The organism is Paraburkholderia sp. Ac-20336 (genome assembly GCF_017105025.1).
Lineage (GTDB): Bacteria > Pseudomonadota > Gammaproteobacteria > Burkholderiales > Burkholderiaceae > Paraburkholderia.
The window spans coordinates 1-56,554 of sequence record NZ_JAAGPS010000006.1 but is presented as its reverse complement, the minus strand read 5'-3'; the positions used below and the strand labels follow the sequence as shown (position 1 = coordinate 56,554).

General features: G+C 62.5%; 52 protein-coding genes, 1 tRNA gene and 1 pseudogene (1 of these 54 cut by a window edge). 26 read left to right on the top strand and 28 right to left on the bottom strand.

Annotated features, from left to right (window positions below; genetic code table 11):
* The 4 genes from GXB81_RS04470 to GXB81_RS04455 all read left to right on the top strand — a co-directional run.
* Positions 1–368, top strand: partial view of an SDR family NAD(P)-dependent oxidoreductase gene (locus GXB81_RS04470; RefSeq protein WP_205988482.1) — the end only. 382 nt of this gene lie to the left of the window's left edge; 368 of the gene's 750 nt are visible here — the last part of the coding sequence; its start codon lies beyond the left edge, outside the window; the stop codon is at positions 366–368.
* A 29-nt stretch (positions 369–397) separates the two neighbouring features.
* Positions 398–1,303, top strand: a complete 906-nt coding sequence (locus tag GXB81_RS04465; RefSeq protein WP_167282995.1) for a polysaccharide deacetylase — start codon at positions 398–400, stop codon at positions 1,301–1,303.
* Positions 1,304–1,513: 210 nt separating this feature from the next.
* The gene (locus GXB81_RS04460) at positions 1,514–2,971 is read left to right on the top strand and encodes a gamma-glutamyltransferase (protein WP_205988481.1); all 1,458 of its coding nucleotides are present in this window, start codon (positions 1,514–1,516) and stop codon (positions 2,969–2,971) included.
* Between the two features lie 203 nt (positions 2,972–3,174).
* Positions 3,175–4,290, top strand: a complete 1,116-nt coding sequence (locus tag GXB81_RS04455) for a porin (protein WP_205988480.1) — start codon at positions 3,175–3,177, stop codon at positions 4,288–4,290.
* A 600-nt stretch (positions 4,291–4,890) separates the two neighbouring features.
* On the opposite strand, the gene GXB81_RS04450 is transcribed toward GXB81_RS04455, so the two are convergent.
* Positions 4,891–6,216, bottom strand: coding sequence for a TetR family transcriptional regulator (locus GXB81_RS04450; protein ID WP_205988479.1), 1,326 nt, complete (start codon positions 6,214–6,216; stop codon positions 4,891–4,893).
* A gap of 231 nt (positions 6,217–6,447) precedes the next feature.
* Here GXB81_RS04450 and GXB81_RS04445 point away from each other — a divergent pair, with 231 nt between their 5' ends.
* The 3 genes from GXB81_RS04445 to GXB81_RS04435 all read left to right on the top strand — a co-directional run bounded on the left by GXB81_RS04445 (position 6,448) and on the right by GXB81_RS04435 (position 10,652).
* Positions 6,448–7,722 carry a serine/threonine protein phosphatase gene (locus tag GXB81_RS04445; protein WP_167047054.1) on the top strand — a complete coding sequence of 425 codons (1,275 nt, stop codon included), beginning with the start codon at positions 6,448–6,450 and terminating at the stop codon, positions 7,720–7,722.
* A gap of 25 nt (positions 7,723–7,747) precedes the next feature.
* Positions 7,748–9,064, top strand: coding sequence for an MFS transporter (locus GXB81_RS04440; RefSeq protein ID WP_205988478.1), 1,317 nt, complete (start codon positions 7,748–7,750; stop codon positions 9,062–9,064).
* A gap of 202 nt (positions 9,065–9,266) precedes the next feature.
* On the top strand, positions 9,267–10,652 hold the full coding sequence (locus GXB81_RS04435) for a carbohydrate porin (protein ID WP_167283005.1): 1,386 nt from the start codon (positions 9,267–9,269) through the stop codon (positions 10,650–10,652).
* A gap of 190 nt (positions 10,653–10,842) precedes the next feature.
* Here GXB81_RS04435 and GXB81_RS04430 read toward each other — a convergent pair whose 3' ends face one another.
* Entirely contained in the window at positions 10,843–12,084 is a 1,242-nt protein-coding gene (locus tag GXB81_RS04430) for an epoxide hydrolase (protein ID WP_241016234.1), read from the bottom strand.
* 150 nt (positions 12,085–12,234) lie between these two features.
* Here GXB81_RS04430 and GXB81_RS04425 point away from each other — a divergent pair, with 150 nt between their 5' ends.
* Both GXB81_RS04425 and GXB81_RS04420 read left to right on the top strand, forming a co-directional pair.
* A complete protein-coding gene (locus tag GXB81_RS04425; protein WP_205988477.1) occupies positions 12,235–12,837 on the top strand; it encodes a TetR/AcrR family transcriptional regulator in 603 nt (200 codons plus the stop codon).
* A gap of 128 nt (positions 12,838–12,965) precedes the next feature.
* Positions 12,966–13,793: a hypothetical protein gene (locus GXB81_RS04420; RefSeq protein WP_205988476.1), complete on the top strand. Its 828-nt coding sequence runs from the start codon at positions 12,966–12,968 to the stop codon at positions 13,791–13,793.
* A gap of 8 nt (positions 13,794–13,801) precedes the next feature.
* Here GXB81_RS04420 and GXB81_RS04415 read toward each other — a convergent pair whose 3' ends face one another.
* From GXB81_RS04415 to GXB81_RS04390, 6 genes are all read right to left on the bottom strand, one after another.
* Complete coding sequence (locus GXB81_RS04415; protein ID WP_167047072.1) at positions 13,802–14,248, bottom strand: RidA family protein; 447 nt, start codon at positions 14,246–14,248, stop codon at positions 13,802–13,804.
* 31 nt (positions 14,249–14,279) lie between these two features.
* The gene (locus GXB81_RS04410) at positions 14,280–15,740 is read right to left on the bottom strand and encodes a 2-hydroxymuconic semialdehyde dehydrogenase (protein ID WP_205988475.1); all 1,461 of its coding nucleotides are present in this window, start codon (positions 15,738–15,740) and stop codon (positions 14,280–14,282) included.
* A 90-nt stretch (positions 15,741–15,830) separates the two neighbouring features.
* On the bottom strand, positions 15,831–16,556 hold the full coding sequence (locus GXB81_RS04405) for a tRNA U-34 5-methylaminomethyl-2-thiouridine biosynthesis protein (RefSeq protein WP_240159201.1): 726 nt from the start codon (positions 16,554–16,556) through the stop codon (positions 15,831–15,833).
* Positions 16,508–16,592: transfer RNA gene (locus GXB81_RS04400), tRNA-Ala, on the bottom strand. The genes GXB81_RS04405 and GXB81_RS04400 overlap by 49 nt, the downstream gene beginning before the upstream one ends.
* Positions 16,593–16,714: 122 nt before the next feature.
* Positions 16,715–17,608, bottom strand: a complete 894-nt coding sequence (gene cnbCb, locus GXB81_RS04395; protein ID WP_205299253.1) for a 2-aminophenol 1,6-dioxygenase subunit beta — start codon at positions 17,606–17,608, stop codon at positions 16,715–16,717.
* A 39-nt stretch (positions 17,609–17,647) separates the two neighbouring features.
* A complete protein-coding gene (locus tag GXB81_RS04390; RefSeq protein ID WP_167047084.1) occupies positions 17,648–18,016 on the bottom strand; it encodes a RidA family protein in 369 nt (122 codons plus the stop codon).
* Positions 18,017–18,372: 356 nt separating this feature from the next.
* Between GXB81_RS04390 and GXB81_RS04385 the strand changes: the two genes are divergently transcribed.
* Positions 18,373–18,852 carry a MarR family winged helix-turn-helix transcriptional regulator gene (locus GXB81_RS04385; protein ID WP_167047087.1) on the top strand — a complete coding sequence of 160 codons (480 nt, stop codon included), beginning with the start codon at positions 18,373–18,375 and terminating at the stop codon, positions 18,850–18,852.
* Positions 18,853–18,882: 30 nt separating this feature from the next.
* Here GXB81_RS04385 and dmpG read toward each other — a convergent pair whose 3' ends face one another.
* Genes dmpG through GXB81_RS04360 form a run of 5 tightly spaced genes read right to left on the bottom strand, consistent with a single transcriptional unit; the run spans position 18,883 to position 22,770 of the window.
* Positions 18,883–19,962 (bottom strand): 4-hydroxy-2-oxovalerate aldolase, encoded by a 1,080-nt coding sequence (gene dmpG, locus GXB81_RS04380; RefSeq protein ID WP_205988474.1) that lies wholly within the window; start codon positions 19,960–19,962, stop codon positions 18,883–18,885.
* Positions 19,963–20,922, bottom strand: a complete 960-nt coding sequence (locus GXB81_RS04375) for an acetaldehyde dehydrogenase (acetylating) (RefSeq protein WP_205988473.1) — start codon at positions 20,920–20,922, stop codon at positions 19,963–19,965.
* 23 nt (positions 20,923–20,945) lie between these two features.
* The gene (locus GXB81_RS04370; protein WP_205988472.1) at positions 20,946–21,731 is read right to left on the bottom strand and encodes a fumarylacetoacetate hydrolase family protein; all 786 of its coding nucleotides are present in this window, start codon (positions 21,729–21,731) and stop codon (positions 20,946–20,948) included.
* Complete coding sequence (locus GXB81_RS04365; protein ID WP_205988471.1) at positions 21,731–22,543, bottom strand: fumarylacetoacetate hydrolase family protein; 813 nt, start codon at positions 22,541–22,543, stop codon at positions 21,731–21,733. Before GXB81_RS04365 ends, GXB81_RS04370 begins: the two co-directional genes overlap by 1 nt.
* Positions 22,540–22,770 (bottom strand): tautomerase family protein, encoded by a 231-nt coding sequence (locus tag GXB81_RS04360; protein ID WP_167047101.1) that lies wholly within the window; start codon positions 22,768–22,770, stop codon positions 22,540–22,542. The genes GXB81_RS04365 and GXB81_RS04360 overlap by 4 nt, the downstream gene beginning before the upstream one ends.
* 137 nt (positions 22,771–22,907) lie before the next feature.
* On the opposite strand from GXB81_RS04360, the gene GXB81_RS04355 reads away from it, so the two are divergent.
* The gene (locus GXB81_RS04355; RefSeq protein ID WP_205988470.1) at positions 22,908–23,819 is read left to right on the top strand and encodes a LysR family transcriptional regulator; all 912 of its coding nucleotides are present in this window, start codon (positions 22,908–22,910) and stop codon (positions 23,817–23,819) included.
* 33 nt (positions 23,820–23,852) lie between these two features.
* Here GXB81_RS04355 and GXB81_RS04350 read toward each other — a convergent pair whose 3' ends face one another.
* The 3 genes and pseudogenes from GXB81_RS04350 to GXB81_RS04345 all read right to left on the bottom strand — a co-directional run bounded on the left by GXB81_RS04350 (position 23,853) and on the right by GXB81_RS04345 (position 25,657).
* Positions 23,853–24,554 (bottom strand): HD domain-containing protein, encoded by a 702-nt coding sequence (locus tag GXB81_RS04350; protein ID WP_167047107.1) that lies wholly within the window; start codon positions 24,552–24,554, stop codon positions 23,853–23,855.
* Positions 24,555–24,711: 157 nt separating this feature from the next.
* Positions 24,712–24,858 (bottom strand): annotated as a pseudogene (locus GXB81_RS31325) (AraC family transcriptional regulator); the annotation flags it as partial.
* Positions 24,859–24,991: 133 nt separating this feature from the next.
* Positions 24,992–25,657, bottom strand: a complete 666-nt coding sequence (locus tag GXB81_RS04345) for a response regulator transcription factor (protein WP_167047110.1) — start codon at positions 25,655–25,657, stop codon at positions 24,992–24,994.
* Between the two features lie 81 nt (positions 25,658–25,738).
* Here GXB81_RS04345 and GXB81_RS04340 point away from each other — a divergent pair, with 81 nt between their 5' ends.
* From GXB81_RS04340 to GXB81_RS04330, 3 genes are all read left to right on the top strand, one after another.
* Positions 25,739–27,571: an ATP-binding protein gene (locus tag GXB81_RS04340; RefSeq protein ID WP_241016233.1), complete on the top strand. Its 1,833-nt coding sequence runs from the start codon at positions 25,739–25,741 to the stop codon at positions 27,569–27,571.
* Positions 27,572–27,813: 242 nt separating this feature from the next.
* Positions 27,814–28,050: a hypothetical protein gene (locus tag GXB81_RS04335; RefSeq protein ID WP_167283029.1), complete on the top strand. Its 237-nt coding sequence runs from the start codon at positions 27,814–27,816 to the stop codon at positions 28,048–28,050.
* A 183-nt stretch (positions 28,051–28,233) separates the two neighbouring features.
* Positions 28,234–28,968 (top strand): LysE family translocator, encoded by a 735-nt coding sequence (locus tag GXB81_RS04330; RefSeq protein WP_205988469.1) that lies wholly within the window; start codon positions 28,234–28,236, stop codon positions 28,966–28,968.
* Positions 28,969–29,125: 157 nt separating this feature from the next.
* Here the strand turns inward: GXB81_RS04330 and GXB81_RS04325 are convergent, their stop codons facing one another.
* Complete coding sequence (locus tag GXB81_RS04325) at positions 29,126–29,281, bottom strand: hypothetical protein (protein ID WP_167047119.1); 156 nt, start codon at positions 29,279–29,281, stop codon at positions 29,126–29,128.
* Here GXB81_RS04325 and GXB81_RS04320 point away from each other — a divergent pair.
* Entirely contained in the window at positions 29,275–30,000 is a 726-nt protein-coding gene (locus GXB81_RS04320; protein WP_167047122.1) for a hypothetical protein, read from the top strand. The genes GXB81_RS04325 and GXB81_RS04320 overlap by 7 nt on opposite strands.
* A gap of 53 nt (positions 30,001–30,053) precedes the next feature.
* On the opposite strand, the gene GXB81_RS04315 is transcribed toward GXB81_RS04320, so the two are convergent.
* A complete protein-coding gene (locus GXB81_RS04315; RefSeq protein ID WP_167047125.1) occupies positions 30,054–30,875 on the bottom strand; it encodes an IclR family transcriptional regulator in 822 nt (273 codons plus the stop codon).
* Positions 30,876–31,055: 180 nt separating this feature from the next.
* Here GXB81_RS04315 and GXB81_RS04310 point away from each other — a divergent pair, with 180 nt between their 5' ends.
* From GXB81_RS04310 to GXB81_RS04295, 4 genes are all read left to right on the top strand, one after another.
* Positions 31,056–32,039 (top strand): hydroxymethylglutaryl-CoA lyase, encoded by a 984-nt coding sequence (locus tag GXB81_RS04310; RefSeq protein WP_167047128.1) that lies wholly within the window; start codon positions 31,056–31,058, stop codon positions 32,037–32,039.
* Positions 32,036–33,310 carry a CaiB/BaiF CoA-transferase family protein gene (locus tag GXB81_RS04305; RefSeq protein ID WP_167047131.1) on the top strand — a complete coding sequence of 425 codons (1,275 nt, stop codon included), beginning with the start codon at positions 32,036–32,038 and terminating at the stop codon, positions 33,308–33,310. Before GXB81_RS04310 ends, GXB81_RS04305 begins: the two co-directional genes overlap by 4 nt.
* An 84-nt stretch (positions 33,311–33,394) precedes the next feature.
* Positions 33,395–34,702: an MFS transporter gene (locus tag GXB81_RS04300; protein ID WP_205988468.1), complete on the top strand. Its 1,308-nt coding sequence runs from the start codon at positions 33,395–33,397 to the stop codon at positions 34,700–34,702.
* Positions 34,703–34,704: 2 nt separating this feature from the next.
* Positions 34,705–35,835, top strand: coding sequence for an amidohydrolase family protein (locus tag GXB81_RS04295; RefSeq protein WP_205988467.1), 1,131 nt, complete (start codon positions 34,705–34,707; stop codon positions 35,833–35,835).
* Positions 35,836–35,890: 55 nt separating this feature from the next.
* Here GXB81_RS04295 and GXB81_RS04290 read toward each other — a convergent pair whose 3' ends face one another.
* Entirely contained in the window at positions 35,891–37,345 is a 1,455-nt protein-coding gene (locus GXB81_RS04290; RefSeq protein WP_167283033.1) for a DUF2252 domain-containing protein, read from the bottom strand.
* Between the two features lie 629 nt (positions 37,346–37,974).
* Entirely contained in the window at positions 37,975–38,625 is a 651-nt protein-coding gene (ribA, locus tag GXB81_RS04285) for a GTP cyclohydrolase II (protein WP_167283076.1), read from the bottom strand.
* 360 nt (positions 38,626–38,985) lie between these two features.
* On the opposite strand from ribA, the gene GXB81_RS04280 reads away from it, so the two are divergent.
* On the top strand, positions 38,986–39,429 hold the full coding sequence (locus GXB81_RS04280) for a CBS domain-containing protein (protein ID WP_167283035.1): 444 nt from the start codon (positions 38,986–38,988) through the stop codon (positions 39,427–39,429).
* 406 nt (positions 39,430–39,835) lie between these two features.
* Here the strand turns inward: GXB81_RS04280 and GXB81_RS04275 are convergent, their stop codons facing one another.
* The gene (locus GXB81_RS04275; RefSeq protein ID WP_167283037.1) at positions 39,836–40,183 is read right to left on the bottom strand and encodes a DUF4148 domain-containing protein; all 348 of its coding nucleotides are present in this window, start codon (positions 40,181–40,183) and stop codon (positions 39,836–39,838) included.
* A 304-nt stretch (positions 40,184–40,487) separates the two neighbouring features.
* Positions 40,488–41,117: a DNA-3-methyladenine glycosylase gene (locus tag GXB81_RS04270; protein ID WP_167049176.1), complete on the bottom strand. Its 630-nt coding sequence runs from the start codon at positions 41,115–41,117 to the stop codon at positions 40,488–40,490.
* Positions 41,118–41,485: 368 nt separating this feature from the next.
* On the opposite strand from GXB81_RS04270, the gene GXB81_RS04265 reads away from it, so the two are divergent.
* Complete coding sequence (locus tag GXB81_RS04265) at positions 41,486–41,857, top strand: BON domain-containing protein (RefSeq protein ID WP_167049174.1); 372 nt, start codon at positions 41,486–41,488, stop codon at positions 41,855–41,857.
* A gap of 463 nt (positions 41,858–42,320) precedes the next feature.
* On the top strand, positions 42,321–43,403 hold the full coding sequence (locus GXB81_RS04260; RefSeq protein WP_167049171.1) for an ionic transporter y4hA: 1,083 nt from the start codon (positions 42,321–42,323) through the stop codon (positions 43,401–43,403).
* A gap of 167 nt (positions 43,404–43,570) precedes the next feature.
* Here the strand turns inward: GXB81_RS04260 and GXB81_RS04255 are convergent, their stop codons facing one another.
* Genes GXB81_RS04255 through GXB81_RS04245 form a run of 3 tightly spaced genes read right to left on the bottom strand, consistent with a single transcriptional unit; the run spans position 43,571 to position 47,616 of the window.
* Positions 43,571–44,890 (bottom strand): cytochrome c, encoded by a 1,320-nt coding sequence (locus GXB81_RS04255; RefSeq protein ID WP_205988466.1) that lies wholly within the window; start codon positions 44,888–44,890, stop codon positions 43,571–43,573.
* Between the two features lie 16 nt (positions 44,891–44,906).
* Complete coding sequence (locus GXB81_RS04250) at positions 44,907–47,159, bottom strand: xanthine dehydrogenase family protein molybdopterin-binding subunit (RefSeq protein WP_205988465.1); 2,253 nt, start codon at positions 47,157–47,159, stop codon at positions 44,907–44,909.
* A 1-nt stretch (position 47,160) separates the two neighbouring features.
* A complete protein-coding gene (locus GXB81_RS04245) occupies positions 47,161–47,616 on the bottom strand; it encodes a (2Fe-2S)-binding protein (RefSeq protein WP_167283043.1) in 456 nt (151 codons plus the stop codon).
* A gap of 521 nt (positions 47,617–48,137) precedes the next feature.
* Here GXB81_RS04245 and GXB81_RS04240 point away from each other — a divergent pair.
* On the top strand, positions 48,138–48,536 hold the full coding sequence (locus tag GXB81_RS04240; protein WP_205988514.1) for a hypothetical protein: 399 nt from the start codon (positions 48,138–48,140) through the stop codon (positions 48,534–48,536).
* Between the two features lie 545 nt (positions 48,537–49,081).
* Here GXB81_RS04240 and GXB81_RS04235 read toward each other — a convergent pair.
* Both GXB81_RS04235 and GXB81_RS04230 read right to left on the bottom strand, forming a co-directional pair.
* Positions 49,082–50,047 carry a peptidoglycan DD-metalloendopeptidase family protein gene (locus GXB81_RS04235; RefSeq protein ID WP_205988464.1) on the bottom strand — a complete coding sequence of 322 codons (966 nt, stop codon included), beginning with the start codon at positions 50,045–50,047 and terminating at the stop codon, positions 49,082–49,084.
* Positions 50,048–50,736: 689 nt separating this feature from the next.
* Positions 50,737–51,915 carry a porin gene (locus GXB81_RS04230; protein ID WP_205988463.1) on the bottom strand — a complete coding sequence of 393 codons (1,179 nt, stop codon included), beginning with the start codon at positions 51,913–51,915 and terminating at the stop codon, positions 50,737–50,739.
* 591 nt (positions 51,916–52,506) lie between these two features.
* Between GXB81_RS04230 and GXB81_RS04225 the strand changes: the two genes are divergently transcribed.
* Both GXB81_RS04225 and GXB81_RS04220 read left to right on the top strand, forming a co-directional pair.
* Positions 52,507–53,616 carry an OpgC domain-containing protein gene (locus tag GXB81_RS04225; RefSeq protein WP_167283049.1) on the top strand — a complete coding sequence of 370 codons (1,110 nt, stop codon included), beginning with the start codon at positions 52,507–52,509 and terminating at the stop codon, positions 53,614–53,616.
* 116 nt (positions 53,617–53,732) lie between these two features.
* Positions 53,733–54,623: an alpha/beta hydrolase-fold protein gene (locus tag GXB81_RS04220; protein WP_205988462.1), complete on the top strand. Its 891-nt coding sequence runs from the start codon at positions 53,733–53,735 to the stop codon at positions 54,621–54,623.
* An 81-nt stretch (positions 54,624–54,704) separates the two neighbouring features.
* Here GXB81_RS04220 and GXB81_RS04215 read toward each other — a convergent pair whose 3' ends face one another.
* The gene (locus GXB81_RS04215; RefSeq protein ID WP_167049155.1) at positions 54,705–55,799 is read right to left on the bottom strand and encodes an AI-2E family transporter; all 1,095 of its coding nucleotides are present in this window, start codon (positions 55,797–55,799) and stop codon (positions 54,705–54,707) included.
* A 337-nt stretch (positions 55,800–56,136) separates the two neighbouring features.
* Here GXB81_RS04215 and GXB81_RS04210 point away from each other — a divergent pair, with 337 nt between their 5' ends.
* Positions 56,137–56,424: a DUF3331 domain-containing protein gene (locus tag GXB81_RS04210; RefSeq protein ID WP_167049255.1), complete on the top strand. Its 288-nt coding sequence runs from the start codon at positions 56,137–56,139 to the stop codon at positions 56,422–56,424.
* Positions 56,425–56,554 lie beyond the last annotated feature (130 nt).

Here is a 56,554-nt window from a genome sequence, read left to right as displayed (position 1 = left end):
AAGCGCGGAAAAGCGGTGCCATCGTCACGATTGCCTCCGGCGCGGCGCTGCAGGCATCGCTCACGGGCGTGCAGGCGTACTGCGCGGCCAAACACGCCTCGCTGGGCCTCACCCGCCAGCTCGCTCATGAGTTGGGCCCTCACGGCGTGCGCGTGAATGCGCTCGCGCCCGGCTTCGTTCGCACGAATGCCGCAACCGAGGCCCAATGGGACGCGATGGGCGAAGAGAAGCAGGCCGCCCTGATGCGCAGCATCGCACTCGGCCGCCTAGGCACACCGCAGGATATCGCCAACGTCACCGTGTTTCTCGCGTCGCCGTTGGCGTCCTTCGTAACCGGGCAAATCATTGCCGTCGACGGCGGCAAGTAAGTCATCAGCAAGACAAGGAGTTGGACAGCATGAGCAACAATACGAACAACGAAGAACTGAAGCCGTGGCAATGGGACGAACCGAAATGGCGCGGACTCCTCAACCAGGTGCGTGCCGGCCGCTCGCTCAAACCGGCTTCCTGGCCCGGCAATGCGCCGTGCGCGGTCGCGCTCTCCTTCGACAGCGACCATGAAACCGGCGAGCTGCGCGACGGCGGACAATCCATCGGCCGCATGAGCTGGGGCCAATACGGCAATCGCGTCGGCGTGCCGCGCATCGAACGGACGCTCGACAAGTTCGACGCCAAGGCAAGCTTCTATGTGCCCGCCGTCGCGGCGCTCACCTACCCCGACGAACAGAAACGCCTCGCCGATGCCGGCCACGAAATCGGCCTGCATGGCTGGATTCACGAGCTCAACTCGATTCTTCCGTACGAAGCCGAACGCGACCTGCTGCTGCGCGCTTCCGACACGCTGACCTCGATTACCGGCGTGCGGCCCGTCGGCATGCGCACCCCCTCCTGGGATTTCAGCCCTCATACGCTGCGCATCGCGGTGGAAATGGGCCTCGAATACGATTCCTCGCTGATGGCAGACGACGACTGCTACGAGCTGCTTCTGGACGGCAAGCCGACGGACGTGGTCGAACTGCCGGTCGAATGGATTCGCGACGATGCCGTGTATTTCAACATGCACCGCTTCCAATCGCTGCGCCCCTACACCGCGCCGGCCGATGTGTTCGACATCTTCAAGCGGGAACTGGACGCCGCCATTGAAGAAGGCGGCATCTTCCAGTTGACGATGCACCCGCACATGATCAGCGCGCGCTCGCGAATCTGGATTCTCGAGGAGTTGCTCCGTTACGCCCGCGAACGCAAAACGTGGATTGCCACGCATGCGGATATCGTGCGGTATGCAAAGACGCATGCTGTCTGAAATCCGTGAGGAGGCCTTCTTGACCGCGACGGAAAACGAGGCCGCTTCAAATAGCAACCCGACGTAACCATTGCAGACGCCAACAATATGGTTTCCTACGAACCCCTGGACCACCCGGTGCATAACTGGTCGGTCAGAAAGCCCATCGCCGAATCTTCGCGCGGCGTGGTCGTCTCCCAGTCGTACGATGCTTCCGCCGTCGGCGCGGCGGTGCTCGAAGCAGGCGGCAACGCCGTCGATGCGGCCGTGGCGGTCGCCTTCGCGCTCGCTGTCGTCGAGCCCTGGAACTCCGGGCTCGGCGGCATCGGCTTCGCCCTTTACCAAGGCCATGACGAGAAGGCCGCGACCTCGATCCACTTCGGCCCCGTGGCGCCGCAGAAACTGCGCCCGGAGCTGTTTCCGCTGACCGGCAAGCCTGCCACGGACATGTTTCCGTGGCCGCAGGTGCAAGACGACGCAAACTCCCATGGGCCGCTGTCGTTCTGCCTGCCGACGGCCGTGGCCGGCTACGGCACGATGCTCGAACGATGGGGCACGATGCCGCTGTCGGAAGTGATTCAACCCGCGATTGCCCTCGCGAAACGCGGCCTCGCCTCGGACTGGTTCACCACCCTGATGCTCGCGCAGGCCGCGCCGATCATGCGCCGCTATGCCGAGACTTCGCGGATCTTTCTGCGCGATGGCCTGCCGCCCGTGCCGCCGTACCAAGGCACGCCCGGGTTCCTGCCGTTGGGCCGCCTTGCGGACACGCTGCAGCAGATCGCCCAGCAGGGATGGCGCGATTTCTATCGCGGCGACCTGGCGAAAACCATCGTCGACGATATCGCCGGCATGGGCGGCCTGATCGGGCGCGACGAACTGGAAGCCTATGCGGTCGAAACGTCCGGCGCCTTGTCGGTGCCATGGGGGGAATCGACGATACAGCTTTCGTCGGGCCTCAACGCCGGCCCGACGCTCGCGGACGCGCTCGCCGCCTTGCAGCCGCCATCGAGCCGCGGCAGCGAAACCCGGCCTTCCCCGCAGTGGTACGCCGGCATGGCCCAGGCGCTCAAGTCGGCGTACCGCAAGCGCCTGCACGAGGACAGCGATCCGCATTCGCCCAAGGGCTGCACCACCCACATCAACGTCTGCGATGCAAACGGTTCGATGGTCGCCTTGACGACGACGCTGCTGTCGTCGATGGGCAGTCGCGTCGTGCTGCCCTCGACCGGATTCGTGATGAACAACGGGGTGATGTGGTTCGACCCGCGGCCGGGCACATCGAACAGCATCGCGGGTGGCAAGAAGGCGCTTTCGAACATGTGTCCTGCCATCATCGCCCGCGACGGCCGCCCGGTTGTCGTCGGCGGAGCGGCCGGCGGCCGGCGGATCATGGCCGCGATCGCGCAACTCCTGCTGTTCGTGCACGACTTCGATATGGACGTGGGCGATGCCGGACACTGGCCGAGGATCGACGTATCGGGACCGGAGCGCCTGAGCGCGGACCGCAGGCTCTCCGCGGACGTGCTGGATGCGCTGCGCCAGCTCGGGGAATGCGAGGTCGTGGACCACAACGTCCTGCCCATCAACTTCGCCCGCCCGAGCATTATCGAGCGCTTCGACGGCGTGACCGCCCGAGGCGTGAGCGATGCGTTTTCGCCGTGGTCGGCGGCGCTGAGTCCACGTTGAATTCGTATTGAATCTGCGCTGAGTCTGCGCTGAGTCTTTGGCGTCACCCTGCCTTGCTGAGGTGGCTTGCGTTCGCTACGGCTGCGCAAGCCACCCTCTCGTGGCACCGCCGCGATAACGAGGTTCGCTGAACGTCGATCGCAAGCAGCACACCGTATTTCAATGTTATCCAAACAACAGATTATTATTTAGCATAACAAAATATGAAGAAGATCGGATTTGCATGGTCGAAAGCCCTGATAGCCACGGCGGGTGCGCTAATGGTTCCGCTATCGGCCCACGCCCAAAGCGGCGTCACGCTCTATGGCATCGTCGACACCGGCGTCGAATATCTGACCAACGCGAACAAGACTTCACATTCGCTGGTGCAACTGCAGGACGGCAATATCCAGGAATCGCGCTGGGGAATCCGGGCGCGCGAAGATCTCGGTAATGACTGGCAAGCTTCCGTCTGGCTGGAATCGGGCTTCGACGAAACCAAGGGCACCCTGGGACAGGGTAACCGCCTGTTCGGCCGGCAAGCTGCGCTCGGCCTGAGCGGGCACGACAACGAACTCTGGCTCGGTCGCGTATACAACCCCATCTACGACGTGCTCAACGGCTACGATCCCACCACGTACGCCCAATATTCGCTGGCGACGCTGGACCCCGGGCTCGTGAGTCGCGGCGACCAGTCCATCCGCTACACGCGCACGCTCGGCGACTTCAGGCTCACCGGCTTCTACAGCATGGGGTACGACAGCATCGGCACGCCGATTGGCGGCACCGCCGGCGGCGCGTCGACAGCGAAAGACCTTGCGTTCACGGCCCAGTACAAAGGTCCGGTCTTCAGCGGCGTCCTCGCCTACGACAATCTGCACGGGCCGTTGTCCAGCACCGGCTCGGGGCTGGGCACGCTCTCGGCTGGCCTCACGCCCGCCACGTCCGTCCCGGGAGACCGCGCGAGGCGCTACGTGGCCGCCGCAAGCGTCAACGTCGACAAATGGGTATTCATGGCGGGGTATCGGCTTCTGAAGACGGAGTTCCTGGCAAACTCCATCAACTCCAATCTTTATTGGGGAGGCGCGCGCGTGAAGGTCACGCCCGCACTCACGCTAATTGGCAGCCTTTATCACGTCGACGTCCCGGGAAAAGACGTGAAGGCAACGAATACTGTTTTTTCGGCGATGTACGCCCTGTCGAAGAATACTTACCTGTATTCGAATGCGAGCTATATGTTCAATTCGAAGAACAGCACGGCGGGTGTCGATGTCGGCGGCATGACGCTGGCAGGAAAGAACCAGTTGGGCATTCAGGCCGGCATTTTCCAGCGCTTCTGATTCGACGGATCATGTCGTGAATCCGGGCCATGGAACTTTCGATGTCGCTCCGCATCCTGAAGCGCCGTCCTCTCGTACCAGCCCGGTTCAATCAACGGTAGTCGTGAACTTTCTCCGACCTCAAAGGCGGTTTCTCTCTCCTGTTCTCAACGCTTGCGAAGCCCGCAGCCGGGACGCATGCATAGGCGTCGATCACGCATCCCGGAAGTCGGCGGCGCCTGAAACAGGTGGCAAGTATTCGCATCGCCGCTGCACGCGACGTTCTCGTGCCGGCTTTTGATAGGGTCCAGGATACGCTTCTCGCATCCCGCGATGACGCGCCGCACTTTGTCGATGCGGCCGGGGTGACGAGGCCACCGCCATGCATCCCCGTCAATCTCATCGCGCAGTCTTTGCAGTACGGTCTTCGCACGAGTCTCGCGCTCTGCTGTCATAACAAGCTCCGTTCTTTATTGGTGATTTATGTGGGAAAAGAGATTGTTCCACAGCCTTACGCGGTGATCCATACAGACGCGAGTCAATGAACCTGATTGCGAGGCAACGACTCCAAGAACACGCTCATCCATCAATACAAATCGACCGACGAAGGAGAGTCGGACATCAGCCGCGCACACCGAACACCGCAAGCAGCGTCTCCCCCGCCGCCGCCTCGATTGCCGCAACGGGATCGTGAGGATGCGCCAGCAGACACGTGCGCGTGCTGCCGGCCGCCAGTACGCCCCAGACATAGGCATCGACCCAGTCGGTCCGCAGGCCCAGCTTGCCGAGCATGACGAACGAGCCGATCCCCCGTAGCTGCCGGATCTCGGCGGCAATGGGCGCGAGCGCGGCGTCACGTGCCGCCGCGCGTAGCAGCGCATTGAGCGCCGCGAGCGACTCGAGCCCGTCCCCTTTCTGCAGCAGCACGTTGGCCTCGACGAACTCGTCTGCCGCACGACGCTCCAGCGCGTCGACCCGCGCGCGCATGCGCTGGCACAGCGCATCGAAGGCCGCATAGATCAGATCGTTCCTGGTCCGAAAAAAGTAGGTGACCGAAGCAAGCGACACGCCGGCCAGCGTCGCGACCTCGCGTTGCGTGAGGCGGTCCGCGCCCTGCTTCGCTATCGTCGTCATGGCGGCGTCGAGAATCGCCTGTGTGGTCCTGCTCGCGCGCGCCGACCCCGTCACCGTGCGCGCCTCGTCGAGCGCGGCCCTTTCGCGATCCGCCATGGCGGGCTTGCGGCGCTCGACGAGCGCGACCGGCTGCCTGCCGAGGCGCTGCTGGAGTCGCACGGCCGGCGCCGCTATCCACGCGGCACAAGCCACGGCCTCGGTTTCGCCAATCAGAAGACCGGTGAGCCCGAGTGCGAAGTCCGCCCATACGCGCGCCGCGGCCTCGCTCGCCCCGAAGCGGCTCGCGAATTCGAACCAGAATCGCGCCTCGATATGCGCTTCGCCGAGCGCGGCTTCACGCAGGCCGGGCTCGCGGCCCGAATTGCTCTCGTGCTCCAGTTCGAGCAATAACAGGTTCGCCGCGCGCTCACGCTCCAGCCGCGCCTGCAGCACGGCGGCAAACACATAAGGCCAGTCTGCCCAGTCCGGCACCATGGCATATCCGCACTCCAGCGCAGCCTCACGCGCCTTGGCCGAGCGCTCGGCGGCCTCGCCATGGAGCGCCAGCAGCAGCTTGTCCCGGCTGCCAAAGTGATAGTTGATCGCGGAGGCGCTACCGCCCGTCTGCAACGCAAGCGCGCGGGCACTCAAGGCGGCGAGCCCCTGCTCGCATGCCAGATCGAACGCGGCCTGCTTGAGGCGCTCCGCGCTCGGGCCTGCTGAGGTTTCGATGCTCAACGGCACCTCCCGCGGGCAGTCCGGCCATTCAGCCCAAAACTGTACAACTGTTTCATATTTCTTCCTGTCTCTCGTGTTGATCTGGCCGCTTCGCACGCCCTGATCGCAGCTCGAAGCCGAGATTGTAGCCGATCAACATCTTGTAAACCTCACGTCATATTCCTCATTTTTCTTGGTGATGAAGGCCACGTCTGGAGTCGCGCGAGCCGTGCGATGTCACAGCGCCGCCTTAATAGCCAGATACTGTACAAGTGTTCTAGTTGATTCGTGAAGCATGACAGACACGCTTCGACTCCGACGCTTTACGTCCGCTCTCATGGAGTTTCTATGCAGTCATCCAAGGCCACGCCGGGCCATCGCTTCAGCATCGCGGTCATCCCCGACACACAAAACTACACGAGTCATACCCAGCAGCGCGAGGCGGGTTTCCCGTTCAACTCCCGCGAAATTCTCTGGGACATGATGCACTACATCGCGCGCAACGCCGTGAAGAACGGCGGCGAAATCGCCTTCGCTACCGGGCTCGGCGATATGTGGCAGCATCCGGTGAGCAACGCGCTCGACCGCGAGCACGCTGCGCGCGGCGACAAGGCCGTCGCCAATCCCATCATCGACTCGCTGATTCCGCCTTCGCCCGAGAAAGTGGTCGAGGTCGAGATTCCCGCGGCGAAGGCCGCCTACGAGATCATCGCGGGCACGCTGCCGTTCTCGGTCGTGCCCGGCAATCACGACCACGATCATCTCTGGACCGACGCCAACCATCCGCCCAGCGCGCGCGAGCTCGTGCCCGGCGATTACAGCGGCATCGGCGGCCTGCATTGCGGCGAACTGGTGAACTGGACGCGCAACTTCGGCGCCGGCACACCCTTCTTCAAGGGTCAGCCGTGGTATGTGGCATCGCTGCGCGGCGGCGCGAACAGCGCGCAGATTTTCAACGGCGGCGGCTATCGCTTCCTGCATCTCGGCATGGAGATGTCGCCGGACAGCGAAGTGATCGAATGGGCCGAATCGGTGCTCGCCGCATTTCCTGGCCTGCCGACGATCGTTTCCATTCACGAGTTCCTCAACAGCAACGGCCGCCGCGAATCGATCGAATGTCTCGATCTTTCGCGTCTCGATCCGCAGCGCCATGACCCCGAGCGCCTGTGGGAGCGCTTCGTTTCGCGGCACGACCCGATTCTCGCGGTGCTCAACGGCCACTTTCACGGCGTGCAGCATCGCATCGACAAGAACCGGCACGGCCACGACGTCTATCAGTTCCTCACCAACTATCAAAGCCGCAAGCAGTCGCTGCGCATGACCTCGCCCGATACGCGCGTGATCGACGGCATCGGCGACGGCTGGCTGCGCCTCATGGAATTCGATCTCGATGCGCAACGCCCGCAGTTGCGTCTGCGTGCCTGGTCCACCTACTTCAAGACCTATTCCTCGCAATTGCCCGAATACGGCGCGTGGTATCGCGCGGAACACCCGGAACTGAGCGAAGCGCAAATCGCCGCGCTCGACGACTTCACGATCGAGCTCGGCGACTTCCACGAGCGTTTTAGCGGCGCGCGCATCGACGGCGACGTCGATACGCCGGCCGGCACACATCCGACCTGATCGACGGTTAACCAAGGACTTCGCCATGGAAACCACCACGCCGATCGCACCGCCGCGCGCGGGCGTCTCACCCGCGCACGCCCGCCACCACGCCGCACCGCCGCGGCGCGCCACTGCGCTTTACATTCTCGTGTTGCTCGCACTGGTTTCACTGCTCGGCTATTACGATCGCTTCCTGATCGCAATCGTCACGCAGGCCATCAAGTCGGACATGCACGTGAGCGACGCCCGCATCAGCCTGCTTTCGGGACTCGGCTTCGCCGCCGTGTACTCGCTGCTCGCGGTGCCGATCGCGCGCCTGTCGGACGGCGGCCGGCGCGTGCGCGTGCTGAGCCTTTCGCTGACCGTCTGGTCGGCGATGACCGCGCTGTGCGGCGTCGCGCCCAGCTTTGGCGTGCTGCTGTTGGCGCGGCTCGGTGTAGGCGTCGGCGAGGCCGGCGGCAATCCGACGATTCATGCGCTCGTCTCGGACACGTTCGAGCGGCGCTGGCGCGGCACGGCGCTATCGGTCGTGGTGGTGGTGGGCGGTTGCGGCTATATGGCGGCAAGCTTCATCGGCGGCTGGATCGTCGATCACTGGGGCTGGCGCATGGCCTTCATTGCCGGCGCGGCGCCCGGTCCGCTGCTCGCGCTGCTGCTCTGGCTCACCGTCAAGGAGCCGCACGCCGCCGCACCGCGCGTGCAGGAAAGCCTCTGGCGCGCAACCCGCGTGCTGCTCGCGCGCCGTGCGTTCCTGCTCCTTTGCCTGGGCGTAGCGGTGTGCTCGGTGGGCTCATTCGCAGTACTGAGCTGGGTGCCGGCGTTTCTCATGCGCCACTACCATCTCACGGCCGCGCGCGTGGGCGCCACCTACGGGCTGACGATGGGCCTTGCGACTATCGCCGCGTTGCTGTTCGGCGGCGTGCTCGTCGACCTGCTCGCACGCCGCGACATGCGCTGGAGCCTGCGCCTGCCCGCGCTGTCGTTCGCGCTCGCCTCGCCGCTCACGCTCGCGTTCCTGTACACCGATAGCCTGGACATCGCGCTCGCCATCTCGCTGCCCATGACGTTCTTCGCCGGTCTCTCGACGAGCCCTTCCTACGCGCTGATCCAGTCCCTCGCGGGCAGCCGCTATCGGGCAACGGCCTCGGCGTTGTTCCTGCTCTTCACTTACCTGATCGGCATGGGCGTCGGTCCCTCGCTCGCGGGCGTACTCAGCGACTTCTTTGCCGCGAGTGCCGGCCCCGATGCCTTGCGTCACGCACTTGCCGTCGTTTCGCTCACCTATATTGCCGGCGCACTGCTGATCGCGAGCGGATCGCGCACGCTGCTGCGCGAACTCGCGAGGGCGGAGCACGACTGATCCGCGCCCGCCGCGCGATTGCCGCGCCCTTGCCCACATCACGACAACAGAACCCCAGCACGACAGCTAACCGCTTCGCACGCTCCCTTCCACTACGCTATTTCGCCGCCCGACCATGAACGCTCATTGCCGCTCCTTACGACAGACTCGCCAGAGCCTGCCCGCGCGTCGAAGACGCCGCTTTCTCCCGCACCGTCCCGCCATGAGCGCGATGCTGCTCTCGGGTGCCTTCACGTTGCTGTGCAACGCCGAAAGCGCCTGGTCCGACACACTCAATTCCGCGCAGGCCGACCCGGCCGTCGACGCCGCGCGCGCCGCCGCGCTCACGACGCCGCCCGCCTCCGCTCTGGCGCCTGGCAGCGAATTCGCGTCGCTGCAGCCGAAAGGCTTCAACCTCGCGCTGCCCGGCCCCGCCGACACGGTCGACCCCGAGGCTTTCGGCATGCGCCGCGCGCTGGCCGACGCCGGTATCGGCTTTATCGGCATGAATCTGTTCAACATGGCGTACAACACGCTGCAAGGCTCGGCGCGCAGCAATAACGGCACGCAGCAGTACAACGGCCAAACCTTTTCGTACACCAACAGTTTTATCGCCGGCGTGACGTATGATCTCTCGCGCTTCGGCATTCCGGACGGCCAGTTCTACGTCGCGGGTATCAACACGACGGTTTCCTGGGCGCCGCTCGGCCCCAACAAGACCAGTCTCTCGCAGATGACCTACTACCAGACGCTATTCAGCAAGCGCCTGGAACTCAAGCTCGGCTATACGACGAACACGTGGCAATTCGCCAATATCTACGTGGGCGGCAGCCTGGCCTCGAGCGTGTTCGGCCCTTCGGGCAGCATTCCGATTCAGGGCGGCATGTCGAGCAATAGCACGCCCACTCCGGGGATCAACCTCAAGTATTGGGTGACCGACAAGTGGTACCTGCAGGGCGCGGTACAGCGCTCCGTCAATCCCGACGGCCTGCAGGCCGAGACCCAATACAATCCCACGGGCTTCGACTGGTCCACGCCGAACGCGGGCGCCCTCTATCTCGGCGAAGCGGGCTATCAGCGCGCGCCGGCGGCAGACCGGCCGATGACGTGGATGCGCGTCGGCGGCGCGTACAACACGAGCAACTTCAAGAGCTACGAGCATCCCGGCACGCGCGTCGACCATAACGGCTATCTCTACTTCGTCGGCGATCGTCAGCTGTGGCAGACGCATCCTTCGGGCGCACCGGGGCGCGGACTCTATGCGGGAGCCTCGGTCATGTATGCGCCTCCTTACGCGAATGCCGTTTCGCAGTACTATGAATTACGGCTGTACGCCAAAGGGATATTCGAGAGCCGGCCTTACGATCTGATCTCGCTTGTCGCGACCGATAGCGTGTGGGGCAGCGACGCGATCCGCGTTTCGCAGGCGGCCGGCAATCTCGTGCATCGCGACAGCAAGGCGATTACGCTTTCCTGGAGCGCGCGGCTCGTGCGCGGCGTTTATGGCAGTCTCGGCGTCGGATACGTCAATCATCCGACCAGCATTGCCTATAAGCCGGAAACGGGCTCGGCACTCAATCTGCTCGGCAATCTGAATATTTTCTTCTAAGGAATCGACGGGGCAGCGACTCTCGTTGTTAGTCGATCTTGAGTCGCTGCCATTTCCGCCGTCACGCCGCCGCAACAGTCGTCATGCCGCAGAGCGGCGATCGGACAGCGAACCGCTCCAGGCAATCGAAGTTTTTCCGCCCAACCCGGCCTCTGTCGGCTAGCGCATTTTCGGTAACGTTCTGCTTTTCTTACTGTCCCTTCACCGAGGCCCGGAACGGCTGAAAGGCCTTCCACATTTCCTTCGAAAAAATTTCCGGTTCCTCGAACGCCGCGAAGTGGCCCCCGGCGTCTACCCGGTTCCAGTAAAAAATTTCGCTCCAGGATTGTTCCGCCCACGCCCGAGGTGGATTGAAAGTCTCGGAAGGAAACAGGCTGGCGCCCATGGGGATTTCGATTTTTCCGCCGCCGGACCGGCTCGGCGAGAAGAACTCGTGACTGCGAATGGTTTCTCCAACGCCTTCCCAATACAACCGCGATGCAGATGTTCCTGTACCGGTGTACCAATAGAGCGAAATGTCATCCAGCATTTGATCGCGAGTCAAAGCGTCCTCGGGTTTTCCGAAGTTGTCCGTCCAATCCCAAAACTTCTCATAGATCCACATGGCAAGTGCCAGCGGCGAATCATTGAGTGCGTAGCCAATCGTTTGCGGGCGAGTGTTCATCTGATCGGCGTAACCCGTGCCTCTGGTGACAAAGTACTCGATGCCGGCCAGTGCTTTCATCTCTTCCTTCGTTGGATTTGACGGGAGTTCTGCGGGAACGACCATGGGAAGATTCACATGGGCTGCGAGAAGGCCTTGAGGCCTCTGGCTGGCAAGCGCCGCCGTGATGGCGGAGCCCCAATCCCCACCTTGGGCCACCCAGCCTCGGTAGCCCAGACGCTCTGTCATCAGTACAGCCCAGGCACGCGCTATACGGCTCGGGTTCCAACCCAGATCACGAGGTATGTCCGAAAGACCATAACCGGGAATGGCCGGGACAACGACGTGAAAAGCATCTTCCTCCCTCCCCCCAAACCGGGTCGGGTCGGTCAGGCGCTCGATGACATCGAGAAATTCGGCTACGGACCCCGGCCAGCCATGCGTCATGATGATAGGTAAGGCGTTCTCATGCGCCGATCGCGCGTGAATGAAGTAGATGCCAACCCCATCGATCCGGGTGCGGAATTGCGGAAAACTATTCAGGCGCGCCTCAAATCGGTGCCAGTCATAACTTTGCTTCCAATACGCGATCAAGTCCTGGGCCACGGCTAAAGGCACGCCCTGAGACCAGTCGGCTACCAACTCGCGGTCCGGCCAGCGAATCAGGTCGAGGCGGTTTTTTAGATCGTCAATCGCCGCCTGAGGCACATTGAGTTCGAACGGGGTAACGCGCTCGGTCGCCGGCGGCAATACGAGTGTTTGCGCAGGCACGGGCATCGAAGAGTTCATAGGGGTTCCTGGTGGGCGCTGCCCGCGCTCGATACAGCTCGACGGCGAAGTTAGGCGGCACTATATTGTAACGATCGCTACAATATAGTGCGCTAAATTCATGCCGTCAACGAAATTGTAGCGGCCGTTACAATTAAGGAAAATCGGACTATGGCTCGGAAAATTGCATTCGACTACGAAGAGGCCCTTGACGCCGCCCTCGCACTATTCTGGCAACGCGGCTATGCCCAGACCGGATTGCGTGACTTACTGAAGGTCATGCGCATTGGAGAAGGGTCTTTTTACAATAGCCACAAAAGCAAGAAGCAGTTGTACTTTGCTTGCATTGAACGCTACGAAAAGCAGATCGTTGCCAGGCGCATGGAAGCTCTCGCGAACGCGCCGACAGCGCTCGAAGGAATCCAGGCATTTTTTGCAGTAGTCCTTGACTGTCTGGACGATTCCGCAACCCCATCGAAGTTGTGCATGCTGGCCGCCATGGAAGCTCCGGAGGTATTGGACGATCCCGACTTGCGCAAGCGCGCGGAGCGGAGCCTCACGGAACTGCAATCGGCAGTGGCTACCCGGTTGCGCGAAGACAAGGAAAAGGGGCTATTGCAGCCGTCGCTGGTCCCCATGATGGTCGCCTCCATCATCGTCACCTTCCTGCAAGGTCTCTGGCGCGTAGCGATGGTTTCTTACGATCGCGCAAACATCGAGCAACAACTCGACGTGCTTCTCGATGGTATTGGCGTAAGTAATCAGATCTGCTGATCGTATTCCACGCCGAAGCCTTCCGGTCGGATAGTGCACGTGAGTCTCGCGCCTCGCTCTGCCAAAGAATTGGGAACGGGGCGGACGCGATAGAATCGTGCGACCTGTCACGTTAGCCCGGGGACACGATGGAACACCGCAAGCCCTTGCCTTCTCCCCCAATGGCCGTCCTGGCCACCGGGGTCCGTTCGCTGCTCGTGGCCACGCTCGCGGCAGCTTCCCTGCTATGCGCCCGCACGGCGTCTGCCGCCGAATTGATCCAGATCCCGAGCCGGCCGAACGTCACGCAAGGCATCTGGCTCGATGCGCCATCGAGCACCCCGCCCTGGATCGTGATCCTGTTCGCCGGAGACAACGGCAACGTCGGGCTGGCCAGTAGCGGCCCGATGCGAATGGCGGGCAATTTCGTCCTCCGGACTGCCTCGTACTGGACCGGCCTCGGCGACGCCGCAGTGATCTTCGACACGCCTTCGGATCATCCGGATGGCATGGACGACCCCTTCCGCCTGAGCGACCCGGCCCGCCAGGACGTCGCAGCCGCGATCTCGGTACTGCGGCAGCGCTACCCGCAAGCGAAGATCGCACTGGTCGGCACGAGCCGCGGCACGATTACGGTCGGTAATCTGCTCAAGCGCAGCCCTGATATCGCCGACGCGTTCGTCCTCACCTCGCCCGTCACGGTGGCAAGAGGTTCGCAAGTCGGGCTATCGGGGCTCGCGTGGCCGGAAAATCATGCGCGCGTGCTGGTCGTCTCCAATGAAAACGACGGCTGCATGGTTTCCCCATTCGGCAATGCACGGAGTCTCGCGTCCGTCAATGGCTTCGCCTTCATCGCCGTCTCCAGTTCGGCGGGAGGCGGCAGCAAGCGAGCCGAATGCGGCGCCCACGCGCCTCACGGCTTTCTTGGGATCGAGCAGCAAGTTCTGGACGACATCAGCGGCTGGCTGCAGCACTGATCGTTCGATCACTCCGAACCCGTGAGCGGCCGATAAGCGACCGCCTTGATCTCGACTCTCAGATGCGGGTGCGGCAACTGGTGGACCGCAACCGTCGTGCGGGCAGGCCCGGAAAAGTCGAAGTACTCCGCGTAGACCTCGTTGTAGCCCTTGAAGTCCCCCATATCGACCAGATAAGTGCAGACTTCGACCACGTCCTCAAGGCCCGCCTTTTCGCTCTCGAGAATTGACCGGATGTTCTCGATAACCGCCCGCGTTTGCTCGCGAATGTCCATTGTGAGAACGCCTGGCTCGTCCGAACTCGCGCCCGCAACACTGTTGTCGGCCCGGCGCGAACTCGTGCCGGAGACGAATAGAAAATCACCCGCGCGTTTGATATGCGGATACTTCCCTCTGGGAGTCGCACGCCCCGGCACAACGGTTGCCGTCGTTGCCTGGTTCCGGAAGTCCTTCACTTGCTCACCTCCTGTTGAAGGAACATGGCACTCACTGCTCTACGCTTACACATACGTTGGTCAGCTCCGAATAGAAATTGAGTGAATGCAAACCGCCCTCGCGCCCGACGCCGGAAAGGCCGTTTCCACCAAATGGCGAGCGCAAGTCTCTCAGGAACCAGGTATTGACCCACGCGGTCCCGACATTCATCGACTCCGCCACGCGATGAGCGCGATGTACATTGGAAGTCCAGATCGTGGCCGCAAGACCGTATTCGGTGTCGTTAGCACGATCGACCACCTCCGTCTCGCTGTCGAAGGGAGAGATATGGCAGATGGGGCCAAAAATCTCCTCCTTGATGCACCGGGCACTGTCTTGCAGTCCTGAGATAAGCGTGGGTTGTACCCAGAAACCCGCATCGAGTTCGCCACCCAATTGGGGAATGCTGCCGCCGGCATGGAAAATCGCCCCCTCTTCGCGAGCGAGCTGGTAGTACGACAGCACCTTGTCGCGATGGGCCGCAGAGATGAGCGGACCCATCGTCGTCGAAGAATCCGTCGATGTTCCGAGCTTGAGAGCCGAGACGCGCTCAACCATGGTTGCGACGAATCGTTCGTAGATTGGTCGCTCGACAAAGATGCGTTCCGAGCACAGACATACCTGGCCGCTGTTCAAAAAGATGGCACGCATCATGCCCTCGACGGTCTTATCGAAATCGCAGTCGGCGAATACGATAGCCGCGTTTTTTCCTCCAAGCTCGAACGAGACGGGCTTCACATGCTTCGCCGCTGCATGCATGATTGCGGTTCCCGTCGCGGACTCGCCGGTAAATGTAATGGCGTTGATCTTCGGGTGCGTGGTAATGAATTCGCCCGCCGATCCCGGTCCCTTTCCATGCACGAGATTGAATACGCCGGGCGGCAAGCCCACCTTATGCATCACCTCGGCCAGCAACGTGGCTGTGCCCGGTGTTTCTTCAGAGGGTTTCGCAACCACGGCATTTCCGCATGCAAGAGCCGGAGCCACTTTCCAGGTCAACAGAAGCAACGGTAAATTCCATGGCGAAATGACTCCCACGACCCCGAGTGGCTTGCGCACGGTGTAGTTCAACGCATGATTGCGGTCCGATAATTCGGTTCTATACGACTCGAGCGGAGCCGTCTTCAGAATGTCGGCAAACATCCTGAAATTCGCCGCGCCTCTGGGAATATCCACATTTGAAGCAAGAGACACCGGCTTGCCGGTATCACTCATTTCGGCTTCGAGAAAGTCGTCGAAGCGGCGTTCGATCTCGTCAGCAATCCCGTACAGCATGGCCGCGCGCGTCGCAACCTTCAGCCTGCCCCATCCTCCCCGCACCGCACGATGTCCCGCGTCGACCGCGAAATCCACGAGTTCCCGGTCAGCTTCATGTACCTCGCCAATGATCCTTCCGTTAGCCGGATTGTGATTCGGGAAACGGCTGTTGCTTTCGATAAACTCCCCGTTTACAAAATTTCTGAAATGCTTCACAGCTTCTCCTCGAAACGATCACCGTGTTGAGCCGATGGCAATACGATCAGTATGACCAGGTAAAGATGCCGCCGATGTGGTATCTCAAGGTCAGATCACGAATTCCACGATGGTACCGCCGCTGCCATACAGCGGCGAATACTCATGAATCCTGGCGCTGGAAAACCGCCCATCCAGCGCCCCCAGGATCCAGAAGAAGTGCTTGAATCCCATGTCGACCCGGGCCTCCGACGCATACTGGGGAATGGCCGAGCGAAGCTCGTCAACGGCTCCGGCCTCGATCAACTGCAAAATGCGACGGTTCCACCGATCATCGCCTTCTGAAATGATGTGATCGGCACTCGGATCAATCGGCTCGCGAAACATCGAATACGACAGTCCACCGATCCCCACGACGGCGACTTTCTTGCCAGCCGCATCTGCCGCGCGGGATGCAATCCGTCCGAGTGCCTCCGTTTGCCGCGGGCTGTGGTACAGGTTGTTGGCAGCAATGACAACCGGCAGATCCGGTGTCCCGAACCCCATCAGGGTTGCGGCGGTAATGGTGCCGGTATCGATCGGAAAACCGTCGTAATCGACGCCTTTTGCATGAACACCGCCTTGCCTGCAACCCTGGACACACGCTTCAGCAAGTTCCACGTCACTCGATATGTCGAACGGTAGATCACCGAACTCATGCCAGTTTTCGTCTACGTGCAGTCCCGTGCTTTTGGCCCGGTTGATCCACAACTGGTCAAGCACGGCCATCCATTGGGTCGAATAGACAAGGACAACGTCGGGTTTTGAACCCGCCAGGACCTGACCCGCTTCACGCATTGCCGATGCGAGCCGCCGCCACGGCGGTACATCGCCGCGCAGCTGAGGAAGCGGGCTTCCCGGTACGAGAAATGCCGATACGATGGTCACGGAATACTCCAGCTCATGTTCGTAGCAAAAGCGCACGACATACCGCCGTACACAGTCATGAATGCTGCTCAGGCGTGGAGCGCCGGTTCGAGCGCCGCCAGGCCGGCTTCTTCAAGATTCCACTCCATCACGGCGTTTCCCGTTCCAATGACGGTTCCATATCCATAGAACTTCCCCGCCAGTTCGGGATACCCCATGGCTGAGTGCATCCACGTAAACGCGCCTGACTTGACCTCTGCAAATGCCTCGTCGATGAATTGCGGCAAAAGTGAGAATGTTTCCCGCATCTTGCCCTTGCGCATCAGATCGATCAGACGCATGTCCCATTTATAACTGTCGTAGCGCTCGGGATGCTCCTTGGACATGTCTTCAGGGAGTGCGGGTTCTTCGTGAAAATGTCTGTGCGACAGCGTGTTGCTCGCAAGCAGCACAGCGCGGCGACCGCTCTTTCTGATAGCTTCGCGCGTGGCCTTCCCCAGAATGTCCATCTCCCCGAGTCCCTCGCCGGTATTGAGGTAGTACGGACTGTTATTGGCCGAAATACCGACGACGGGGATATCCCATTGTGGTCGCACCATATGCAACGTCACGATCGTGCCGTAGTCGACTCGAAACGCAGGATTGCGCATCATTTTGGTCACGAGGCCGAGGGCTCGGCCTTCTTCGCAGCAGGCCTCCGCCAATTCCACATCGACTTTGAGCGAAAAGTCGTACCGGAAAATATTTGAAAAGATCGGATCGACCGATCTGCCAGAGAGCTCGGGAACACCAAGAAAATGATGTCCGACCTGCGTAATCCAATGCGGCGAATGCACGAGCAGGACGTCGGGTTTCAGACGCTCGATACTTTCTCGAGCATGATCGTACGCCCAGCGCAATACTTCCCACCCTCCCTCGGAACGCGGCTCATTCTGTGCCGGATTTTCTCCGTAGACGAGATGCGGCGGATGCGGTGCCAACATGCCAGAAAGAATTCGACCTCCGCTCACGATTGCCTCCTTTCAGACAACTAGCTGGAATTCAATTTCGACTGCCGCCCCAAGCGGCAGTCCCGCTACGACGACAAAGCTTCTTGCTGGCAGCGGCTCATTCCTGAAGAACTCGTCCCATGCATCATTCACGGCTGCGGCACTCTCGTGGCCGGCGCAGTATACCCGCGCGAACACGAGGGTTCTAAGTGACCACTTCTCCGCCTCGCAAAGTGCGAGCAAGTTGTGCAACACCTGCCGGGTCTCCTCCGCCGCACCACCCGTTGCCAATTCGCCCGTCATCCGGTCGAGTCCAATCAGTCCGGACACGAACACTAGAGAACCTACCCGGACAACCGGTGTATAGCGAAACCTCGGAGCCGGCAATGCCGAAGGTCTCATAAGTCGACGCACCTCGTTCCTCCATCCGCTGCCGGATATTCCGGCATGAACACATTCAAATAGTACGTATACGTCATTTATAAGCAAGTCAATTCGCTCTATGGCAATTCAAAGTCTAAGTAGCACAACTTGCACTGTCAAACTAAAAATAGCCAAAATTATTGGGATTAACCCGAATTCACTCCGAGATCATGCCTGGTTAAGACTGGTCAAGCCAACACCTTGATAGTCTGCCGGCATCAATCGCATTGTCTCTATACGTATAATATGTCGGCAACCGACTGTAGCCATCTGCCCGTTATGCGCCTTCACGGACACCGGCGAGCGACCTGTTATTCGACTCTGGAACCCACGATATGCATAAAAAAAAGAACTACCCTGAATTGTCCCCAGTCACCACGAAGATTCTGGACGCTTTCCGGCTGGATCAAGTGACGTCGCATCTCTTGCGTCGTGCTCACTTCAAAGCGGAAGAGTTGTTTGCCTCGGAATTCCACGATGAATCGGTCACGCCACGACAGAAAGCTGCCCTGATCGCCCTCTATCAACATCCCGGAATGAGTCAAAACCTGCTCGCGGAACAGCTTTTTATGGACCGCAATACCGTCGCCGAGATGGTAAAGCGGCTGTGCGCCAACCGTCTTATCGAACGAACCCCGGCCGCAACCGATGCCCGGGCGTATGAATTATTTCTCGCCCCTGCCGGCGCGGCGCTGCTTGATCGAATGATGACGCGTGACTCAAGCGTCGAAAAGAAACTTCTCGAACGCCTGCCGCAGGAATACCGCCCGCTGTTCCTGAAATGTCTGCGCCTGATCGTGCAGGAAAGCGATTGACTTCGTCGAACGAGCGTCACCCATACCGATTCATTCAGTCAGGGTTGCGGATCGCCGATGGCTGCTGGCGTCGGTTGCCAGTACGCCGCCCGAGGCAAGCGAAACCAGGTCCAACGCGACATCGACGATCATGTCCTCCTGACCGCCCACCATCTTCCGACGCCCCAGTTCCACAAGGATATCGACCGTTTTCAACCCGTACTTTCTCGCCGCAAGTTCTGCATGCCTGAGAAAACTCGAGTAGACGCCCGCATAACCGAGTGCCAACGTTTCACGATCGACCCTGACGGGCCGGTCCTGAAGTGGACGCACGAGGTCATCGGCGGCGTCCATCAGGCGGTATAAATCGCAGCCATGACGCCATCCCTGCCGCTCCGCGGCGGCAACGAACACTTCAAGCGGCGCATTACCCGCGCCTGCCCCCATTCCAGCCAGGCTTGCATCGATACGGTCACAGCCTTCTTCGAGTGCCACGAGCGAATTGGCAACCCCGAGACCCAGGTTGTGATGAGCATGCATGCCGGTCAACGTCTGCGGCTTCAGTACGTCCTTGAATGCCCGGAATCGCTCCCTGACATCGTTCATTCCGAGCGCCCCGCCCGAATCGACGACATAGACACAGGTTGCACCGTAGCGCTCCATCAGCCGGGCCTGCTCCGCGAGCCTGGCGGGCGTCGTCATATGGCTCATCATCAGAAAGCCGACGGCGTCCATTCCAAGCTTGCTTGCGAACTCCAGATGCTGTCGCGATACGTCGGCCTCGGTGCAATGCGTCGCCACACGGACAATTCTCGCACCGGCATCGTAAGCATTCCGCAAGTCATGAATCGTGCCGATTCCCGGAATGAGCAAGGTCGCAATTTTCGCGTGCGTGACGCTCGCCGCAGCAGCTTCGATCCATGCGACGTCCGAATGCAAGCCGAAGCCATAGTTAAAGCTCGATCCTTCAATGCCGTCGCCGTGAGCGACTTCTATGCTATCGACACCGGCCGCGTCGAGAGCGGACGCGATCAATCTTACGTTTTCGATACCATATTGATGCCGAATCGCGTGACTACCGTCACGCAAAGTGACATCGGAAACGTAGATTTTGCGGTTCATGCTGTTCACTTACGCAACCTCCTTCCGACCACGCGCCACGCCGGCCGCCATTCGCCGGCGAGCCATCGTTTCCCCACAAGCCAGTGCCGCCGATGTCATGATGTCCAGATTGCCGGCGTAGGCAGGCAGATAGTGGCCGGCGCCTTCGACTTCGAGGAAGACCGAGGTTTTCAAGCCGTGTCTTGTACCCACGCCCGGCACATTCAATGGCTTGTCCCGTTCGATCATGTCGAACTGCACCTTCTGCTTCAGACGATAACCCGGGACGTACGCTTGCACGGCGGCGACCATGCGCTCGATGCCTGCATCGACAGCGCGCGTGTCGACAGCGTCCGACAGAACGAACACGGTATCGCGCATGGCAAGCGGCGGCTCGGCCGGGTTCAGGATGATGATGGCCTTGCCTCGCGTTGCACCCCCGATCTGTTCAATAGCGGCTCGCGTCGTTTCGGTGAATTCATCGATGTTGGCGCGCGTGCCCGGGCCTGCCGACCTGCTACTGATCGACGCGACGATTTCGGCATAGTGCACCTTGGCGACTTGAGACACCGCGGCGACGATCGGGATCGTGGCCTGCCCTCCACACGTGACCATGTTCACGTTGGAGGCGTTTTCCGACTCCAGGTTGATCGCCGGAATCACGTACGGCCCAATAGCGGCCGGTGTGAGGTCAATGACCTGAATGCCGTGTGCCTGCAGGATCTCGTTGTGACGCGCATGTGCATCCGCCGATGTGGCGTCGAACACGATGTCGATCTCGCCAAACATCCCCAGCTCGAGCAAGCCTTCAATGCCTTTCGCGGTCGTCATCACGCCCATGCGCGCCGCACGGGCCAGGCCGTCCGATGCGGGATCGACGCCGACCATGGCGCCCATTTCCAGGTGCCGGCCATTACGCAGGATCTTGATCATCAGATCGGTGCCGATATTCCCGGATCCGATGATTGCCACCTTTAGCTTGTCCGTCATGTCGCCCTCCATAACGCTTCGCCCTACTGACCGATCAATGGCTGCCTGTCCGTGTGGAAACCGGCACGGCCGATCCGTTCCATCTCCACGCCAATGTACTGCCCGGGTTTGAGCCATTCGGCCGAAGTCGCACCGCCCGCCATCACGACGTCACCCGCCTCCAATGGCTCACCCGCCGCCGCGGAAAGGCGCGCTGCCGCCACCAGCGAACGTAGCGGATGGCCGAGCAGCGCGCCCGTAGAACCGACTTGAACGGTTCGTCCGTCAATGCTCATCACGAGCCCGAGATTCGAGAAGTCTGCGCGTGGATCGCTCCACGGCCCGATGACGAAACCGCTGGACGACGCGTTGTCTGCGATAACCTCGCTCAAGCTGAAGCGGAAGTCGCGGTAACGCGAATCGATGATCTCCAGTGCGGGAGCGATCGCCTCGACAGCAGCCAGCGCAGCAGGGCCCGTCTCGTTGCCGTGAAGACCCCGCTTCAGAACAAAGGCCAGCTCGGGTTCGACCCGCGGATGCACATAGCGCGACAGGTCGATTGCCGAACCTTCTTCAACCTGCATCGCGGACGTCAGACGCCCCCAGATAACATCGGAAAGACCCATCTGCGCCATCTTGGCGCGACTGGTAAAGCCCATTTTTACGCCGACTCGTCGCTCGCCTCGCACGAGACGTCGCTCGATCGACGTGCGCTGGATCGCGTACGCGTCCTCAAGCGACAACGCTCCCTGAGGATCGAATTGCGATATCGCGTGCGCGTGACGAGCTGCGTCGTCGAGTTGTGCGGCAATGGATTGGATCTGGCTCATCAGGATGGCTCTTTCGAATGGGATTCAAAAACAGCGCTGACGGAACCGAGACCATGAATATGAGCTTCAAATCGGTCTCCGGGCTCGACCGATACCATCGGACCCAGCGCGCCCGACAACACCACGCTGCCGGCGCGCAGCGGCGTGCCTCGCTCGATCATGGTGCGCGCCAGCCATGTGACCGCGTTGAGCGGATGGCCAAGGCAAGCAGCCCCCGCCCCGACCGAGACGGGTTCGCCGCGACGCTCGAGCAGCATGCCGCACAGCCGGAGATCGAAGGCATCCAGCTTCACGGGGCGCCCCCCCAATACGAACGCCGACGACGATGCGTTGTCCGCTACGGTGTCGACGATGCCGATATTCCAGTTCGCAATGCGACTGCCTACGATCTCGATCGCGGGCAGCGCATAGTCGACGGCGGCCACGACATCCGCGAACGTTGCATGCCCCGCGTCGCCCACGTGGATATCGCGGCCCAGCACGAACGCGATCTCAGCCTCGACCTTCGGCTGTGTGAGCAAGCCAACGGGAACCGGTTCGCCGTGTCCGAAGCTCATGTCGTCAAACAGGACGCCAAAATCCGGTTGATCGACGCCGAGCTGTCGTTGAACTGCCACGGACGTCAGGCCGATCTTGGCGCCGACGATGCGCCGCCCCTCATCGATCCGCCACTGGACGTTCTCGCTCTGGACCGCATAAGCGTCGTCGATGGTCATGTCAGGGTACGTTTCGCGCAACGGCGCCAGAAACGCATGCGTGTGGGCCGCGGCGCGCAGAGCCGACGCCGCATCCTTGATCTGCCCGGCGTTCATCTCACCGCTCCAGCCGGAGACGCGCTCACGTCACTCGCCGCGACCAGCTCGTCTTTGGTTTGAGCGCCTACGGCCCAGTGAGCGGACGGCACCTGAGTGGCATAGACGCGGATACTGTCGAGCGGTGCGCCGATACTCTCGTGAACGGCAATCGCAACGGCCTTGACACAGGCCTTGACGGCATCGTCACTGCGACCGGCAACGAGGGAAATGTGCACGATAGGCATAGAGAATCCATCCTGATTGAGCGGCGAGCACGAACGGCACCGCGATGTACGTCATCTTGCCGAGGCCGCCCGGATACAGTCCAATACCGTTTTTTGCCGTTACGATACGGTTTCGGTATGAAGGAGACCCGTGGTCCATGGAACTGAAACAGATGCGTTACTTCCTGGCTGTCGCTGAAGAACAGCACTTCGGGCGTGCCGCGCAACGCCTGCATATGGCCCAGCCGCCGTTGACCCGGCATATCAGGGCTCTGGAAGACGAATTGGGCGCGGCGCTATTCGTTCGCACCCCCAAGGGAGCGGAACTGACGGAAGCGGGCAGAACATTGCTCGCGGAAGTACCCAATATCCTGACGCTCACGCGGCGCGCCACGGAACATACCCAACTGGCAGGCCAAGGCATGTTGGGCAGGCTCGATGTCGGCATCTTTACGTCAGGGGTACTACATGCGATACCTCAGCTGCTGGCAAGATTTCATACAGATCGGCCGGGCGTGAAAATCGGCTTGCACAACCTGTCGAAGGCCGGCCAAATCGAGGCGTTACGCGAGCGCCGCATCAGCGTCGGATTTAATCGCTACGTGCCCGCTGAAGACGACATTGTCGTAGAGACGGTGCTGAAGGAACAATTTATCGTCGCCCTGCACGAGCAGCATCCACTCGCTCGCAAGAACACCCTATCGCTCGGTGATCTGGACAACCAGCCCATGATTCTCTATCCCAATGCGGCGCTTCGCGGTCTCGCGCAGGAAGTCACCGACGCATTTGCCGAAGAACGCATCGCGCTCGTCGTGGAGCAGGAAGTCGAGGATGTCATTACCGCGATGAGTCTTGCCGCGAGCCGTTTCGGCGTCTGTATTACAACGGCCTCTGCGGCAAATCTCAAACTACCGGGCCTCGCTTATCGGCCATTGCGTTCGCGACGTCTTCGCCATATCGAACTGAACTGCCTGTACCGGAAAGGCGATACGGCGCCCGCGCTGACGGCGTTTCTGGAAGTCGTGCGGGCGTTTCGCCGGCAGTCGGCACGAATGAGGTCTGCTCCCTGACGGCGATCAGCACTTTCCCGACTGCTGCCGCTATTACACCGTTGCAGAAGCAGCGCCGCCGCAAGCGCAGTGCGTGTCGTGCACATGCCCGTTCGAATCGTCCCACGCCGACGTCAAAATGATCTTGCAAAAGTTCAGTCGCCTGTACGTGGGGTCGCGAAGATCGAGCACATCGGCCTTGACGTTACCGAATGTCGTCTCGGGTTTCTTCTTCGTGCCATGAGCAAACGCATCGATGATGCCGTTCTTGAAGTCCTTTTCGCGCGGATGAGCCTCCACCACCTGCACCCGCTGCTCCTCGCTGAACTCGCCGTACGCAAGCCCAAGTACGTCCATCTCGACACCCGCCGTCACCAGCGAGACTACCGGCTTCAGATGCTCCGGCACGCCGGGCGTCGTATGCAATGCGATCGACAGCCATACCTGCTCGATGTCGTACTCGCTCACGTTGTACTGCCTGAGGAAATCTCGCGCCGCATTCGCCCCATCGACTTCGAAGCGGTCTGCCTTGCTGCTATAGGCATCGACCAGACCGATGTCATGAAACATCGCGCCGATATAGAGCAATTCCGCATCGTATTTGAACTGCTTTCTCTCTCCGGTAAGGGCACCAAAAAGAAACACGCGCCGCGAATGGTTATAGAGCAGGTCCGATTCGGTGTCGCGAACAAATTCGGTCGCCGCGCGTGCCATCGCGCTGTCGGGAATCCGGATTCCGGCAATGGTGGTGGCCATAGGATGACTCCTTTTGAGGTAGGTAACATGACTCGCGGGTACGAGCCCGCTTTATCGGGTTCAAGTATTGCGATATCGCACTGCTCCCTCAATAGTCGAATGCAAGGCATTTCTGCCAGGCGACCGTCGTTTCCTGCCATCGCATGTGGCGTGCCGATCAGGCATCGATTCGAGCCATGTACACCAGGCGTTTCCGATACTCAGCCGGCGTTATCCCGACATGCCTCGCAAAGGATTGTCTCAGCGTGTCGACATGGGAGAATCTGCATTGGGCGGTGACCCGTTCGGGCGTGTCGTGCCCGTCAGCGTATTTCGATCCTGCAGCGGGATATCGAGGTATCCCGCGAGCCGGATCACCCTCTCCCGGCTCAGCTGAGCCTTGCCGGTCTCCAGACACGACAGGTGGCGCCGGCGGCACGAGACCATGCCCCCGGAGGTCAAGTCGTGCCGCAATCGGTCCGAACGGACGGGACAACCTCCGGCACCGCGGAGGCCAAACCGTCACGGATCGCATAGGCCGTCAGTTCGGCCACGTTGTGCAACGCCAGCTTCGACATCAGGTTCTGCCGATGTTTTCTCACGGTGAGTACGCTCAACGTCAGCTTTCTCGCGATGTCCTGGCTGGAGTATCCGTTTGCGATCAGGACGAGAATCTCCTTCTCGCGAGATGTCATCGATTGCCCAGCGCCGTGGTCAGTGCTTTCCAGCGCGTGGGCGAGTACCTTGCTCACGTAGCGGGTGCCGGAGAAGACGAGGGAAATGGCCTGCAGCAGTTCGCTGCTGTCCTCGTGTTTGAGCACGTATCCGTCCACCCCGGCAGCCAGCGCGGATCGCACCGCGGACGCATTCTGGTTGCCCGTAACGACCAGGATTCCGGTTCCCGGCGATTCGGTCTTGATTTGCTGGGCCAGATCGAGGCCGCGGCAACCGGGTAAATCCAGATCGAGCAGCAACAAATCCGCTCGCGTCTCGCGTACGAGTCGACTCACGGCCGCCCCGTCTCCCGTTTCTCCCACAACGCGCCAGTTGGGTTGGGTCATCAACAGCAATTTCATCCCGTCGCGGATCATGGCGTGATCTTCAGCCAGTACGATATTTTTCATTTTTCTTTCGCTGTTTTTCGAGCCGACTGACAGCCCGCGTTCTTACGACAATGCCGGACAAGTGTCCGATACACTGCCCCCATGGCCGACGGTATTTTACGAAAAGCCCGATTCCACACAAGTTCAGATAAAAACATCTTCAAGATGGCGAGAAGAAAGATACCTCAAGAACATAGCGCCGACGTGCGACTGGAACTGATCAATACGTTGTATCGCCAGTCGCCGCCGATTCTCTTCGGCAATCTCGCGGTGGTCAGCCTGACGATCTTCCTGCTGTGGCACGAGGTTCCTCGGCACGATCTGCTTGCCTGGGCTGCCGCGATCTACGTGTTGACGAGCATTCGTTTCGTGATGATATGGAGAGATCGCCGGACCGCCAGGCACCCGGTAGAAACAGCGAACAGCCGCGCGATGCGCTACACCTTCTTCGCCGCCCTGTCCGGCTGTCTGTGGGGTTCCATGGGCGTTCTGTTCTTCGCCCCGGACAACACCATCGTGACAGTACTGACCTGCATCGTGCTGGCAGGCATGACCGGCGGTTCGGTTGCCTCACTGTCCTCCTGGTGGCCGACCTACGTCACGTTTGCACTGCTGACTGTCCTGCCGTTTGCCATTCGCTCGTTTGCGTACGGCAACGCGCTGTTCTCGGTGCTGGGATTCCTTTCGCTGTTTCTGCTGGGGGTGAATCTCGCCTTCAGCCGAACGCTGCAGCACACCGTGCGGGACACCGTCTGCTTGCGCTTCGAAAATATCGGCCTGATCCGGCAGTTGACCGAGGAAAAGGAGCGGGCCGAATTCGCCAATCGAAGCAAATCGCAATTCCTCGCTGCCGCCAGCCATGACCTGCGCCAGCCGACCCATGCGCTGGGTCTCTACATCGCGACGCTGCGCGCGATGGCCGAGGCTCCGGCCGTCGAGCGCGAAGCGCTCAACGACATTGCCGAACGGCTTCGGACCGCGCTGAAAGGCATGTCTCAATTGCTGAACGTATTGCTGGATATTTCGCGGCTCGACGCCGGCGTCGTCGAAGTCGAACCGCGCCGCTTCGAGTTGCAGCATGAACTGGACGCGCTGGAGAACCAGTTTTTGCAGGCGGCGACGGCCAAAGGCCTGACGCTCAGAATCAGGCCGACCTCGATCTGGCTGGAAACGGATGCCGTCCTGCTGCTCAACATGCTCTCGAACCTGTTGTCCAATGCCGTGCGCTACACCCGCCGCGGAGGCATTCTGGTTGCCAGCCGGCATCGCGGCGACCATGTGGAGATCCAGGTATTCGACACCGGCATCGGCATCGAGCCCGATCAGCTATCGAACATCTTCCGCGAGTTCTATCAGGTCGATAATGCGGCACGCGACCGGGAACAAGGGCTGGGCCTCGGCCTCGCCATCGTGCAGCGTACGGCGGCACTGCTGGGAGCCCGTGTCCATGTTCGTTCCGTGCCGGGGCGCGGCTCGCGATTCTCCGTGCGGCTGCGGTCGATGCCGCATGCCATGACGCCCGGCGCCAGGGGAGAGGGACGGCTCGGCCTGCCGGCCCGGGAGCGCCGGCAGAAGACGATTCTGGTCGTCGACGACGACCGCGATGTGCTGTGCAGCATGGAGAGCCTGCTGCGGGCGTGGGGACACACGGCGATCACCGCACAATCGCTGGAACACGCGGTCGCGGCGGCAAAGTCGCATCGCGACGCGCTGGAAATGCTCGTGACCGACTTCAGGTTGACGAGGCACGTCAGCGGCACCGATATTATCCATGCCGTATTCGATTCCATCGATCGCACAATACCGGCAATCATCATTACCGGGGATACCTCGACAGACGGCATCAATGCCACGTCGTCGAGCGGCTTTCGCGTCATGCACAAACCGCTCGATCCGCAGGAACTCCGTGCGTTGATCGACGCGCCGCCCGGCTGAGCGCGTCTCGCCATCTCACCATCCCGCGGCCTCATGCGAGGCGCTGCGCTGCGCCACGCCGACAACTTTGCCGGGTAAATACTGCATATGCAGTATTTACTCGGAACCCGCCCGTCCGGTACCGTTCTACCCATTGAGAAACAGAACAAGCGCGAGGGACCTCGGGGAAAGCGGGAAGACCGAAAACAACACGGCAAACGGCCCATTGAAGGCCGGGCAGTTTCGTATGGATCGGGGAAATAATGAATTGCCAGCAGATCGAACAGGACATTCGACATCTCGAACATGTCATTTTTCGACTGTCGGTTTTGGACTCTATTCCGCTTTCGCTTTCATATTGGCGTAATCGTGTCGAGGCGATGCAAACCGTAGAACTCATCCCCGCACAGACCTTACGGGTGAAGCGGATCCGCGCGGCGATAGGCGAAATCGACGAACGTATCGGCACCGCCAGCTCCGAACTGTGTAGCAACGGGTAAGCGCACGACACGATCCTCAGCGAATCGAACCACGATATTCCGCCGACGTCGGGCACGGGGCCTCCCAAGTCATTGCCGATTACCCGACAGGGCGCACCTCGCCCGTCGTAGTCAGTAGCCAGAAAAGAACACCGAGGAAAGGCATTGACGTTGTCGTGTCCTGTCGGCAACGGATCGACACGTATGTTCGCCTGTCAACCCAACCGCATGCATGCCGAATGGCATGACACGTCCTGCCCGGCACGTGAGCTGCCAAAGGAAACGAAATTGACGACTTTCTTCGCCATGCTCGGCGTTTTCGCGCTCAATGTCCTGACGCCCGGCGCCTCTTTCGTCCTGACAGTTAGCAATGCCATGAATCATGGTCAGCGTTCTGGCTTGTTCATCGCACTGGGTTTGGCGACGGCCGACACCCTGTTTGCGGTAGCAGCCACCGCCGGCCTCGCGACCCTTTTAGGCCAGAGCATTTTCCTTGTGAAAGGCATCAGTCTGCTCGGCGGACTCTGGTTTATCCAGGGCGGATTGCGGTTCATGCTGAGCAACCGGACACCGTCTCCCTCGTCCGATGCACAAAGGCGTGCAGTCGCCTTGAGCGCCTCGCATGCCTACCGGATCGGCCTCACTGCCGGCATGCTCAATGCACAGGCCATCATCTTTTTTTCGTCCCTGTTTCTCACGGCTCTTTCCGTCAAACCGCCGCTCTCCGTGGCGGTGGCTCTGGTCGTTGGCGTGGCCTGCGTCAGCGTGTTGACCCGCTGCAATATCGTACTGGTTGCCACGGTCAAGTCAGTGGCGAATTTCTACGCGAAACAGCGTCGGCGCGTCGAGTTCCTTTCCGGCAGTACCTTGACTGCCTTCGGGTTGAAACTGGCGGTTCCAGCCGCAACGGCGCTTGCTGCCCGGTTGCTCGTCGCCTGAGAACGACTCACCGGGTGGGTCCGCTGCCGAAGCATGAAACGTCGGCATGCTGCTGTATCGCCGGGCCGGCCTGCTGTGCCGCTTTGGCGGCGACCCTTCGCTATCTGCGCAATCGCTTCGCGAAGCGATCCCATACCGGCACGCTGGCTGATTATGATCAGATCACGCCGTGGCGCATGAGGGGCAACTGACCTGCGATCCAACCTGCTTTGCTGCATCGCCATTTCGCCGTTTCTTTCAACGGCCCTGTTTCCCACGCTATTTGCCGATAACCGATCGCATACGCCGCAACCCTGAGAATCGCCCATGCCATCGATCAATCGTTCCACCTCTGCGTCGCCGCCTCTCAATCCCACTGAGCACGCACGCGGTACCCAGCCAGCCGAATCTCGCCGCCTCCAGCAACCGCGATCGCCGACCCACCCCAGTGCCGTTGGGGATCTGGCAGCCCTGTCCAATCTAAGTTCAGAGCGAAAGCGGAGCCCGCCACCACCGCTCAATATCCGCGAATACCTTGTGATTCGTCATGAACGAACAAAGAACCTCGTCATTGGCTGCGGCACGACTCCGCAGCAAGTCACAATGGGCACGATGCAGGGCACAACATGCACAAACCGGAGCGACCATCACAACGACTTCACCGTGGATATCAGCCCTGACGCGGGTGCCAACCTGACCCTCGACTTTGCCGACTATAAAAACAGCGAGCTATACGAACATGGCAAGGGTCGATTCGACACCGTGGCTTTCGAGTACCTCAATCGCGGCCCCCGCGATCGATTCAGCCAGACCGAGATCGACGGCTGGATTGAAGGCGCGGACACGCTGCTGAACAAGTCAGGGAAAGTCATCTTTTACAACGGTGACGGAAGTTACCGGGCACAGGCTCGCGCTGCTCTGGAAGCACGCGGCTATAAAGTGACGGAAATCACCCATCCACCGACTTCAAAGTATCCGTACGGGCAGGTCTATTGCGAAGGCGTGAAAGACACCTCGATGCTTTCGAACTTGATAGGCTGGCTCAGGGCATAACAGTCCTGCAACGATAGCCCCCGCCACACAGCCCATCGGCAGTTCAACCGCAGCTAACCACCGGCATCCGCATCTCGTCGTCTCATGCCGTCGACAGCGTCCTCATGAGCAAACCTGGCGATGCTCGCATCGTATCGCGCACCCCTGCCGCCGAGAGCCGTTGTCGCTCGCTTCGCACTGTCGAGCAAAGCCACCAACGCAACGTTCATGACGGCCGGGACATCGAATCGGCCTTTAGGTCCGGATAACGTCAGCGCCCCCACCAGTTGCCCCGTCGAATCGAACACCGGCACCGAGGCCGAGGCCGTTTCAGGATCGCGTTCGCCGTACGAGACGGCCCAAAGCCGTTCGCGCACCTCATCCCAGCGCGGGTCCAATAATTCGGTGAACGCGAGCAGCACCTTGCCGGAGGCGCCCCTGTCGATCGCAAACTCCTCGCCGACGCGTATCGCGACCCGGACACTTCTCGACGGCTCCACCCGGTAGAGCACCAGCCGCTGATCGCCCTGCCGCACGTAAAAAGAGGCCGTCTCGCCCTGCTCCCGACTCAACTGCTGAAGTATCGGCTCGACCACCGGACCGACCTGAAATGACCGCTGATACAGCGTGGCGAGACGCAACGGCTGATGGCCGATCGCGTACTGCCCGTCATTCAGCTTCCGGATGAATCCGCCATGCTCCAAAGCCCCGAGCAGCCGCAAAACCGTGCTCTTGTACAAGCCGGTTCGGCGCGAAAGTTCGGTGAGCGTCAGGCGGTCATCGGTCGGTCCAAAGGCGTTGAGAATCGCGAATGCGCGATCCAGGACCGCAACGCCACTCGACGTTTCCGACGCATCGGCCGACGGCTCCGTCGGCGCAAGCGCATTGTTAGACATGTGTTCTCCTCCTTGATCGTCACCCCGACTTTACAGTTCTACTCAACAGAACTCAAGTTCTATTATTTTAGAAATTCTGGGGTTTACCCCTCTTAACCGGCCTCCTATGCACGCCTATAGTTCTTTCAAACAGAACATAGGTCTATCTAATAGAACTTAGTAAGAACTTAGGAGCCAGTGATGAGTACGTCCAACCCCAAGGTGTTGATCAGCGAAGTCGGGCCGCGCGATGGCCTGCAAAGCATCAAAAGCGTCATGCCGACAGCGGCCAAGCTGCGCTGGATCTCCGCGCTGGCCGCCGGCGGACTCAAGGAGATCGAGGTGGGCTCGTTCGTGCCGCCGAAGCTGCTGCCGCAAATGGCCGACATCCGCGAGGTCGTGGCGCATGCGCTGTCGATTCCGGGCTTGCACGTCGCGGTCCTCGCGCCGAATCTGCGCGGCGCCCAGAGCGCCTTCGAAGCCGGCGTGCACAAGGTGACGCTGCCCGTCTCGGTGACCAACGAGCATTCGATGGCCAATATCCGCAAGACGACGGCGCAGATGATCGAAGAGGTCCGCAGCATCGTTGCATTGCGTAACGAGCGGTTTCCCGGCGTGCAGATCGAAGCGGGGGTGTCGGTCGCATTCGGCTGCACGATCGCCGGCACGGTCACCGACGACGAGACGATGCGCATGTGCGCCGCGATGGCCGAATGCGGCGTGGACGAGATCGGCCTGTCCGACACCAGCGGCTACGCCAACCCGGCGCAGGTTCGCCGTCTGTTCCGCCGGCTGCAATCCGAATTCGGCGGCAAGGCGGGCGGCGCGCACTTCCACAACACGCGCGGCCAGGGACTGGCCAATGTGGTTGCCGCGCTCGATGTCGGCGTGACGACGATCGATTCGAGTCAGGCCGGCCTTGGCGGCTGCCCGTATGCACCGGGCGCCACCGGCAACATCGTCACGGAAGACCTGGCGTTCCTGCTGGAAGCCATGGGCTACGACACGGGCGTCGACATCGACCAACTCGTCGCCGCGCGCGCGATTCTGGCCGAAGCGTTACCGGGAGAAGCGTTGTACGGGCACGTGCAGGACGCCGGGCTGCCAAAAGGTTTTACCTATTCAGACGGGCGCGTACCGAGCGCGCCGCAACCGGAAGGCTGCCTGCTGGGAGTGGCGCAATGAGCGAGGTGCAAGCGAATCAGGCGCTGCCGTATAGCGGCGTACGCGTCGTCGAGATGACGCATATGGTGATGGGACCGACGTGCGGCATGGTACTCGCCGACCTGGGCGCGGAAGTCATCAAGGTCGAACCGATAGCGGGCGACAGTACGCGCGTACTGCGCGGCTCCGGAGCCGGTTTCTTCGGTACCTTCAACCGGAACAAGAAGAGCATCGCCGTCGACGTGAAAGATGCACGCGGGCTCGAAATTCTGCACAAGCTGCTTGGCGGTGCTGACGTGTTCAGCGAGAACTTCAAAAGCGGCACGATGGACAAGCTCGGCCTCGGCTATGCCGCGCTTTCGCGGCTCAATCCGCGTCTCGTCTACGTATCGCACAAGGGATTCCTGCCCGGTCCGTACGATCACCGTACCGCGCTCGACGAGGTCGTGCAGATGATGGGCGGCCTCGCCTACATGACAGGACCGGAAGACCGTCCGTTGCGGGCCGGCACGAGCGTCAACGACATCATGGGCGGCATGTTCGGCGCGATCGGCGCGATGGCGGCGCTCGCTCAACGCGAGCGCACCGGGCTGGGCCAGGAAGTTCAAAGCGCACTATTCGAGAACAACGTGTTTCTCGTCGCACAGCACATGATGCAGTTCGCCGTGACCGGAAAAGCCGCCGCGCCGATGCCGAGCCGCATCTCCGCATGGGGCATCTACGACGTGTTTTCGGTCAGGGACGGCGAACAGATCTTTCTCGCGGTCGTGTCCGACACGCAATGGGCGATCTTCTGCGACGCGTTCGGCCTCGCGGACCTGAAGGCGGACGCGCGCATCGCGACCAACAATCAACGGGTGCAGGCGCGCGACTGGTTGATGCCGCAGCTTCGCAAGCATATGGAAGCCTTCACCGCGGCCGAGATCAGCGCGATCTTCGAACGCAACGGGTTGCCGTATGCGCCGATTACGAAGCCTCAGGATCTGTTCGACGACCCTCACCTGCTCGCCACGGGCGGGCTCGCCGACGTGACGTTGCCGGCCGACGCCAGCGGTGCCGGCCAGGCCGTCGCCACGAAAACCGCGCTGCTGCCTTTGACGCTCGGCGGGGACCGGTTGCAACTGCGTGCCGCGCCGCCTTCACTCGGTCAGGACACGCGGGCGCTTCTCATGCAGCTCGGCTACACGCCGGAAGATCTCAGACAGTTGACCGAAGCGGGCGTCGTCAGGTGTCAGGACCCGCAGCCCGGCGATACGACGAGGCCATCGGCGAACGAAGCCGCCAGCGCCTGATACCCGAACAGCACACGGAGAATCACGGTGCCGCGCGTAAGCGGCATGGCTCGACTCGGCCAGTGATTCGACAGGAGACGATAGATGACATCCCTTTCCTCGACTATAGCGGCCGACAGCCTTGCCGATTCCGCGCTCGAGCAGCAGGCCGTGAAAAAGGCCGCGTGGCGCTTTATCCCGCTTCTCGCGCTCGCCTATTTCTTCAATTACCTGGATCGCACCAGCGTGGGCTTCGCCGCGCTGACCATGAACCACGACCTCGGCCTGAGCGCCACGCAGTTCGGCTGGGGTGCCGGCATCATGTTCGCGGGCTACTGTATCTTCGAAGTGCCAAGCAATCTCGCGCTGTATCGCTTCGGCGCGCGGCGCTGGCTGGCGCGCATCATGATTACGTGGGGCTTTTTTGCGGCGGCCACGGCGCTTGCGGTGGGGCCGAAGAGCTTTTACGCAGTCCGGCTCCTGCTGGGTATCGGCGAAGCCGGCTTTTTCCCCGGCGTTATCTTCTTTCTGGCCATCTGGTTTCCCGCGAGTTATCGCACGCGTGTGCTCGCGTGGTTCACCGTCTCCACGCCGCTTTCATCGTTCGTCGGTGCGCCTCTCTCCGCCTGGCTGCTCAATATGGACGGCTTCCTCGGGCTCGCTGGCTGGAGATGGATGTTCATTGCGCAAGGACTGCCCGCATGCCTACTCGGCTTCCTCGTGCTGAAGATGCTCGTGAACAGGCCGGCCGATGCCGCGTGGCTGTCGCCGGAAGAACGGCAGGCGCTGCAGAGCGCCTTCGACCGCGAGGGCTCGGCCAGCCAGAAGAAGAAGGATTTCTCCGCCGCGTTGAAGGATGTGCGCACGTACATTCTCGCGATGATCTCGTTCGGCTTCACGATGGGCTCCTACGGCATCGGCATCTGGCTGCCGCAGATGCTCAAGGCGCACGGCATGAGCGTGACGCAGACCGGCTGGGTTTCGGCGATACCGTACTTCTTTGCCACCATTGCGCTGCTCTGGTGGGCGAGGCGCGTCGACCGCCGCGGCGGCCCCGTCGCGAATCTGGCGGTGGGTCTTCTGATCGGGGCCGTGGCGCTCGGCGTATCGACCCACTTCCATCACCTGGTGCCCGCCATGACGGGTATCACGCTGGCGCTCATCGGCACGATCGCGGGCCGCACGATTTTCTATACGTTGCCGGCCAGGTTCCTTTCGGGGCAGGCGGCCGCCGGCGGCCTTGCGCTGATCAATTCGATCGGCGCGCTGGGCGGGTTTGCGGGACCGTATCTCGTGGGTTATCTCAAGGACAGCTTCGGTACGTTCACGGCCGGCATGATCGGTCTGTCGATCGTGCTGCTCGTCACGACCTTGCTGACCCTCTCGCTGTATGCCTTCAGCACGGAAAAATGAAGATGACCCAGCTTCGTTCGCCACGACGGCGCCGGCTCCTCGGGATGGCGGCCGCATCGATCATGATCCCCGCCGTCACCGCGCGGCACGGATTCGCAAAAGAGGAAACGCACGGCATGAACACGACCAGCAACTACCTTCCCGTTCGCGCGGCATGGCTCGCCTCGGGCACCGAAGCCGCGCTCGAACCGGACCTGCCGATCATCGACGCGCATCATCACTTCTACGAGCGGCCGGGATGGACGTACCTGCTCGACGACTATCTCGAGGACGCGAGATCGGGCCACAACATCACCGCGTCGGTGTACATGCAGGCACTCACGCGTTATCGGCAATCGGGCCCGGAACCGTTGCGCCCGGTTGGAGAAATCGAATACGTGGCTCAGGTAACGTCACCGTTGCAGAAGAGCAAACCGCAGGTCGCAAAAGGTATCGTGGGCTATGCGGACCTGCGCCGCGGCGCGGCGGTGCGCGAGGTTCTCGAAGCGGAGCGTCAGGCCGGCGACGGCCGCTTGCGGGGCGTGCGGCACCTCGCGACGTGGGATGCGGACGCGACGCTCGTGAATCCGTTGTCGGCCTCGCCGCGCGGACTGCTGCTCGATCCGGCCTATCGTGCGGGCGTGGCGCAACTCGGGGCACTGGGTCTTTCCTGCGATGCGTGGCTCTTCTTTCCTCAGTTACCCGAACTATTCGATCTGGCGAAGGCTTATCCCGACATTCCGTTCATCATCAACCATTGCGGCGGTGTCGTGAGAATCGCCAGCTACGCGGACAAACACAAGGAAGTGTTCGAGGCATGGTCGCGTTCGATGCGCGAACTAGCGCAGTTGCCCAACGTGTATGTGAAGCTCGGTGGCCTCGGCATGCGCATCAACGGGTTTGACTTCGAGAAAGGCGAGCGGCCGCCTTCGTCGAGTCAACTCGCCGAAACGTGGAAACCGTGGATGCATACGTGCATCGAGGCTTTCGGCGTGGACCGGTGCATGTTCGAAAGCAATTTCCCCGTCGATAAAGGCTCGTATCCTTATAGCAACGGCTGGAATGCATTTAAACGCCTGACCGCGCAGGCGAGTGCGCAGGATCGGGAAGCCCTGTTCCGGGGCACGGTGTCGAAGGTCTACCGTCTCGCGTAATCTTCTGCGCTGTCGTTGGCCGATGGAGCAAACGACAGCGCCGGGGATGATCCGTTCATTCCCGAATGACCTGAATGCGTCCCGCCTTGACGGCCGATTTCAAAACCGTCCAGTCAGCTTCATTCTGGTCCGCGTAAGCGAGCGCGAATTGCACGATCGCTTCGTCGAATGCATCCGACTTGCCGACATATCCGCTGAGCAACGCAGGGTCCCCCGCTTTCGCCATCGAATGCGCCAGCGCGTGAGCGCAGGACACCGCATACTCGCCGAGATCTTCGACATCGAAAGTCGTAAAGTCGAATGCGCCCTTCATGTCGCGCAATTGCCGCACGTAGAAGTCGTTGCCTGTGTGACGCATCTTCGACCAGCCAAGAAAGATGTCGCTGGCCGACTGCAGCAGGCGCTGCCCGTTCACCACGCGCTGACCGTGATTGGGATAACGGCTCGGCGGCAGATAGCCCTCCAGCACGGAAGCCCGCGCTTCCTTGAGTTGCAGGAACAGCGGGCATTGTCCATCGGCCATGAATAGCGCTTCGTAGCAACGCGTTCCCACGGACCCGATGCCGACCACTCGAATCGCGACATCCACCAGTTCATAGCGATCGAACAGCGTGCGGCGGTCGTCGGGAAGCGTCAACCGGTAGTCGGCGAAGAAGCGCCGCACCATCGCGTCGTACTGCTTGTTCTCGTGCGGGCTTTCAAACGGCACGTGATACACGAGCGGCGGCTGATCCTTGATGCGCAGCTTGCCGTTCACGAGCTCGGTTGCATGATTCACCACGGAACGCGATGACTGCTGCTTCGCCTTGTCGATAACGGCCTGCTCTTTCTGCCGCTCCTGCGCCGAATCGGCAATGGCCAGCATGTTGTCCGAGTTGAACTGGGCATACCAGATATCGAGCGTGTCCATCCGGCTGAATTCGGCGATCTGCTGCCGGAAGGTCTCGCATAGCCGGCGCACCACACCGCGCTGGTCACGCTGCGCGAAACCGCGTTCGCGTGCGGCAATCACGAATGAGGTGGCCAGCCGGCGCACGTCCCAGTCGAACGGACCCGGCAGCGTTTCGTCGAAGTCGTTGGGGCCGAAGAGAATGCGCCGCTCCGGGCTGGCAAACAAGCCGAAGTTGGCGAGATGCGCGTCGCCGCCCAATTGCACGATCACATCCGAATGCGGCAGCTTCGACAGATCGTGCGCCATCAACGGCGCGGCACCGCGATAGAACGCGAACGGATTCGCGACCATCCGCCCGTAGCGGATCGGTATCAGCTCGGTCACGCGGCCGGCGTTGGACGCGTCGAGCAGCGCGATGGGATCGCGATCCGTCACCTTGCATTCCGCAAGCTTCTCGCGCGGCACCTTGCTGCGCGCCGCCTTGCCCGCCTCGACGCGCCTGGCGGATGCGCCGCGCCCCGCAAACAGCATGGACGGATCTTCCTGTGTCGCGAGTGTGCCTGGGTCGGCGGCGGGCGTGGCCGCTTTGGTGCGCTTTGCGTCGGTTGAATCGGGCATGCGTCACTCCTCGTTCTGTTAGAGACGGAGGCGGATGTTCGCCATTGCGCTTAGCTTCATTCCGGCCTGGCGCCCGGCGGGGACGAAGGCATCTTTATTCTGCCCGCAGGTCTATGCCGGGTTTGACGCCTGGCTCCAGGATCGAAGGCCTCCCTGATTCCTGCCTGCCACGGCATTATTCCATACTGTTAGGAAGTCAATTCTGCTGTTAGTCTCCCGAACCATCCTGGAGACGGCGTTTCCGCTCAATGCGGTCACGCAGATGCCGTCAGCGATACTGACAGGCCATATTCATTTTCAAAGTGATGGATTGAGCCTTGCCGATCGTTCAAAGATCGAATGGCGGCTGTCGGTGACGACGCATATGTACTGGAGTTCCGACAACCGTTACACCCGAAGTCGGGCCGAGACAGAAGCATACCAATGCGGACAAAGCCCGTACTCCTCTGCTCCTATGTAAATAGCCGTGACGGTTGAGCGACGCTGGCCCTGGCGATCGACTGCCATACGCGCAAACTGCCTGGCTGGCAGATCACCCTTCCGGGTGGATGGTGTCGTGGCGATGCGTGAAAGGTTGTCGCTCCCCGGCGCAGGTAAATCAAAGCGGGCCATCGCTATGCAACCCTAAACTACTCGTTCTCCTCGAAGTAATGCCCAAACTTAACCTGCTTCGTACGAATATAACGCTCGTTCTCCTCGCGCATCGGAATCGCCAGCGCAACACGCTCGCACACCGGAATGCCATGCTTCGACAGCGTGTGGAACTTCTCCGGATTGTTGCTCATGAGCCGCACCGACGTGACCTTGAGCGTGCGCAGAATGCCCGCGGCCGAATCGTATTCGCGTGAATCGTCGGGCAGGCCGAGATCGAGGTTGGCTTCGACCGTATCGCGTCCCTGCTCCTGCAGCGCATACGCGCGAATCTTGTTCGACAGGCCGATGCCGCGCCCTTCATGTCCGCGCAGATAGAGCAGCACGCCGCAGCCTTCAGCCGCGATATAGCGCAGCGCGAGGTCGAGTTGCTCGCCGCAGTCGCAGCGATAGGAGCCGAGCACGTCGCCGGTGAGACATTCCGAATGCAGGCGCGTCAACACGGACGACTTGTTGGCGACATCGCCCATCACGAGCGCGAGATGTTCGGCGCCGCTGTCGACCACGCGAAACACATAGGAAGTGAACGTGCCGTAGCGCGTGGGAAGCGTGGCGGTGGCGTCGAGAACGACGCATTCGCTGGTGATGACGCCGTCCGCTGCGGGCGATGGATCGTGAGACGTGAGCATGGCGTTAAACAGTGGTGCTGACATGAACCCGAACGAGCCGGGGATAAGGTGTGGACTGCGAGTTTACCGCTAATCCGCATGACATACGCGGATGCCCCTTCGCAACCGCGGGACGCGACCCGAAGCGGCATCGCGCGGCGGCACGGCGGCGCGCCCGCAGAAGAGGCAGCGAGACCGCCAGCGGGACGCGCACGCCTGCATCCGCGCACGCGCTTGCCGCGCCGGTCCGCCGTGCATCGTGTGACCCGCCACACGTATTCCCGGTGTACCGCCGCGGTGCGTCGGGCCTATACTGGAATGGCCTGTCCCTCACGACGGCGCGCCAGTTCGGCGTGCTGCATTGCGAAACGGAGCCGCTCCATGACAAGCGTTGCACAACTTCTTAAAACGAAACCGAACAACACCGGCGTCTATACGATCGGCGCCGACGATTCTGTCTACGAGGCGGTCCGGCTGATGGCCGAAAAGGGCATCGGCGCGCTGGTGGTGACGGACGGCGACAGCATCGCCGGCATCGTCACGGAGCGCGACTATGCGCGCAAGGTGGTGCTGATGGATCGCTCGTCGAAGGAGACGCCGGTGCGCGACATCATGAGCAAGGCGGTGCGCTTCGTGCGCCCCAGCCAGACGACCGAGGAATGCATGGCGCTGATGACCGAGCGGCGCATGCGCCATCTGCCGGTGATCGAGAACGAACGCCTCATCGGCATGGTGTCGATCGGCGACCTCGTGAAGAACATCATCGCGGAACAGCAGTTCACGATTCAGCAACTCGAGTTCTATATTCACGGCGAACGGCCTTGAGGTCATAACGAAGTCAGGCACCGAAGCGAACCTCGGCGCGAACGCAAAAAAAGCCCAAACCTCGAAAAGCCTGGGCCAAGCTACCTTGCGGCAGCGGAGGTTCCTTCAAACAGGAACACAACGCACGAACGGCACGCCGGGTAGCTCGTACGTGCGTTGCGCTGGACTGGAACACTTCGTGGTCGAGACTGTGTGCGCCGCGCGGGTCGCGATGCGCACGCGTCGTGCTGTCCGCTCGACGGAGCGCCGGCTTTGGGCCGGGTCTACGGCAACGACCAGGCTTGAGGCGCAGCGCTCAAAAACGAGTCGCACACACTCCGGCAGGGATCATTCGCGAGGACACAGGCCATGTTCGCCGGCCCCGTGCGCGCACCGCCGCCACGCATCCAATCCATGAGTTGCCCAATCAGTTACCGAAATAGATGCCGTGCGGGCCACCCGTCGTCTGAAGCGCGGCGCCCGACTGCGACGAACCGCTCGCCGGCGCGCCATAGCCGCTCGTATCGGCGACCGGCTGGGTCTGCGTCTGCGCGAGAGCCGGGTTTTGCGCTTGCACGCGCTGTTCGGCGGCTTGCACGTCTTGGGGATAGTTCGAGTCGTTCGACGTCACCGGGTTATAGCCCGCGTGTTCCAGCTGGATCAGTTCGCTGCGCACTTGCGCGCGGGTGACGGGCTGGTCGCCCGATTGAGCGAACGAAACGACCGGTGCGGCGAGAAAGGCTGCAATGGCAACTGCCTTGAAGAGCGATTTCATGATGACCTACCTCCAATCTGGTTTTGTCTGCCTCGCCTCGCCACGCTGTCGTGGAAGCGATTGACTTCAGTCTAGTCATCACGCTTTCGAGGGAAAACCCTTAATTTCGAGATAGATAATTGTTTTCGTCGCAACAATGATTTCGAATTGACTGGAACCTGTGCGAGAACATGAGCCGCGTAGCAATAATGACTGGAAACCGGGTGTTTGCGTCTGATGTTTCCGCAATACGTCTGATCTGAGGAAGTTTTGCCGGCGCGCGCCGCCTGATCGGCCGGAACCGGTGCCCGCGCGTCCGGTAATTTCATGCGCCCGAATGCGGGATCAACAGCAACTTGCGCGGACCGCTAACGAACGCGCTGCCCGGTTCGAAAAACCGCAGCGGCCGATGCATCTCGCGCGACAGTCCGATGCGCGTCGTCACGCCGATCGGCGCGTCGCCGCTCTCCATCACACCGATCCACAACCCTCGCCCCGTGCAGAGATCGCGGCCGTCGAACGCCTGGCCGATGCCGAGTGCCGTCGTCAGCCGGCCGGGTCCGCGCGCGAGATCGCGCAGCGGCACGCCGGGGCGGCGCGCTTCCATCAGCGGGAGTCCTTCGAGCGGCTCGATCGCGCGCAGCAAGATGCCAGCGCCGACCTCCTCGGCCTCGGCGGACATGTTGAGCATGTAGGAGACACCATAGGTCAGCCGCACATACGCATGGCCGCGCGCGAGAAACATCGAACCGTTGTACGGACGGCGGCCGATAAACGCATGACTCGTCGAATCGCCGAGCGGGTACGCCTCGGTCTCGACGATGCGGCCGCTCATACGCCCCTCGGGCAGGTCGTGCACGAGATATTTGCCGACCATGAAGCGCGCGAGTTCGACCGTGTCGACGGGCAGATCGTCGCGGCGCAGCGGCCGGATCGGAAGAGGCGCGGTTCGCATGGATGCCGTCGTCCTGAAACGTGTCGCGAGGAGCTTGCAGCATGGGGGAAAACCGCCCGCAGGTCCAACGCCCCGCCGCCATGGCGGCGCGCCGCCCGGCCGATCCGTTGTGTCAAAGCCTCATTTTCTCGGCCCATCGGGGCCGCACGAGGTCAACATGGCACTAATTGTTGTATTGTGTGCCTTCGGGCTGGCATCCAGCCTGTTCGGGCCCGTGCGCCGCGCGGGCTGCCCAGCCCGGCCATCCGGCTCAAAGCATTTGCGCGGCGGCCGTACCCGTTCCATCCGGATCGAATCCCGCTGTACCCATTGGTGTGACCGGTGTCCCCATTCGGGAACGATGTACCTACGACAACAGGAGAACTCGCATGAAAGCATTTCCGGCAATGAAGGTGATCGGCGGCGCGCTGGTCGTTCTGGCCTCCCTCAATGCATACGCGCAAAACAACGACGCAGCGGCCTCGGCGGCAGCACCCGCGGCAGCAGCGGCCTCGGCGCCGACCGCCAAGCAGACCCGCCAGGCTAACCGCGCGATGCAGCGCAAGATCCGTGCGGCGCTCGCGCACACCAAGGGCCTGACGGTCAGCAACATCACCGTGCGCGCACGCGGTGGCGACATCACGCTGGCCGGCTCGGTGCCCGAGGCAGCGCAGGTCGATCTCGCGACGACGGCCGCGAAGAGCGTGGCAGGCGTGACGTCGGTGCGCAACGCGCTGACGATCCGCGCAATCGGCCAGTAAGAGAAGTCGCCGTAGAGGTAGACAAACACGCCGGCGCCGATGTCCGAACCGCATCGACGCCGGCCTGCTGTTTGTCGCGGGCCCGGCACGCCGTTCGCGGCAGCCTTGCCGGCTAAGGTTAATATCCGCCCCGCCCGTTCCAGCCGTTTTCGAGTCCAGCGGTGCGCTTCGACGGTGCGTCCGCCATCCTGTTTGCAACGCCCGGCGCATGCTGTAACGCACGAGCAGTCCTTCCACGGCACAATGATTTCCCACTGGGCGGCACCCTGCGTCCATGGCTGCGCCGCGTCCGCTCCATTGCGCGCTCAGCCGTGCGACCATGCTCGGCCCAGGCAACACGATCCCTTATAATTTAATGGCTTGAAGCGCTTTATTAAGATATTGCTTCAGCTTTGCCGAGCACAGTGAAAATCCGGCGATGCCGCTTCGCCCCGTCATCCACCCGCGTCAAAAGGAAGCCCGAATGACCTCACCCACGACCGTTTTACCGCGCTGGACCGTTGTCGTGCCATTCGTCGGCTGGATCGTGCTCGGCGCCGCCTATGCGCTTCCCGGCAATGCGCTGCTGCTCTCGCTGGTCGGCGTGGCGCTGTGCGCGGCGGTGTTCGCCGCCGTGCACCATGCGGAAGTGGTCGCGCATCGCGTCGGCGAACCGTTCGGCACGCTCGTGCTCGCCGTTGCCGTCACCGTGATCGAAGTCGCGCTGATCGTCTCGGTCATGCTCACGTCCGGTCCCGAAAAAGCAGGACTTGCGCGCGACACCGTGTTCGCGGCCGTGATGATCGTCTGCAACGGGATCGTCGGACTGTGTCTGCTGGTGGGCGGCATTCGCCATCTCGAACAGGACTTCCAGAGCCGCGGCGCGGCGGCCGCGCTCGCGGTGCTCGCGTCGCTGTCGGTGCTGACGCTCGTCATGCCGAACTTCACGACCACGAGCGCGGGTCCGGTCCTGTCGCCGTCGCAACTGGCGTTCGCGGGCGCTTCGTCGCTCGTGCTGTATGGCGTGTTCGTGTTCGTGCAGACCGTGCGCCATCGCGATTACTTCCTCGCCGGCGTGCCCGACGAAGACGTTCACGCCGAGCCGCCGAGCGCGCGCCTCGCGGCGATCAGCGGCGCGCTGCTGGTCGTGAGCCTCGTCGCCGTGGTGCTGCTCGCGAAGGTGTTGTCGCCGGTCGTCGAATCCGCGGTGCTCAACGCGGGCGCGCCGCCGGCCGTGGTCGGGATCGTGATCGCAGCGCTGGTGCTGTTGCCCGAAGGGCTTGCAGCGCTGCGCGCGGCGCGCGGCGATCGCCTGCAGACCAGTCTGAACCTCGCGCTCGGCTCGGCACTCGCGAGCATCGGCCTGACCATTCCGACCGTGGCCGGCGTGTTCCTGTACATCGGCCAGCCTATCGTGCTCGGCATCAACGGCAAGGAAATGGTACTGCTCGCGCTCACGCTCGTGGTCGGCACGCTGACGCTCAGCACCGGACGCACGACGATCCTGCAAGGCGCCGTGCATCTGTCGCTGTTCGCGGCGTATCTGTTTCTGTCGTTCGCGCCTTGATCGGTGCGGGGTGCGCCGTGGCGTGCGCTGCGGGGTGCACCGTGCGGTGCATCAGGCACGTTGCGCCCGTCGAGTGCGCCAGCGGCGCCACGCGCGCCATGAGTCGGGAGCGGGCGGCATGTGAAGCGGCCCGCCTCACCTGACCGCCACGTCCCTCACTCTGGCGATCAGCGCGCCGCCTGCGTCGACTTGCGCAGCTTCGCGACCTCGGCCGCGCCCACTGCCGGTGCACCGTTGTTCCAGCCCGCGCGCACGAAGCTCAGGACGTCGGCGATCTGCTGGTCGCTCAGCACCGCCGCGAAACTGGGCATCGGGAACGGCGACGGCACGCCGTCGATCACCAGATCGCCGGTACCGTTCAACGTTACGTTGATGAGCGACGACGCGTCCTTCGCGAGCACGTTCGGATTGCCCGCGAGCGGCGCGAGCATCGGCGCGAAGCCCTGTCCGTCGACGCCGTGGCAGTGCATGCAATATGCCGTATAGACGCGCGCGCCGGCATCGTTGGCGGGACGATCGAGCGATACTTTGGTCGCTTGGGCATCGTACGTATAAGGCGGCGCGCCGCTGCCGCCCGCCGGCGGCAACGACTTCAGATACGTCGAAACCGCCGCGATGTCGGTGTCGGTCATGCCTTGCGTGCTGTTGTTGATTACGCTCGTCATCGCGCCGAACGCCGTCGCATGGCGATTCGCACCGGTCTTCAGAAAGGTGCGCAGATCCTCGTCGCTCCAGCGCCCGAGCCCCTCGTTGTGCTCGCCGGTCAGGTTCGACGCGAACCAGCCGTCGAGCAGCGCGCCGCTCAGGAAGCCGCTGCCGCTTTCGTCGAGCGCGCTCTCCTGGAACGCGACGCCGCGCGGCGTATGGCAGGAGCCGCAATGCCCGAGCCCCTGCACGAGATACGCGCCGCGATTCCACGCTACGTCCTTGCCCGGCTTGTCGCGATAGGCGCTCTTTTCCAGAAACACCATGTTCCAGAGCTTCAGCGGCCAGCGCATGTTCAACGGCCACTTGATGTCTGGCTCCCGGTTCGCCTGTTGCACCGGTGCGACGCCGTGCATGAAGAACGCGTAAAGCGCCTTCGCGTCGTCGTCGTTGACCTTCGCATAGGACGGATACGGCATCGCCGGATACAGGTTGTGGCCGTCCTGCGCGACGCCTTCGCGCAGTGCTCGCACGAAGTCGCCTTCCGTGTAGCCACCGATGCCGGTCTGCGCGTCGGGCGTGATGTTGGTGGTGTAGATGCGGCCCATCGGCGTGTTCATCGGCAGACCGCCCGCGAACGGCTTGCCCTTCGGCGCCGTGTGACAGGCCGCGCAATCGCCGAGCTGCGCGAGATAGGCGCCGCGCAGCACGAGCGCCTGATCGGCCGATGACGTAGCTGCCATTGACGTTACCGCCGCCGTTGCCGCATTGGCCGGCACCTGCGCGAGCAACGGCAACGCGACGCACAACGCCGCGCCAAGACCCTTCAAAGTGATTTTCATGTCGGGCTCCTTGGCGTCACGCGCTTTGCAGTTGACGGCCCACCGGCAACTGCCGCAGCCGCTTGCCGGTGGCCGCGTAGATCGCATTGGCCAGCGCGGGCGCGAGCGCCGCCGTGCCCGGCTCGCCGATGCCGCCGGGCGCCTCGCCGCTCTTCACGATATGCACGTCGATTGGCGGTGTCTCGTTGATGCGCAGCATCCGGTAGTCGGTGAAGTTGTTCTGCTCGACGCGGCCGTCCTTGATCGTGATCTCGCTATAAAGCGCCGCCGTGATGCCGAAGATGATGCCGCCCTGCACCTGCGCCTCGATCGTGTTCGGATTGACGACCATGCCGCAATCGACCGCACACGTGATGCGCTTGACGGACACCTCGCCCTGGTCGACGGCGACGTCGACGACGATCGAGAAGAAGCTGCCGAACGCATGCATGACCGAGACGCCGCGCCCCTGCCCTTGTGGCAGCGCGCTGCCCCAGTTCGCGGCCTGCGCGGCGGTATCGAGCACGTTCAGCGCGCGCGGCGATTTGCCGAGCAGGCTGCGCCGGTACTGCACCGGATCGATCTTCGCGTGCGCGGCGAGTTCGTCGATGAAGCTCTCCACCACGAACGTGCCGCGCGTCGGCCCGACGCCGCGCCAGAACGCAGTGGGCACCGCGTGCGGTTCCTCGCGCACGTAATCGACGAGCTGGTTCGGCAGGTCGTACGGCAGATCGGCGGCAACTTCCACCGCGTCGGGATCGAGCCCGTTCCTGAACGCGGGCGGCGCGAAGCGCGCCATGATCGACGAGCCGGCAATGCGATGCTGCCACGCGACCGGCTTGCCGTTCGCATCGAGTCCGGCCGAGATCGTGTCGTAGTAGTACGGCCGGTACATGTCGTGCTGGATGTCTTCCTCGCGAGTCCACAGCACCTTCACGGGCGCCGACACCTGTTTGGCGACCTTGACCGCCTGCGTGACCATATCGGTTTCGAGCCGCCGGCCGAAGCCGCCGCCGATCAGATGGTTGTGCACGATGATCCTGTCGGCGGGCAAACCGGTGACGGCCACCGCCGCATCGACGACGCGCGTCGGCACCTGCGAGCCGAGCCAGATTTCGCACGCATCGGCGCGCACGTGGACCGTGCAGTTGACCGGCTCCATCGTCGCGTGCGCGAGAAACGGCTGCTGGTAGACCGCATCGACGCGCGACTTCGCATCGCCGAACGCGCGGCCCACGTCGCCTTCCTTGCGCGCGACCGCGCCGCTGCGTTGCGAGGCCGCCGCGAGATCGTCGACGATCGTCTTCATCGACACCTGTGCGCCCGCGCCCTCGTTCCATTTGATGTCGAGCGCCTGCACGCCGCGCTTGGCAGCCCATGTGTGGTCGCCGATCACCGCCACCGCGTTGTCGACCTTGATGATCTCGCGCACGCCGGGGATCGTCTTCGCATGCGTATCGTCGACGCTCGCGAGCGTGCCGCCGAACACCGGGCAATTCGCGATCGCCGCGTAGACCATGCCGGGCAGGCGCACGTCGAGCCCGAACAGCGCGGTGCCGTCCACTTTCTCGGGCGAATCGAGCCGCTTCGCGGGCGTGCCGATCAGCCTGAAATCCTTCGGCTCCTTGAGCGGCACGTTCTGCGGAACCGGCAGCGCGGACGCGGCCTGCGCAAGCTGACCATAGCTCGCGCTGCGCTTGCTGGCCGCGTGAATCACATGGCCCGCCTGCGCGTGGCAACTGGCCGGATCGACCTGCCATTGCCGCGCGGCCGCGTTGACGAGCATCACGCGCGCGGTCGCGCCCGCGCGGCGCATCGGCTCCCACGCGAAACGGATCGACGTGGAGCCGCCCGTGAGCTGGCCGCCGAGCAGCGGGTCGCCGAAGAGCTTTTCGTTGGGCGGCGCGTGATCGAGCGTGACCGCGTCGAGCGGCACTTCGAGTTCTTCGGCGATCAGCATCGGAATCGACGTATAGACGCCCTGGCCCATCTCGACCTTCGGCATCACGAGCGTGACCTTGCCCGCGGTGTCGATCTGGATGAACGCGTTCGGCGCGAACACGCCGCTTTGCGGCGCCTCGTTCGCGTCGCCGCCGATCACGCTCTTGCCGGTCTTCTGATCCTGGCTCGAAGCCGGCATGCTGAAGCCGAGTAGCAGACCGCCGCCGGCCGCGGCGCCGACCGTCACGCCGAATTTGAGGAAGCTGCGCCGCGAGATGCCGCGCGCGGGCTGCGTATCGTCGTTCGACGGCTGCGCGCCGTTCTGTGCATCGAGCAATCCCTGGGACATGTCAGGCTCCCTTCGCGGCATGCTTGATCGCCGCGCGGATGCGGTTGTAGGTCCCGCAGCGGCAGATGTTGCCGGCCATCGCGGCGTCGATGTCGGCGTCGCTCGGGTTGGGATTGCTCGCGAGCAGCGAGGCGGCCGACATCACCTGCCCCGACTGACAGTAGCCGCATTGCACGACGTCGAGTTCGCGCCAGGCCTCCTGCACTTTCTGTCCTGCCGGCGTGCCGCCAACCGCTTCGATCGTGACGACCTTGCGCTCGCCGACGGCGGCCGCCGGGAACACGCACGAGCGCACCGCAACGCCGTCGAGATGCACGGTGCATGCGCCGCATTGAGCGATGCCGCAACCGAACTTGGTGCCGGTCAGGCCAACGAGATCGCGCAAGACCCACAGCAGGGGCATGTCAGGGGGTGCGTCGACGGTATGGGTTTGGCCGTTGATATTGAACGTTGTCATGCGCGGCTCCGGTGGAATTTATAGTGTGGGATTCAGGCTGTTTATTCAGGCTGCTTATTCATACTGTTTAGACAGCGGCACCGCATCGGAACGCAAAGACTCGCCGCGTTTGTTCGACACGCCGGGCTAATCACGCGATGCTGGTCGGTCCTGATGAAGCATGTGCCGCTAACAGTCCGGCTGATTGTAGTCGTGAGAAACGAAGTTTGCTTCGCAGGTGTGCAGCGCGCCTCGTGCGCAAGTATCGCGCATCAATTCCGAGACGTATCTCGATATAGGCTGCGATACATGTCCCGATGCCTATATCGAAGCCCATGCCGATGCTTGTCCCGATGCCTGTCTCGAAGCCCATGCCGAGGCACGGACCCACGCCCGGCAACGGGATGCAATCAATGCGTTACCATCGACGCATCTACCTGCTAGCGTTAGAGCGGGAAGCGGCGCGCGGTATCGTGACGCCGCCCGTGATGCGTATTGCGACGCGCTATTGCGTCGAGCCAACCGATCCGAAGGAGCCGCCGATGAACGACCCGCAATGCACTCAATTCCTCGCGGACATTCGCAAGCCGCTGCTTGCGCTGCACAAGGCGATTCTCGATCACGAGCGCGCGGCGTACGAAAAAGAATTCGGCCCGGTGACGCCGGCGGCGTTTCTGCAGGTGCTCATCAACGGCTCGGGGGTTCGCTGGCTCACGCCGCTTTCGACGGTGATCGCGAGCGTCGACGAAATTCTCGACGACGAGGAAGCCGATGCGGGCGACCGCCTTGCGGCCGCGGAAGCCGTGGTCGGCCTGTTCTCGCCCGATCAGCCGAACAATGCGTTTCTGCCGCGTTATCTGCCGTTGTTGCAGGCCGATCCGGCGATCCTGCATTACCACGGCCAGGTGGCGCAATTGCTGCGCGGCGTGCAGGCGAAGTAGGTGCGGCTGCGGCCGTGTGATTGCCGGGTTGTTCCCGGCAGCGTATCGGACGGGAGTCGTGTGTTTGAGGCACGCGTTTGACGGGTTTGATCGGCGCGTTGCTTTGCCCGTTGCTTCACCTGTCGATTCGCGCGATGGTGCGTGATCGCGAATGACCTGATGACGAACGCACGGCCGGCTCCTGTATTTCCTCACCGTTGCAGGAGCGGCGTCGGGTCGTGAATACGTGTTTCATTCGCCGCATGACGGTTGCACGCGAATGATGTCTGGGTGGCGAATAGCCTGGATTGCCTTCTATCTCCGGCACAAATACACCTTGCTCGAAGGCATTCCTCGTTCGATTCGCAAGAATGCGGGCGCGCGCCACCACGGTTCGCTCGATCAAACGCTTTCGTGCCTGCGCCGTGCAAGGAAATTACCTGGCTTTGCTGACTAAAACCAGGGTGAGCTTTTGCGGGAAGCGTTCGAAGCCGGTTGCGGCGAGCGGCTAACAGGCTTTCGCCATGTCTGGCATAGCGAAAGCCGATACAACAACAGACTCGACGCTAACCGCGCGCCTGCGGCAGATACGGCAACGGATCGACCGGCTTGCCGTCGTGGCGCACCTCGAAACCCACCGACACCCGCGAGTTGCTTTCGTCGCCCATTTCGGCAATCTGCTGTCCCTTGCGCACGACGTCGCCCATCTTGACCAGCAGCTTGCGGTTATGCGAGTACGCCGTCAGAAAGTCCTTGTTGTGCTGCACGATGATGAGACTGCCGTAGCCGTTCAGTCCCGTGCCCGCATACATGACCTTGCCGTCGGCGGCAGCGCGCACCGGGTCGCCGGGCTTGCCGCCGATTTCGATACCGCGCGTTTCGCCCGGCTGGAACGCTTCGACGACGCTGCCCGACGCAGGCCATGCGAGCGTCACGCTGCTCGCGTGCCGGCGCGTCTCCTGCGTGACTTCGCGGACCTCGGCGGCATCGGGAACCGGCGCTGCGGACTGCGCTAGCGCCTGAGCAGAGGCTTGCGCCGAAGCCTGCGCCGACGTTTGCGGCAGCGCCGCCCCCGCCGACGCCACACCCGCCGCGGACCTCGCAGCCGCCGCATTAGCCTGCTTCACCGCCCCCACCGTTTCCGGCGACGCGACATGCAGCACCTGCCCCGGCCTCAACCGCGACGACGGCTTCATGCCATTCCACGCCTGCAACTGCCTGACGCTCACATGATGATGCTGCGCGATGCGCGCGAGCGTGTCGCCATGCTTGACGCGATAAACGAGCGGCGGCGCTTTTTTCAGCGACGTGCTCTGGTTGGCGTCGATGGTCAGCGCCGCAGACGCCGCGCCATCGGCCGCCACGCCCGTTACCGCCGTATTCGCCGCCGGCACGCCGGAGGCGGCCGTCGCACCCGACGCCGCGCCGTTCTGCGCGTTCTGCTGCCCGACGTTCGCACAACCGCTGACTGCCAGCGCGACCCACACGCCGGCGAGACTGGCCAGTCTCGTTCTGTCGAAACGTTTTTTCATCCTGTTCGACTCCTGCCTTGTTCATGGACGGACCGGATGTCGCCATGCCGCAGCGCTGCGCGCGATCTCGTGCCGCGCGGCCTCATCTGCGGCACGGCGAGACCGCCTCGTACGGCGTTCATCCCATGCCCGGCCGGCCCGTTCCAATCGCTGCCGAAGGCCGGTCATGTCCGGACTCCAGACATCAAAACCGCGCAACTCCAGCGAAACAGATCGGATCGGGACCGGATTGCCGATCAAAATTCCGGCGAAATTGTAAAGTGACTTTTAACGAAAACGCCCCGCTTCGAACACTCTGATACAACCGTTACCAGCCGGATTCCCGCCCATGGCCTGCCGATTCGGCGGAAGCGGATAGCCGACGCGGCTGGAAGCGGAAACGCCGCCGTCCGGTGAGCGATTCGCGTTTATTTAACATTTGTCATATCGGCAGGCATGCCCGGAACTTGAATTGCCGGGCATCGCGGCTGCGGACCGGGGTGAAATACGCGCCGTTAAAAGAGCGGACCCGCGCCCGGTCCAGGGATAGAAATAAGGAATAAGGAGATAAAGACAAGACAGAAATAGAGATTTCGCTGCGCCTGCTCGCCGCAAACAAAACCGCCAGGCTCCGGCAACCTCGCGCCCTGGCGGAAAAGGCAAAAGAAAAAACCGCGTTACACCAACCAATAACGCGCAGCGTGAAAACGCTAGAACTTATGCCGGATAGCCGCGCGCACGACGACCTGCTTCGACGTCGACGAGGGCGACTGCGTGCCCGGAATAAACGCGTAGTCGAGAATCGACAGCGTGGAGTCGCCCGTCAGTTGCTGATACTCGCCCTGCAGATAAACGTCAGTGCGCTTGGACAGGTTGTAATCCGCCATCAGCCCGAACGTATGGATGCGCGGCTTCACGCCGCCGTTCGACGCGTCGTAGGTTTCCATCGTGTAGACGTACTGCGCGCCGACGAACAGCATCGGCGAAATCTGATACTTGCCGTTCACCTCGAAGTTCTGATATTTGAGCGAGTTCAGCAGCACGCCCGGCGGCGTCACGGGAACCAGCGGCACGAGCGGCGCGATGCCGAGATAGCCGTTGCCGGTCGGACCGAGATAGTTCGAGTTGCTGTAGACGAAGCCGGCCGTCGCCGGGCCGAACGTATAGGTCATGCCGCCGCCGAACACGCGCATGCGCGTCGCGACGAAACCGGCGTCGTTGGCGGTGATCGCGCCGTTCGAGCCGTTGCCCGGGTTGTCGGCCTGCAGATACGCCGCCGCGACGAGCAGGCCGCCATACGCGTACTGCCCGCCGAAACTGTAGGCGCGATTGTTCGCGAAGCCGGTGTCGTTGCTGAAGCTGTAGGTGCCGCCGAACTGGAAGCCGCCAATCGACGGGCTCGTGTACTTGACCGTGTTGTCGAGGCGGAACGTGTTGTCGGTGTTGTCGTTGTCGTACGGGTGCGAGAACAGCTCGCCGGCCCAACTGCCGTTGGCCGTGGTCTGCGCCAGATAGTCGACGACCGAATCGTACTGACGGCCGAACGTCAACGTGCCGTACGGCACCGAACTCAGGCCGACGAACGCCTGGCGGCCAAACAGGCGGCCGCCCTGTTCGAGCCGTCCGGAATTCAGGTCGAAGCCGTTTTCAAGCTGGAAGATTGCCTTGAGACCGCCGCCCAGTTCCTCGAAACCCCTGAGGCCCCAGCGGCTGCCCTGCGCCAGCCCGCTCGCCAGTTCGTAGACATGGCCGCGGCCGGCATTGTTGGTGTAGTTGATGCCTTCGTCGATCACGCCATAGAGCGTGACGCTGGTTTGCGCGCGCGCAGGCACGACGAAAGCGGCGGACGCAGCAATGGAGACAGCCAGCGCGAACACTTGCCTGTTCATGATGATCTCCCTGCACTTCGAGTAACAGGACAACTCGATCCGGTCGCTTTGTTCTTGATTGATGCTTGTTCTCGATGCCCCGGGCAGTTCTGCCGACTGCTCCGTTCACCTGCGCGTTCCGGAAATCGTCACACGACGGCGGCTGGCCGTCCATGAGAGGAAGCGCCGATGATCGAGAATGTTGCTAATTCTCCACTCGGTGCGCTTGCCCCTTTTTTCGTCAGCGGGGTTCGGGTAAGCGACGGCGCGCGTGGCGCGTGAGCACGGCGAAGATGAGTCGCCGATAAGGGGCCGCCGATGCGGTAATCCGCATGGCGCCGTACCGTTCCCAACAGCTTTGTCACAGAAAGAAATATAATCGGGCGCCTTTGCTGCGACGCAGCGGAACTCCGCGCCGCACCGGGGGTCAGGTTTACAGTCCGTTGACACGGCGCTCCGCCGCCGGTCGAGCGCGGCAACGCGGGGCGCGGACTGGGCGCATGAAGAGCGCAGCCCGCCGCGACACCCCACCCCATACTAAAAACGCCGTGTGAGACACCCGCCCCGCTGGATCAGCGTGGCCGTCTCACGGGGCTGCTTTTGACGCAAACAATGCAACAATCCTCGTCCCGTCTGATCGAACTCGACTTTTTCCGCGGACTCGTGCTGCTGATCATCGTCGTCGATCATATTGGCGGCAGCATTCTGTCGCGCGTCACGCTGCATGCGTATGCGCTGTGCGATGCCGCCGAAGTGTTCGTGTTCCTCGGCGGCTTCGCGACCGCCACGGCCTATGCCGCACTCGCCGAGCGGCGCAGCGAAACGATCGCGCGCGGCCGCTTCCTGCGGCGCTCGTTCGAGATCTACCGCGCGTTTCTCGTCACCGCCGGGCTCATGCTGCTCGTGAGCGCGGTGCTCACCGCATTCAGCATCGACGGGCCGAATCTCGCCACCACCGACCTCGACGACCTCATCGACACCCCGCTCGCCGCGCTGCGCGACATCCTGCTGCTGCGCCGCCAGCCATATCTCGCCTCGGTGCTGCCGATGTATGCGTTCTTCGCGCTGCTCGTACCGGCCATCCTGCCGCTCGCGCGCCGCCAGCCGTGGCTGCTGCTCGCCGGCAGCGTCGCGCTGTGGGCCGGCGCCCCGGCGATCGGCCAATACCTGCCCTCGGCACCCGACATGCACTGGGACTTCAACCCGTTCGCGTGGCAGCTGATGTTCGTGCTCGGCGTGCTCGCGCGCTGCCAGCCGGTTTATCAGCGCGTAAGCGCGCACCGGCTCGGCTGGCTCGTCAGCCTGTGCGCGCTCGCGGTGGTCGCGGGCGCCGCCTACTACAAGCTCGTTCTCGAGCATGCGCCGCTGCCCGGCAGCCTCAAGCAGAACCTGTCCTACCTGCGCGCCGGCAACTTCCTCGCGATCGCGTGGCTCACCGCGAATCTGATCCAGCTCGGCTGGGCGAAAAAGCTCGCCCGCCGGCTGCCGTGGATCGGCCTGATCGGACGTCAGGGCTTGCTGTGCTTTATCGCCGGCGCGGTGATTTCGCTCGTGATCGACTCGGTGCTGTATGCCGCCACCGACGGCTATCTGAACTATCCGCTCGGCCTGCTCGCCGATGCGGCGGCCGTCGGCGCGCTGTTCGCGGTCGGGCTTGGCGTCGAGCCGCTCAAGCGCTATGTCGGCCGGCTCGTCGCGACGCGGCTCGGCACGTCGTCCTGAGCGCGCCAGCCGCGTCGGACGTAGATCGACACGCCTCGCATCCGCCTCAAATCCGGTACCAATGCTGATAGCATGACGGCCGGCGCGCGAACCGCGCGCCGGTCTCCCACCCTGACATGCGTCGACTCTTTAGCCTCGCTCTCGTTGTGCTTTCCGTCGCTGTCGGCACGCCGGCGTTCGCGAGCATGGTCGCGAACCGCAGCTTCCATTCGAATACGCTCGGCCGCGACTGGAACTACACGATCTATCTGCCTGGCGTCTATCGCTCGGACGGCCCGCGCCTGCCGGTGCTCTACCTGCTGCACGGCAATAACGGCGACGCCAACGACTGGCTCACCCAAGGCCATCTGCAAGGCACGGCCGACACGCTGATCGAGCGCAAGGACATCCCGCCCGTCGTGATCGTGATGCCGCAAGGCGGCACGGACTGGTACGTCGACCGCAAGGAAAAGATGGAGACCGCGTTCTTCGACGATCTGCTGCCCGAGATCGAAACGCACTACGCGGTCGCGACGCAGCGTAGCGGCCGGATGATCGGCGGCGTCTCGATGGGCGGCTTCGGCGCGCTGCGCTACGCGCTCACGCAGCCGGAGCTGTTCTGCGGCGCGCTGCTGCTGAGCCCCGCAATCTATGCCAACGAGCCGCCGCGCGCGTCGGCGGCGCGGCGCGTCGGCGTGTTCGGCGAGCGGCAGTTCGATCCGCGCATCTGGCACGAGCTCAACTATCCGGCGCAGTGGGACCGCTATATGAGCCGGCCGTACCGCCTGCCGATGTTCATCGCATCCGGCGACGACGACCTCGACATCCAAGCCGACGCCTCGGTGCTGTACACCCATCTGCGGCTCGCGGGCAATCCGGCGGCGCTGCGCATCATCGACGGCGGGCATACGTGGGACGTATGGAGCGCGCTGCTGCCCGCCGCGCTCAAATACACGCTCGGCTGCGTGAGCGTGAAACCGCCGCCGGTCGAGCGTCCGCTCGATCACCCATCGACGCATCGGCCTTGAGCCGCGCGCCGGCGCGGCGCGAACAGCGGACCGCGCGCCGGGCCGTCCGGTTCGCGGGCAGCCCGGCGCGCAAAACACGCGCTACTGCACGAGATCGGTCCACAGCACCATCAGCACCGTCATCAGCGCGGGGCCGATGAAAATGCCGAGCAGCCCGAACGTCTCCGCCCCGCCGAGGATGCCGAACAGCACGAGCAGGAACGGCAGGCGCGTCGAGTTGCCGATCAGCACCGGCCGCACGAAATGCTCGGCGACGAACACGACGATCGAGCCGAATACGGCGAGCCCGATCGCGCCGGCAACCGAGCCTTGCGCAAGCAGCCACAGCGCCGCGAGGCCGAACGTGATCGGCGCGCAGAACGGCAGCATCGCGGCGATCGCCGTGACGAAGCCGAGCAGCGCCGCATGCGGCAGGCCGGTCACGAAATAGGCGACGCCGAGCAGCAGGCCCTCGCCGAGCCCCACCACGACCAGCCCCGCCACCGTGCCGCGCACGGCGGTCGCCATGTGCTGGACGAGGTTCGCGCCGCTCTCGCCGAAACCGCGCCGCACGGCCTTCAGCAGCGAGCCCGACAGACGCGGCCCCGCCTGGACAATCACGAACAGCGTAACGAGCGTGAAGCCGAACACCATCGCCGCATGCACGGCGCGCGCGCCGAAATGGCGGCCGAGCGTCATCACCGTGCCGCTGTGCAGCCCCTTGATCGCGGCGGAATCGCGCAGCGGCTGCGCGAGATTGGCCTGCCACCACGCGGCGATCTGCTGCGCGCCGAACGGCAGGCGCTCGACGAAACCCGGCAGCGCGATGCCGCGCTCCTGGACGCCGCGGAACCAGTCGCTCAGTTCGCGCGCCTCGTGCAGCGCCTGGGCGACGCCGAGCCCGACCGGCAGCAGCACGAGCAGCGCGATCACGACGGTAAATACGGCGGCGAGCAGCGTCATGCGCCCCTTGAACCAGCGGCTGCCCGCCACCCGGTGCAGCAGCGGCCACAGCGCGATCGCGACGACGCCCGCCCACGCGACCGCCACGATGAAATCGCGCACGACCCACAGCGCGAGCAGCACGAGCCCGCTATACAGCACGAGCGAGGCGGCCTTCTGTTTTTTCAGACGCTCCGGAGTGGGCGACGACGCATCGGGAGCAGGAGGAGGTACTGCGGGTGGCCTTGAAATCATGTGAACTCTGGTTTTCCTGAGGGGGTGCGCGCGAGCCGACCTGAAAATTTCAAACCCGCTAAACTGGCGGCTCGGTCCCCCATCGACCCTCACATCTTAAAGGAAGCGCCGGCGCTCCTTGCGGGTGGCCGCATCGTCGCATTGACGGCAATACAGCGTTGCAAAAATTCACACTATTAAAAAATTACATAAAAAAGCATCCAACGTCCGTCATTTCAACCAATCGTACGACTGGCTTACGATTATTTCTGTTTAGAGAACAGAGTTTCAACCGCGGCACAATGGCTCTTGGGCGCGCGCCAGTCTACATTCGGCACTCCACAATACGGAGCCGATGATGACCGTAGAGTCCATCCTTCTTGACGCTACCAATGGCGTGCGCATCGAAATTCTCGAGAGCTCCGACACGACGCTGGTCATCCGCTGGGTTGAGCCTGGACGCTGCCACTATGGCGAGCAACGCTGGCGGCGCAGGTCGGCGCATACCTCGGGGACTTGCGCGGTGTCGCATCGCAAGATTCGCCGCGGCGACGCGGTATTCAAGCCCGCCGAGCGGCCGGCACCGTCGAATGCGGCCGCGATGATCTGCGCCGAAATCCTCGAACCGATTCTCGAAGCCGCCTGACGACCGGGCCGGCGCGGCGGCCGTGCGGCTTTTGTGCCGCTTGTGACGCTTGCGCGGCTAGTGCCGCTTTTTGCCGCCTGTGCCGATACATGCCCGTTGCGGTTTGGCGCGAGCGCCGGGGTGCGCTCGA

Coding starts and splice junctions, on each gene's coding strand:
- GXB81_RS04295 (WP_205988467.1), top strand. CDS start 34,705: ATGACCCAGCTTCGTTCGCCACGACGGCGCCGGCTCCTCGGGATGGCG.
- GXB81_RS04245 (WP_167283043.1), bottom strand. CDS start 47,616: ATGACAACGTTCAATATCAACGGCCAAACCCATACCGTCGACGCACCC.
- GXB81_RS04330 (WP_205988469.1), top strand. CDS start 28,234: ATGTTCGCCTGTCAACCCAACCGCATGCATGCCGAATGGCATGACACG.
- GXB81_RS04390 (WP_167047084.1), bottom strand. CDS start 18,016: ATGAGACCTTCGGCATTGCCGGCTCCGAGGTTTCGCTATACACCGGTT.
- GXB81_RS04440 (WP_205988478.1), top strand. CDS start 7,748: ATGGAAACCACCACGCCGATCGCACCGCCGCGCGCGGGCGTCTCACCC.
- GXB81_RS04445 (WP_167047054.1), top strand. CDS start 6,448: ATGCAGTCATCCAAGGCCACGCCGGGCCATCGCTTCAGCATCGCGGTC.
- GXB81_RS04360 (WP_167047101.1), bottom strand. CDS start 22,770: ATGCCTATCGTGCACATTTCCCTCGTTGCCGGTCGCAGTGACGATGCC.
- GXB81_RS04425 (WP_205988477.1), top strand. CDS start 12,235: ATGGCTCGGAAAATTGCATTCGACTACGAAGAGGCCCTTGACGCCGCC.
- GXB81_RS04235 (WP_205988464.1), bottom strand. CDS start 50,047: ATGAAAAAACGTTTCGACAGAACGAGACTGGCCAGTCTCGCCGGCGTG.
- GXB81_RS04350 (WP_167047107.1), bottom strand. CDS start 24,554: ATGGCCACCACCATTGCCGGAATCCGGATTCCCGACAGCGCGATGGCA.
- GXB81_RS04455 (WP_205988480.1), top strand. CDS start 3,175: ATGAAGAAGATCGGATTTGCATGGTCGAAAGCCCTGATAGCCACGGCG.
- GXB81_RS04420 (WP_205988476.1), top strand. CDS start 12,966: ATGGAACACCGCAAGCCCTTGCCTTCTCCCCCAATGGCCGTCCTGGCC.
- GXB81_RS04465 (WP_167282995.1), top strand. CDS start 398: ATGAGCAACAATACGAACAACGAAGAACTGAAGCCGTGGCAATGGGAC.
- GXB81_RS04260 (WP_167049171.1), top strand. CDS start 42,321: ATGACCTCACCCACGACCGTTTTACCGCGCTGGACCGTTGTCGTGCCA.
- GXB81_RS04290 (WP_167283033.1), bottom strand. CDS start 37,345: ATGCCCGATTCAACCGACGCAAAGCGCACCAAAGCGGCCACGCCCGCC.
- ribA (WP_167283076.1), bottom strand. CDS start 38,625: ATGCTCACGTCTCACGATCCATCGCCCGCAGCGGACGGCGTCATCACC.
- GXB81_RS04325 (WP_167047119.1), bottom strand. CDS start 29,281: ATGGCATGGGCGATTCTCAGGGTTGCGGCGTATGCGATCGGTTATCGG.
- GXB81_RS04220 (WP_205988462.1), top strand. CDS start 53,733: ATGCGTCGACTCTTTAGCCTCGCTCTCGTTGTGCTTTCCGTCGCTGTC.
- cnbCb (WP_205299253.1), bottom strand. CDS start 17,608: ATGTTGGCACCGCATCCGCCGCATCTCGTCTACGGAGAAAATCCGGCA.
- GXB81_RS04300 (WP_205988468.1), top strand. CDS start 33,395: ATGACATCCCTTTCCTCGACTATAGCGGCCGACAGCCTTGCCGATTCC.
- GXB81_RS04215 (WP_167049155.1), bottom strand. CDS start 55,799: ATGATTTCAAGGCCACCCGCAGTACCTCCTCCTGCTCCCGATGCGTCG.
- GXB81_RS04405 (WP_240159201.1), bottom strand. CDS start 16,556: ATGCGTGAAGCGGGTCAGGTCCTGGCGGGTTCAAAACCCGACGTTGTC.
- GXB81_RS04355 (WP_205988470.1), top strand. CDS start 22,908: ATGGAACTGAAACAGATGCGTTACTTCCTGGCTGTCGCTGAAGAACAG.
- GXB81_RS04430 (WP_241016234.1), bottom strand. CDS start 12,084: ATGAACTCTTCGATGCCCGTGCCTGCGCAAACACTCGTATTGCCGCCG.
- GXB81_RS04340 (WP_241016233.1), top strand. CDS start 25,739: ATGGCCGACGGTATTTTACGAAAAGCCCGATTCCACACAAGTTCAGAT.
- GXB81_RS04265 (WP_167049174.1), top strand. CDS start 41,486: ATGAAAGCATTTCCGGCAATGAAGGTGATCGGCGGCGCGCTGGTCGTT.
- GXB81_RS04250 (WP_205988465.1), bottom strand. CDS start 47,159: ATGTCCCAGGGATTGCTCGATGCACAGAACGGCGCGCAGCCGTCGAAC.
- GXB81_RS04315 (WP_167047125.1), bottom strand. CDS start 30,875: ATGTCTAACAATGCGCTTGCGCCGACGGAGCCGTCGGCCGATGCGTCG.
- GXB81_RS04310 (WP_167047128.1), top strand. CDS start 31,056: ATGAGTACGTCCAACCCCAAGGTGTTGATCAGCGAAGTCGGGCCGCGC.
- GXB81_RS04345 (WP_167047110.1), bottom strand. CDS start 25,657: ATGAAAAATATCGTACTGGCTGAAGATCACGCCATGATCCGCGACGGG.
- GXB81_RS04435 (WP_167283005.1), top strand. CDS start 9,267: ATGAGCGCGATGCTGCTCTCGGGTGCCTTCACGTTGCTGTGCAACGCC.
- GXB81_RS04275 (WP_167283037.1), bottom strand. CDS start 40,183: ATGAAATCGCTCTTCAAGGCAGTTGCCATTGCAGCCTTTCTCGCCGCA.
- GXB81_RS04280 (WP_167283035.1), top strand. CDS start 38,986: ATGACAAGCGTTGCACAACTTCTTAAAACGAAACCGAACAACACCGGC.
- GXB81_RS04335 (WP_167283029.1), top strand. CDS start 27,814: ATGAATTGCCAGCAGATCGAACAGGACATTCGACATCTCGAACATGTC.
- GXB81_RS04305 (WP_167047131.1), top strand. CDS start 32,036: ATGAGCGAGGTGCAAGCGAATCAGGCGCTGCCGTATAGCGGCGTACGC.
- GXB81_RS04270 (WP_167049176.1), bottom strand. CDS start 41,117: ATGCGAACCGCGCCTCTTCCGATCCGGCCGCTGCGCCGCGACGATCTG.
- GXB81_RS04225 (WP_167283049.1), top strand. CDS start 52,507: ATGCAACAATCCTCGTCCCGTCTGATCGAACTCGACTTTTTCCGCGGA.
- GXB81_RS04370 (WP_205988472.1), bottom strand. CDS start 21,731: ATGAGCCAGATCCAATCCATTGCCGCACAACTCGACGACGCAGCTCGT.
- GXB81_RS04255 (WP_205988466.1), bottom strand. CDS start 44,890: ATGAAAATCACTTTGAAGGGTCTTGGCGCGGCGTTGTGCGTCGCGTTG.
- GXB81_RS04375 (WP_205988473.1), bottom strand. CDS start 20,922: ATGACGGACAAGCTAAAGGTGGCAATCATCGGATCCGGGAATATCGGC.
- GXB81_RS04230 (WP_205988463.1), bottom strand. CDS start 51,915: ATGAACAGGCAAGTGTTCGCGCTGGCTGTCTCCATTGCTGCGTCCGCC.
- GXB81_RS04210 (WP_167049255.1), top strand. CDS start 56,137: ATGACCGTAGAGTCCATCCTTCTTGACGCTACCAATGGCGTGCGCATC.
- GXB81_RS04365 (WP_205988471.1), bottom strand. CDS start 22,543: ATGAACGCCGGGCAGATCAAGGATGCGGCGTCGGCTCTGCGCGCCGCG.
- GXB81_RS04240 (WP_205988514.1), top strand. CDS start 48,138: ATGAACGACCCGCAATGCACTCAATTCCTCGCGGACATTCGCAAGCCG.
- GXB81_RS04385 (WP_167047087.1), top strand. CDS start 18,373: ATGCATAAAAAAAAGAACTACCCTGAATTGTCCCCAGTCACCACGAAG.
- GXB81_RS04320 (WP_167047122.1), top strand. CDS start 29,275: ATGCCATCGATCAATCGTTCCACCTCTGCGTCGCCGCCTCTCAATCCC.